General features: G+C 46.1%; 58 protein-coding genes, 4 pseudogenes and 2 riboswitches (1 of these 64 cut by a window edge). Of the genes and pseudogenes, 49 read left to right on the top strand and 13 right to left on the bottom strand.

What is annotated here, in order from left to right:
• A protein-coding gene (locus tag ACESLK_RS14630) for a NifU family protein (RefSeq protein ID WP_373230263.1) crosses the window boundary here: on the bottom strand, positions 1–3 show its 5' portion. The gene continues 243 nt to the left of window position 1, outside the view; 3 of the gene's 246 nt are visible here — the first part of the coding sequence; its start codon is at positions 1–3; its stop codon lies off the left edge, out of view.
• A 96-nt stretch (positions 4–99) separates the two neighbouring features.
• Between ACESLK_RS14630 and ACESLK_RS14625 the strand changes: the two genes are divergently transcribed.
• Positions 100–366 (top strand): YuzB family protein, encoded by a 267-nt coding sequence (locus ACESLK_RS14625; RefSeq protein ID WP_373230262.1) that lies wholly within the window; start codon positions 100–102, stop codon positions 364–366.
• On the opposite strand, the gene ACESLK_RS14620 is transcribed toward ACESLK_RS14625, so the two are convergent.
• A complete protein-coding gene (locus tag ACESLK_RS14620; protein WP_373230261.1) occupies positions 363–1,421 on the bottom strand; it encodes an NAD(P)/FAD-dependent oxidoreductase in 1,059 nt (352 codons plus the stop codon). The genes ACESLK_RS14625 and ACESLK_RS14620 overlap by 4 nt on opposite strands.
• Before the next feature lie 82 nt (positions 1,422–1,503).
• Positions 1,504–2,607 (bottom strand): aminofutalosine synthase MqnE, encoded by a 1,104-nt coding sequence (mqnE, locus tag ACESLK_RS14615; protein ID WP_373230259.1) that lies wholly within the window; start codon positions 2,605–2,607, stop codon positions 1,504–1,506.
• Between the two features lie 286 nt (positions 2,608–2,893).
• Here mqnE and ACESLK_RS14610 point away from each other — a divergent pair, with 286 nt between their 5' ends.
• From ACESLK_RS14610 to ACESLK_RS14590, 5 genes are all read left to right on the top strand, one after another.
• Positions 2,894–3,307, top strand: coding sequence for a P-loop NTPase family protein (locus ACESLK_RS14610; protein WP_373230257.1), 414 nt, complete (start codon positions 2,894–2,896; stop codon positions 3,305–3,307).
• A gap of 52 nt (positions 3,308–3,359) precedes the next feature.
• On the top strand, positions 3,360–3,719 hold the full coding sequence (erpA, locus tag ACESLK_RS14605) for an iron-sulfur cluster insertion protein ErpA (RefSeq protein ID WP_373230256.1): 360 nt from the start codon (positions 3,360–3,362) through the stop codon (positions 3,717–3,719).
• Between the two features lie 368 nt (positions 3,720–4,087).
• Positions 4,088–4,375 carry a hypothetical protein gene (locus ACESLK_RS14600; RefSeq protein WP_373230255.1) on the top strand — a complete coding sequence of 96 codons (288 nt, stop codon included), beginning with the start codon at positions 4,088–4,090 and terminating at the stop codon, positions 4,373–4,375.
• Positions 4,376–4,454: 79 nt separating this feature from the next.
• Positions 4,455–4,910, top strand: a complete 456-nt coding sequence (locus ACESLK_RS14595; RefSeq protein WP_373230254.1) for a hypothetical protein — start codon at positions 4,455–4,457, stop codon at positions 4,908–4,910.
• A gap of 15 nt (positions 4,911–4,925) precedes the next feature.
• Positions 4,926–5,120: a hypothetical protein gene (locus ACESLK_RS14590; protein ID WP_373230253.1), complete on the top strand. Its 195-nt coding sequence runs from the start codon at positions 4,926–4,928 to the stop codon at positions 5,118–5,120.
• Positions 5,121–5,472: 352 nt separating this feature from the next.
• Here the strand turns inward: ACESLK_RS14590 and ACESLK_RS14585 are convergent, their stop codons facing one another.
• On the bottom strand, positions 5,473–6,282 hold the full coding sequence (locus ACESLK_RS14585; protein ID WP_373230252.1) for a DUF4393 domain-containing protein: 810 nt from the start codon (positions 6,280–6,282) through the stop codon (positions 5,473–5,475).
• A 173-nt stretch (positions 6,283–6,455) separates the two neighbouring features.
• Here ACESLK_RS14585 and ACESLK_RS14580 point away from each other — a divergent pair, with 173 nt between their 5' ends.
• Together ACESLK_RS14580 and ACESLK_RS14575 are read left to right on the top strand one after the other, a co-directional pair.
• Positions 6,456–6,647, top strand: a complete 192-nt coding sequence (locus ACESLK_RS14580) for a hypothetical protein (RefSeq protein WP_373230251.1) — start codon at positions 6,456–6,458, stop codon at positions 6,645–6,647.
• 91 nt (positions 6,648–6,738) lie between these two features.
• A pseudogene (locus ACESLK_RS14575) lies at positions 6,739–6,966 on the top strand (YolD-like family protein); the annotation flags it as partial.
• Positions 6,967–7,197: 231 nt separating this feature from the next.
• Here the strand turns inward: ACESLK_RS14575 and ACESLK_RS14570 are convergent.
• Positions 7,198–8,424 (bottom strand): hypothetical protein, encoded by a 1,227-nt coding sequence (locus ACESLK_RS14570; protein ID WP_373230250.1) that lies wholly within the window; start codon positions 8,422–8,424, stop codon positions 7,198–7,200.
• 513 nt (positions 8,425–8,937) lie between these two features.
• On the opposite strand from ACESLK_RS14570, the gene ACESLK_RS14565 reads away from it, so the two are divergent.
• The 6 genes and pseudogenes from ACESLK_RS14565 to sda all read left to right on the top strand — a co-directional run bounded on the left by ACESLK_RS14565 (position 8,938) and on the right by sda (position 12,170).
• The gene (locus ACESLK_RS14565) at positions 8,938–9,537 is read left to right on the top strand and encodes a DUF3990 domain-containing protein (protein WP_373230249.1); all 600 of its coding nucleotides are present in this window, start codon (positions 8,938–8,940) and stop codon (positions 9,535–9,537) included.
• Positions 9,512–9,742, top strand: coding sequence for a hypothetical protein (locus tag ACESLK_RS14560; protein ID WP_373230248.1), 231 nt, complete (start codon positions 9,512–9,514; stop codon positions 9,740–9,742). Before ACESLK_RS14565 ends, ACESLK_RS14560 begins: the two co-directional genes overlap by 26 nt.
• A 341-nt stretch (positions 9,743–10,083) precedes the next feature.
• Positions 10,084–10,194 (top strand): annotated as a pseudogene (locus ACESLK_RS14555) (iron-sulfur cluster assembly accessory protein); the annotation flags it as partial.
• A gap of 495 nt (positions 10,195–10,689) precedes the next feature.
• Positions 10,690–10,935 carry a Spo0E family sporulation regulatory protein-aspartic acid phosphatase gene (locus ACESLK_RS14550; RefSeq protein ID WP_373230247.1) on the top strand — a complete coding sequence of 82 codons (246 nt, stop codon included), beginning with the start codon at positions 10,690–10,692 and terminating at the stop codon, positions 10,933–10,935.
• Between the two features lie 145 nt (positions 10,936–11,080).
• Complete coding sequence (locus ACESLK_RS14545; protein WP_373230245.1) at positions 11,081–11,752, top strand: YheC/YheD family protein; 672 nt, start codon at positions 11,081–11,083, stop codon at positions 11,750–11,752.
• Positions 11,753–12,017: 265 nt separating this feature from the next.
• On the top strand, positions 12,018–12,170 hold the full coding sequence (gene sda, locus ACESLK_RS14540) for a sporulation histidine kinase inhibitor Sda (protein WP_373230309.1): 153 nt from the start codon (positions 12,018–12,020) through the stop codon (positions 12,168–12,170).
• On the opposite strand, the gene ACESLK_RS14535 is transcribed toward sda, so the two are convergent.
• Together ACESLK_RS14535 and ACESLK_RS14530 are read right to left on the bottom strand one after the other, a co-directional pair.
• Positions 12,167–12,406: a hypothetical protein gene (locus ACESLK_RS14535; RefSeq protein WP_373230244.1), complete on the bottom strand. Its 240-nt coding sequence runs from the start codon at positions 12,404–12,406 to the stop codon at positions 12,167–12,169. The genes sda and ACESLK_RS14535 overlap by 4 nt on opposite strands.
• Positions 12,407–12,470: 64 nt before the next feature.
• The gene (locus ACESLK_RS14530) at positions 12,471–13,466 is read right to left on the bottom strand and encodes an NAD(P)/FAD-dependent oxidoreductase (RefSeq protein ID WP_373230243.1); all 996 of its coding nucleotides are present in this window, start codon (positions 13,464–13,466) and stop codon (positions 12,471–12,473) included.
• A gap of 245 nt (positions 13,467–13,711) precedes the next feature.
• Between ACESLK_RS14530 and ACESLK_RS14525 the strand changes: the two genes are divergently transcribed.
• The 3 genes from ACESLK_RS14525 (at position 13,712) to ACESLK_RS14515 (ending at position 16,737) form a co-directional block, all read left to right on the top strand.
• Positions 13,712–14,905: an NAD(P)/FAD-dependent oxidoreductase gene (locus ACESLK_RS14525; protein WP_373230308.1), complete on the top strand. Its 1,194-nt coding sequence runs from the start codon at positions 13,712–13,714 to the stop codon at positions 14,903–14,905.
• A complete protein-coding gene (locus ACESLK_RS14520; protein WP_373230242.1) occupies positions 14,905–15,177 on the top strand; it encodes a hypothetical protein in 273 nt (90 codons plus the stop codon). The genes ACESLK_RS14525 and ACESLK_RS14520 overlap by 1 nt, the downstream gene beginning before the upstream one ends.
• Before the next feature lie 141 nt (positions 15,178–15,318).
• Positions 15,319–16,737, top strand: a complete 1,419-nt coding sequence (locus tag ACESLK_RS14515) for an aspartate ammonia-lyase (protein WP_373230241.1) — start codon at positions 15,319–15,321, stop codon at positions 16,735–16,737.
• Between the two features lie 78 nt (positions 16,738–16,815).
• Here the strand turns inward: ACESLK_RS14515 and hemQ are convergent, their stop codons facing one another.
• Complete coding sequence (gene hemQ, locus ACESLK_RS14510; protein ID WP_373230240.1) at positions 16,816–17,562, bottom strand: hydrogen peroxide-dependent heme synthase; 747 nt, start codon at positions 17,560–17,562, stop codon at positions 16,816–16,818.
• A gap of 197 nt (positions 17,563–17,759) precedes the next feature.
• Here hemQ and ACESLK_RS14505 point away from each other — a divergent pair, with 197 nt between their 5' ends.
• From ACESLK_RS14505 to ACESLK_RS14440, 14 genes are all read left to right on the top strand, one after another.
• The gene (locus ACESLK_RS14505) at positions 17,760–18,059 is read left to right on the top strand and encodes a YuiB family protein (RefSeq protein ID WP_373230239.1); all 300 of its coding nucleotides are present in this window, start codon (positions 17,760–17,762) and stop codon (positions 18,057–18,059) included.
• A 24-nt stretch (positions 18,060–18,083) separates the two neighbouring features.
• The gene (locus ACESLK_RS14500) at positions 18,084–18,497 is read left to right on the top strand and encodes a GtrA family protein (RefSeq protein WP_373230238.1); all 414 of its coding nucleotides are present in this window, start codon (positions 18,084–18,086) and stop codon (positions 18,495–18,497) included.
• 21 nt (positions 18,498–18,518) lie between these two features.
• A complete protein-coding gene (locus ACESLK_RS14495; protein ID WP_373230307.1) occupies positions 18,519–18,707 on the top strand; it encodes a histidine kinase in 189 nt (62 codons plus the stop codon).
• A 104-nt stretch (positions 18,708–18,811) separates the two neighbouring features.
• Entirely contained in the window at positions 18,812–18,937 is a 126-nt protein-coding gene (locus tag ACESLK_RS14490; RefSeq protein ID WP_373230237.1) for an S-layer homology domain-containing protein, read from the top strand.
• Between the two features lie 310 nt (positions 18,938–19,247).
• A complete protein-coding gene (gene pelF / locus ACESLK_RS14485) occupies positions 19,248–20,993 on the top strand; it encodes a GT4 family glycosyltransferase PelF (protein WP_373230236.1) in 1,746 nt (581 codons plus the stop codon).
• Between the two features lie 16 nt (positions 20,994–21,009).
• Positions 21,010–21,420, top strand: coding sequence for a hypothetical protein (locus tag ACESLK_RS14480; RefSeq protein ID WP_373230235.1), 411 nt, complete (start codon positions 21,010–21,012; stop codon positions 21,418–21,420).
• Positions 21,417–22,589 carry a hypothetical protein gene (locus tag ACESLK_RS14475; protein WP_373230234.1) on the top strand — a complete coding sequence of 391 codons (1,173 nt, stop codon included), beginning with the start codon at positions 21,417–21,419 and terminating at the stop codon, positions 22,587–22,589. Before ACESLK_RS14480 ends, ACESLK_RS14475 begins: the two co-directional genes overlap by 4 nt.
• Positions 22,586–24,208 carry a hypothetical protein gene (locus ACESLK_RS14470; protein ID WP_373230233.1) on the top strand — a complete coding sequence of 541 codons (1,623 nt, stop codon included), beginning with the start codon at positions 22,586–22,588 and terminating at the stop codon, positions 24,206–24,208. The genes ACESLK_RS14475 and ACESLK_RS14470 overlap by 4 nt, the downstream gene beginning before the upstream one ends.
• A gap of 20 nt (positions 24,209–24,228) precedes the next feature.
• Positions 24,229–26,223, top strand: coding sequence for a hypothetical protein (locus ACESLK_RS14465; protein WP_373230231.1), 1,995 nt, complete (start codon positions 24,229–24,231; stop codon positions 26,221–26,223).
• 34 nt (positions 26,224–26,257) lie between these two features.
• A complete protein-coding gene (locus ACESLK_RS14460) occupies positions 26,258–27,640 on the top strand; it encodes a lipid II flippase MurJ (protein ID WP_373230229.1) in 1,383 nt (460 codons plus the stop codon).
• A gap of 57 nt (positions 27,641–27,697) precedes the next feature.
• The gene (locus ACESLK_RS14455) at positions 27,698–29,560 is read left to right on the top strand and encodes an HD-GYP domain-containing protein (protein ID WP_373230228.1); all 1,863 of its coding nucleotides are present in this window, start codon (positions 27,698–27,700) and stop codon (positions 29,558–29,560) included.
• 114 nt (positions 29,561–29,674) lie between these two features.
• Positions 29,675–30,382 (top strand): glycosyltransferase family 2 protein, encoded by a 708-nt coding sequence (locus tag ACESLK_RS14450; protein WP_373230226.1) that lies wholly within the window; start codon positions 29,675–29,677, stop codon positions 30,380–30,382.
• Between the two features lie 9 nt (positions 30,383–30,391).
• Positions 30,392–30,754 (top strand): DUF2304 domain-containing protein, encoded by a 363-nt coding sequence (locus ACESLK_RS14445; RefSeq protein WP_373230224.1) that lies wholly within the window; start codon positions 30,392–30,394, stop codon positions 30,752–30,754.
• A 21-nt stretch (positions 30,755–30,775) separates the two neighbouring features.
• On the top strand, positions 30,776–31,636 hold the full coding sequence (locus ACESLK_RS14440; protein ID WP_373230223.1) for an XrtA system polysaccharide deacetylase: 861 nt from the start codon (positions 30,776–30,778) through the stop codon (positions 31,634–31,636).
• Between the two features lie 3 nt (positions 31,637–31,639).
• Here the strand turns inward: ACESLK_RS14440 and ACESLK_RS14435 are convergent, their stop codons facing one another.
• Positions 31,640–32,410 carry a glycoside hydrolase family 66 protein gene (locus tag ACESLK_RS14435; protein ID WP_373230222.1) on the bottom strand — a complete coding sequence of 257 codons (771 nt, stop codon included), beginning with the start codon at positions 32,408–32,410 and terminating at the stop codon, positions 31,640–31,642.
• A 102-nt stretch (positions 32,411–32,512) separates the two neighbouring features.
• On the opposite strand from ACESLK_RS14435, the gene ACESLK_RS14430 reads away from it, so the two are divergent.
• From ACESLK_RS14430 to ACESLK_RS14385, 10 genes and pseudogenes are all read left to right on the top strand, one after another.
• Positions 32,513–33,535 carry a phosphatase PAP2 family protein gene (locus tag ACESLK_RS14430; RefSeq protein ID WP_373230221.1) on the top strand — a complete coding sequence of 341 codons (1,023 nt, stop codon included), beginning with the start codon at positions 32,513–32,515 and terminating at the stop codon, positions 33,533–33,535.
• Between the two features lie 67 nt (positions 33,536–33,602).
• Positions 33,603–34,529, top strand: coding sequence for an NAD-dependent epimerase/dehydratase family protein (locus ACESLK_RS14425; protein WP_373230220.1), 927 nt, complete (start codon positions 33,603–33,605; stop codon positions 34,527–34,529).
• A gap of 64 nt (positions 34,530–34,593) precedes the next feature.
• Positions 34,594–35,766 (top strand): carboxylate--amine ligase, encoded by a 1,173-nt coding sequence (locus ACESLK_RS14420; RefSeq protein WP_373230219.1) that lies wholly within the window; start codon positions 34,594–34,596, stop codon positions 35,764–35,766.
• Between the two features lie 112 nt (positions 35,767–35,878).
• A complete protein-coding gene (locus tag ACESLK_RS14415; RefSeq protein WP_373230218.1) occupies positions 35,879–37,363 on the top strand; it encodes a DnaD domain protein in 1,485 nt (494 codons plus the stop codon).
• Between the two features lie 13 nt (positions 37,364–37,376).
• Positions 37,377–38,327, top strand: coding sequence for an ATP-binding protein (locus ACESLK_RS14410; RefSeq protein WP_373230217.1), 951 nt, complete (start codon positions 37,377–37,379; stop codon positions 38,325–38,327).
• Between the two features lie 56 nt (positions 38,328–38,383).
• Positions 38,384–38,821, top strand: a complete 438-nt coding sequence (locus ACESLK_RS14405) for a hypothetical protein (protein ID WP_373230216.1) — start codon at positions 38,384–38,386, stop codon at positions 38,819–38,821.
• A gap of 288 nt (positions 38,822–39,109) precedes the next feature.
• Positions 39,110–40,143, top strand: a pseudogene (locus ACESLK_RS14400) (sulfate ABC transporter substrate-binding protein).
• 33 nt (positions 40,144–40,176) lie between these two features.
• Positions 40,177–41,022 carry a sulfate ABC transporter permease subunit CysT gene (gene cysT / locus ACESLK_RS14395; protein ID WP_373230215.1) on the top strand — a complete coding sequence of 282 codons (846 nt, stop codon included), beginning with the start codon at positions 40,177–40,179 and terminating at the stop codon, positions 41,020–41,022.
• A gap of 5 nt (positions 41,023–41,027) precedes the next feature.
• Positions 41,028–41,900 (top strand): annotated as a pseudogene (gene cysW, locus ACESLK_RS14390) (sulfate ABC transporter permease subunit CysW).
• 29 nt (positions 41,901–41,929) lie between these two features.
• On the top strand, positions 41,930–42,121 hold the full coding sequence (locus ACESLK_RS14385; protein WP_373230214.1) for a YezD family protein: 192 nt from the start codon (positions 41,930–41,932) through the stop codon (positions 42,119–42,121).
• Positions 42,122–42,177: 56 nt separating this feature from the next.
• Here the strand turns inward: ACESLK_RS14385 and ACESLK_RS14380 are convergent, their stop codons facing one another.
• Complete coding sequence (locus ACESLK_RS14380; RefSeq protein ID WP_373230213.1) at positions 42,178–42,324, bottom strand: YqzM family protein; 147 nt, start codon at positions 42,322–42,324, stop codon at positions 42,178–42,180.
• A 183-nt stretch (positions 42,325–42,507) separates the two neighbouring features.
• Between ACESLK_RS14380 and uvrC the strand changes: the two genes are divergently transcribed.
• A complete protein-coding gene (gene uvrC, locus ACESLK_RS14375) occupies positions 42,508–44,445 on the top strand; it encodes an excinuclease ABC subunit UvrC (RefSeq protein WP_373230212.1) in 1,938 nt (645 codons plus the stop codon).
• Positions 44,446–44,524: 79 nt separating this feature from the next.
• On the opposite strand, the gene ACESLK_RS14370 is transcribed toward uvrC, so the two are convergent.
• Positions 44,525–46,255 carry a hypothetical protein gene (locus ACESLK_RS14370; RefSeq protein ID WP_373230211.1) on the bottom strand — a complete coding sequence of 577 codons (1,731 nt, stop codon included), beginning with the start codon at positions 46,253–46,255 and terminating at the stop codon, positions 44,525–44,527.
• A 252-nt stretch (positions 46,256–46,507) separates the two neighbouring features.
• Positions 46,508–46,688: riboswitch (cyclic di-AMP (ydaO/yuaA leader) on the top strand.
• A gap of 78 nt (positions 46,689–46,766) precedes the next feature.
• On the opposite strand from ACESLK_RS14370, the gene ACESLK_RS14365 reads away from it, so the two are divergent.
• From ACESLK_RS14365 to ACESLK_RS14350, 4 genes are read left to right on the top strand one after another with little or no spacing between them, the layout of a single operon-like run.
• Positions 46,767–48,110: a TrkH family potassium uptake protein gene (locus tag ACESLK_RS14365; RefSeq protein ID WP_373230210.1), complete on the top strand. Its 1,344-nt coding sequence runs from the start codon at positions 46,767–46,769 to the stop codon at positions 48,108–48,110.
• Positions 48,111–48,124: 14 nt separating this feature from the next.
• On the top strand, positions 48,125–49,471 hold the full coding sequence (locus tag ACESLK_RS14360) for a TrkH family potassium uptake protein (RefSeq protein ID WP_373230209.1): 1,347 nt from the start codon (positions 48,125–48,127) through the stop codon (positions 49,469–49,471).
• A gap of 15 nt (positions 49,472–49,486) precedes the next feature.
• Positions 49,487–50,149, top strand: coding sequence for a potassium channel family protein (locus ACESLK_RS14355; RefSeq protein ID WP_373230208.1), 663 nt, complete (start codon positions 49,487–49,489; stop codon positions 50,147–50,149).
• 10 nt (positions 50,150–50,159) lie between these two features.
• Positions 50,160–50,990, top strand: coding sequence for a polysaccharide deacetylase family protein (locus ACESLK_RS14350; RefSeq protein WP_373230207.1), 831 nt, complete (start codon positions 50,160–50,162; stop codon positions 50,988–50,990).
• Between the two features lie 74 nt (positions 50,991–51,064).
• On the opposite strand, the gene ACESLK_RS14345 is transcribed toward ACESLK_RS14350, so the two are convergent.
• The gene (locus tag ACESLK_RS14345; RefSeq protein ID WP_373230206.1) at positions 51,065–51,736 is read right to left on the bottom strand and encodes a 3D domain-containing protein; all 672 of its coding nucleotides are present in this window, start codon (positions 51,734–51,736) and stop codon (positions 51,065–51,067) included.
• 6 nt (positions 51,737–51,742) lie between these two features.
• A riboswitch (cyclic di-AMP (ydaO/yuaA leader) is annotated at positions 51,743–51,898 on the bottom strand.
• Positions 51,899–52,011: 113 nt separating this feature from the next.
• On the bottom strand, positions 52,012–52,932 hold the full coding sequence (locus tag ACESLK_RS14340; RefSeq protein ID WP_373230205.1) for a LysR family transcriptional regulator: 921 nt from the start codon (positions 52,930–52,932) through the stop codon (positions 52,012–52,014).
• Between the two features lie 173 nt (positions 52,933–53,105).
• On the opposite strand from ACESLK_RS14340, the gene ACESLK_RS14335 reads away from it, so the two are divergent.
• From ACESLK_RS14335 to sdhB, 3 genes are read left to right on the top strand one after another with little or no spacing between them, the layout of a single operon-like run.
• Positions 53,106–53,777 (top strand): succinate dehydrogenase cytochrome b558 subunit, encoded by a 672-nt coding sequence (locus tag ACESLK_RS14335; RefSeq protein ID WP_373230204.1) that lies wholly within the window; start codon positions 53,106–53,108, stop codon positions 53,775–53,777.
• Between the two features lie 17 nt (positions 53,778–53,794).
• Positions 53,795–55,552: a succinate dehydrogenase flavoprotein subunit gene (gene sdhA / locus ACESLK_RS14330; protein WP_373230202.1), complete on the top strand. Its 1,758-nt coding sequence runs from the start codon at positions 53,795–53,797 to the stop codon at positions 55,550–55,552.
• Positions 55,553–55,555: 3 nt separating this feature from the next.
• The gene (gene sdhB / locus ACESLK_RS14325; RefSeq protein WP_373230201.1) at positions 55,556–56,320 is read left to right on the top strand and encodes a succinate dehydrogenase iron-sulfur subunit; all 765 of its coding nucleotides are present in this window, start codon (positions 55,556–55,558) and stop codon (positions 56,318–56,320) included.
• Positions 56,321–57,076: the final 756 nt, after the last annotated feature.

Genomic DNA, 57,076 nt, shown 5'->3' with positions numbered 1-57,076 from the left:
CATATCATCCACTCCCTTCAACTTCTATTATAGTACAAAAAGTCATTTTTTCAAACAGACGCATGTGAACGAATTTGTGTAAGGAAAGGAATGAAATTCATGCATATCGTGGAGTTCTGCGTTAGTAATATGCATCATGGCACCGATCAAGTGCTTAAGAAGCTTGAAAAGCAAGCCGAAATAGAAGTGATCGAGTACGGCTGTCTTGGCAATTGTGGAGAATGCTTCTTATCTCCTTACGCGCTGGTGAACGGCGAAAGCGTCGTCTCCGAAACGGCAGATCAGCTTTACGATCTCGTTATGGAAACCATTGCTAAGCACGAATTGGGCGATGCCGACTTGGATAAGCTGCTTGACGATCTTTAGCCAAAATGACGCTTGCTTCTCCAGAGTACGCCGCTCTTGAGCATACGGGGGATCCTGCCCAGCAGAGGGGTACCGCCCATCAAACCAAAACCGGATTTTTTACCTAATGAACCCAGCACTCCCTTAAGCTTAATCCGGGAAAGCCTAGGTTCTTTGTTCTCTAAACGAGCGTGTATGACTTCGGCAACTTGTTTGCCCTGAGCTCCCGCAAGCTGAGCGCTTGGCGAGAAGGGCTGACTCGAGCAGTCTCCGATAACATACACATGCGGGAAATCCGGCAGCTCATGGAAACCATTTACGATGAGTCGGCCTTGTGGATCTTTAGGCAGCGTCATTTGTTGAACAAGCCCGACAGGCTGGATACCGGCTGTCCATACGGTCACGTCTGTGAAGATTTGTTCATTGTTATTATAAACGATGCCCTGCTCCAGCGAGGTGATGCTTATGTTTGACCGCATCTCCACATCGTGAAGGCGAAACCATGAAGATACATATTCCTGCAGCTTACTAGGAAACGCGGACAGTACGCTGTTTCCTCTGTCCAATATCCGAATGTTTATATCCGAACGGCATTCCCTCAGCTCGGAGGCAATCTCGACCCCGCTTAGACCTCCGCCGACAATCGTAACTTGGCCATACGGACGAATATCGTTTATTTGCTGATAAGTGCGTCTTGTAGCAGAAAGGGACTGGACACTGCAGGAATAATCGTATGCTCCGGCGATATTATGGTAGTTGTCCGTACAGCCAAGAGCAATGACCACGGAATCGTATGGAAGAGGGTCCCGGTTTGTAATATGGACCAGCTTATTTTCTAAATCGATATCAGTTATGTTTCCATAAACCATTGTTAATTGCGGATGGATGGGATAATTGACGCGAATATCCAGATCGGACACCGAGCCTGCTGCCAAAGCGTAATATTCCGTCTTAAGGCCTTGATAAGGCATGCGGTCCACGAGAAATATCTGGGCATGCTTCGGTAAGTGCTCGAGCAGCTCTTGGGCGACCGTAATTCCTCCATAACCGCCTCCAAGTATAACAATCTTACTCATACAACGATCTCCTTTAACTTACGTCTGGTTGTCTTAGTATGACACAGAAGAGCCCCCGCCTATTAAGGCGGGGAACCCGGTATTACTCGTATATTTTCGCTTCATTGTAGAAAGTGTCGCGTTCAACAGGGATACGTCCCGCTCCTTTAATGAGCCAGATCAGATCCTCACGAGTGATGCCTTCAGGAGTTAAAGCACCAGCAGCGTGGCTAATTCTCTCGCGTACGATCGTACCATGCGCATCGGAGGCACCCATAGTTAGAGCAACTTGTGTTAGCTGCGTGCCGATGTTAATGAAGTAGGCTTTAATATGCTGAATATTATCAAGCATTAGTCGGCTAATCGCAATCGCTTTAAGATCGTCATATGCGGAATTACGGCGACGAATGCTCGCTTTAGGGCTAATAGGCTGCATGGAGAGAGGGATGAACACTTGAAATCCGTCCGTTTCATCCTGTAGATCGCGAATATGCAGCATATGTTTCACACGTTCTTCCAAAGATTCCACCGAGCCGTAAAGCATTGTGGTATGGGTACGTAGTCCAAGTTGATGAGCAGTCCGGTGTACTTCCAGGTACTGATCAATGTTCGCTTTGTCCACCCGCATTTTTTTACGATATTGGTCGGACAGAATTTCCGCTCCGCCGCCAGTTAAAGTTTCCAAACCAGCTTCGACAAGCTTCAACAGGACTTCTTTGTAACTTAAGCCAGAAATTCGAGAGAAGAAGTCGATTTCGGCTGCTGTATATGCTTTCATCGTGACATTCGGGTACTTCTGCTTCAGAGCCCTGATGGATTCAACGTAATATTCGAAGGGAACATTTGGGTTGTGACCGCCAACGATATGGAATTCGCGCACACCAGGATGAATGTGCTGCTCTACATATGCAATCATTTCCTCTGGAGATAAAGTATAGGAACCTTCTTCGCCTTCGTCCTTGCGGAAGTTACAAAACGCGCAATGGGCCTCACACACATTTGTGAAGTAAAGGCTCATATTTTCAATGAAATAAACCTTCTTGCCATTCTTGCGTAGATTAACCTCGTTGGCTAATTGTCCGATCGTTAACAAATCGTCTGAACGATAGAGAAATACACCATCCTCCAAAGACAGCCGTTCGCCGTTTCTTACTTTGTCGGCGATTTCTGCCATTTGGCGATCGGGGTGCGTCGTAACGAGTGTCATGAGATGCGCCTCCTGTAACCCTGATCTGAATAGAATTGAAAAATAATCATGGGTTTGTGAAAAAAATAACTTACCTAATCTGAACTTATAACACGGATGAACAACTGTAAATATTATAAACCTCATCATACTTTAGGGCAACAAGAATTAGAAAACGTATAAAGGTTGGCAAAATCGGGAATGAACTTGAATAATAAACATTTTATGGTTATGTTAGAATAAACAATAATTTACAGGGCGGTGTATTCAACTGAAACCGGAGATTTTACCACTAAGTCAATTGGAGATGCTGGAGGAGTCCGATAAAATTCAGACCCTGCAGCAGTACCGGGCAGCGTATACGATTAAGGACTTAAGCCAAGCCTGGAGTTTGTCGAACCCGATTCAATATTACATGTGGCTCAAGAAGCAACGGATTTATGAGCAAATTGTTCGCCGTGCAGACAAATTCGAGCCTACCAAGGAATGGAAACGTCTGCAGGAGACAGAGGGCAGAGAGATCGAACGGGGACGAGTACGCGGCTTATCAGCCGATCAGTTCCGTTATGCGCTGGATACTGATTCCTCCGGGGCGGAGCTGGCGCTTGTGTTCCGACGGTTGGCAGATTTCCTGCAAAATGAAAAAGGGCAATTCCGTTGCCGGATCGAGCTGAAAGCAATAGCCGGTCAAATTGCAGGCGATACCTCTCTTGAGGCATAAGGCTCTTTTAAGGTATACTTAAGAGAGCACAGACACGGGGAGGGATTCCGGAATGGTGAACATAAGCGAATCAGCCAGCGAGAAAATCCAAGAAATGCTGGCGGCGGAAGAAATTCCGAATTTGTTTTTGCGTATAGGCGTACAAGAAGGCGGATGCAGCGGCTTTTCATATGGAATGGGCTTTGATGATGAGCAGCATGAAGGTGATAAAGAGCTGGACATTCGCGGAGTTAAGGTTGTCGTCGATGGCGAGAGCATGAAGTACTTAAACGGCCTCGAAATCGACTGGAAGGAATCCGCTATGGGCGGAGGCTTCACCATCAACAACCCGAACGCGACTGCAACCTGCGGCTGCGGAAGCAGCTTCAGAACGGCAACAGAAGCGGGTAACCCCGCCGCTGAGCCTTGCTGAAGCCCGCTATATCAACGTTTTCAGCTTCGTCAGCCTTACGGTGATTTATACGTAAGCCGAGACGGTAGCAGACGCGATGATTGCGGATTGTTGAGCGGGAAGTGTACGTTAACAATCCCGTTTTATGAACGTTAACAACCCCTAAAAGCGCGATTGTGGGTTGTGGATTACGGCCTCTATGACGATATTTAGTCCGCGACTATTTCGTTATGGAGGTCTTTTTGTGTCGTTAAAGAAGCGTGAGAGGTGTGTTACTGTCGGTGGGCGGGTAGATAAGCGGTTTCCGGACATACCGCTCGAGCAGGTGTTAGACTTGGTAATAAACGCGAAGAGGTCCGAAGGATTACGTCGGCCGCCGTAGTGTAAATTTGATAAAGATAATTAATTACGAATACGCGGATGTACAGATAGCGGGATATCGGAAAAACGAGTTCGGTTGGTTTCTTAATTACGGTAATAGACCGGTAGGCGTGTTAGAGTTTGCGATCCCGGCTACGAATCGCATGGCTTTCTACGGTATCTCCAAGAGTATCATAATCGGAGAGGATCGCGATTTCGTATACGTCGATCCGAGCGTAAGGGCACGCGTGCGGTTCCGGAATTGGACCCGAGCGGGGATGCTGCGGACTCCGGAGTTTGTGGATTTTATTACTTAGTTACCAGTGATGCGAAGGTTTTTAATAAAAAAGGTCGAATTATGTAAAGATAATTTTAATGCATTTAGGAGGTAAAACATTGCATAAGTTCGCCTTATTACGAACCCAAAAGAACGAAATACTTGAAAAAATTAAGGAACTAGGTTTTGATCCTTATAATTTTGAATGGATAGACGGAGTTGGAGAATATTCTCAGGAGCCAGCACCGAGGCTAATTTATAAAGGAACTGATTATTTCTTTCAATTTGATAACGAAGAAGGCAATCATTGTGGATCTTACTCTCCCACATCTGAAAGTTTTAAAGGATATTCATCACCAGGTAAATGGTTGAAGCAAATGAGTGCCGTTAAATTTTGGTTAATGCATCTCCATCTTGAATTAGGCGAACCCGATTTATGGTCTGAGATAGCCAATCATCAAATAGACGGGTCGTCTTTTGATGATTCTATTAATGACCCTTTTACAGCAATGCAGTATGACCAGATTGTCTATGGAATTAATCAAGTTAGATCATATATTGCTACAAACAATTGAGCTACCGCAGAGCAAATGGAAAGAGTGAACCAAAAACTTTTGTATCTTGTTGAAGGAGCCAAAAGACAGGGGAGGGTAGATTGGTTTCATACGTGTTTAGGTGTATTAATGGGTTTATCAATAGACTTAGCATTCAATGACGATCAAAGACAAACTGTTTTTAATTTACTTAAAACCGCAGTCACAGGTGCCATAAAGTTTTTAGAATGAGTATTTCATGGGGGAAAATACTGATTTAATGTTTCCTAAATGTTTGCTGGACTTTAGATCTGTTACATACATCATCGGAAAACCGAACAGAGGACACCGCAGGTATATGAATATACCGGTACTGGATCGCGGGACCCGTAATATTGCACAGAAGAGTCACGCATTCGCGATGGCTTTTATTTTGTAGTGAAAGCTCTACCGGCGGGAATCGAGTCCGTTACGGAAGCGGTGGAAACACGAACACATAGCGCGTCCTGTCTTGGAATTCTGTTTCGAGTAGACCGTGTAATAGTATTGAGAGACTATGGTAGGTTATCAACCTATAGCGGCTCTTGTAGTTGGATTAGATCGATTACTCTCCAATAATACATGCGCTACCGAAGGTGTGCCCTAACTCGGAAATTGATAAGATTCCGCGCTCTAATCTAATTTCGGAATGTATCTCTGCATTAAAATTGTCAGCGATCGCATCGTTTACGAATGTATCATAAGCAACACTATTCAAACTATCATATTTTTCGGAATCACTAATAGATTTTGTATAATCTAATTTAATTAGACCTAGTCCCTCTAAATTTTCTAGGTAAAGACCACAATTTTCGGGAAAAAAGATACCTATTCCTGTATCAAACTCAAGTTCCGTCGTGTGTGTGGTTATTGTAAGGTATGTTGATGGGTTATCTTTAAATTGTAGTCTATGTCTGATAACTGGAAGAGACTTTTTAGAGTATAAATGTTTTATTATTTTTGCTTCATCTGCGGATATAGACTCAATAACCTTCAAGAATACTGGATGAGTGTATTTCATGTTTTTTATTAAAGAAGCTGACTTTAACAGAGAGATATATAAATTCCGAATCTCTTCGGTCGTAGTGTATGTCAATCTTTCTAAGATAGGAACTCCTATCTCGGGTCTTACTTGGATAATTTCTTGTTCGTCCACGTTTTCATACTCTTTCGCTAACTGCTTCATGGCTTTATCAAAATATAGGTTACTCCTTGCATTTAGTAGACGGATCGGGAGAAGTCCATTGTTACACAAGTCAAATACCGTTTCTAAAGCTAAGCCAAGTTTTCTAAAAGCAGGTTGTGCTACATCGCTGTATACTTGATTTAAATCTGGAGCTTTCTCTACTAATAACTTTAAGGTCTCTTTATCCATGATTTCTATTCCCCCGAATATGTAATTCTCTAATAGTTCTACATTTCCCGCGCAATTCCCTGCGTTAAACCTATCGAGTTTGACTAGAATTTTAAATTAAATCAGATATTGCATAAGAACGTTAGCCTCCGTTATAATAAGAACAAATGTTCCTATAACGGAGGGGTTTTCGCATGAACGCAACTATCGAAAAGTGTATCGGTCGTAAAATCGATCTAATTTACGTAGACACGAGCGGTAAATTCTCGCAACGCCGCGTTAATTTATTCGCGATTCGCGACGGCAAAGCACGCGTATACGATATGGATAAGCGCGGCTTCCGCACTCTTGTCGTTGACCGGATACTGGCGGTGAACGCCCAATGACGAAGAAAATCGAAATAACGGATTACGGGAGTCGTCGCGCCATGATGCTGCCCGAGCATAAGCAACGGATGATAACTACGAAACGCAGCATAAACACCCGCCGAAGCCTACGTTAGACGATCAGGAATGGGAGCACATTATGCTCGTATTAATGGAGTCGCTCGGCCTACGTGTTCCTGCGCAATTTCGTTTCTACGATGAATACGAAGATGCCGCTGCGATTGGCGTCGTGGAGCGTGTTGACCCGTATTTATGTAGATTTAACGTCGATGGCGAATGGTTTAAGATGGCGGGCATAATCGGAGTCGCACTACTTTAACGTAAGGCTACTCCATATAGAAGGTACAACTAGCGCAGACGAAACGGTCGATACCATCCTCAACACCTCGCAACTTAACGTGAAAGTCTGTGAGTTCATCTATCGAGGGCCGGACCGCCGTATACCACATCGTCATAGTAAACGTATTGGAGTACGATTGGCGGCTGCTTCGTATAGTTGACGCGTTGTTATTAGTGGGGTCATGGCGTGAGCTCCTTCATAATATAAATATTAATCAAATTCAAATGAGAAATTAGTCTCTTCTATATTATCAATACTCCAAACAACGCCATCTAATGACATAGCTAAAAATGCGTAATTATATGATTTAGCTTTCCAGTACTCACGAACATACACTTTTTTATACATAATACCGGGACTGTTACCTTCTTCCTTCTCTGGCTCAGAAATGACAATACCATAATACTCTCTATAATCTTTATCATGGTATTTTTCTTGTTTCATTTGATTAAGTAATATATTTGGAGACATGCTTTCAAACTCAGAGTGTCTTAATTTACTAGTAAATAGTGAAAGATAAGAGTTAATTAATTCAATATCAGGATTAATCTCCACTCTGATTTCGTAATATTTATTGATAAGATCGATTATTTTTTTGTTTTCTTTTGCTAACGGATTTTCAATCAGGGATTCCTTATATTTCATTATACTTTTTGGGTACTTACTTTTGTAAGTTTCAATTTGCTTTATTTTATCTCTAGGGATTAGATTCATTTTTTGTGAGGAACTATCGTAACCAATAATGAATTCTGTGTTAATGTCCATATTAATTAATGTCTTCTCAGAACCATCTTCGTATGTAAGTCTAACCATTTCAATATTCTGATTACTAGTTTGATATTCCTGGAAAGTTTGAACTTGTGATTGAAGTCCATAAAAGTATATGGATATCAAACTGAAAATAAGTAGGGTGCTTGAGAAAATGAAAATATTAAATTGTTTATTTAATAAATCATATTTACATATTTCCTTATTAGTTTTATAGAATAGTAAACTCAAGACAAAGTAAGAAAAAAATATAAGGAGTGTTGTTAATGTAGCATCAATATTAATATCTCTATTTATTATCAACACTTGAATCATAGTAATACCCATTAGCAGGGAACAGCTTGTAAGATTAAATAATCCTATCTTATGTTGTGTAAATCGTGAACTTCTACGAACCCAAATCATGAAATTATGAGGTAAGGATATTTGTTTAATTAATATAAATGAGGCGATAAAAGGAAGGAGAATTACTAAAGATTGATAAATTCCGTTGGTTATGTATAGGTTATAGGATACAGGTGTTACTGTTAGTACTTTATGCATCAAAAAACTCTCAGATAAAAAAGGGGAATATGCTCCCTGAACAAATACAAATCCAATTAGATAAATGATAAATGGTGCATACCATAACTCTTTTATAAATGCTAAAGATTTTTGTAAATTGTTCAAAATTATGCCCCCGAAAGTCTATAAATTTTTTTGTAATATTTAATATTCGACACATTAACAGATATTTCCTGCGACAGTTACGCTGAGATGCGCCTTCAATCCGCCCTGCAGCACGTGCGAAAAGTTTACTAAATTCATCGAGCCATGCCGACGTAATCATCGTGATCGACGACGTTGACCGCGATCTTTCGGCGCTCGATAGCGGCCGTGCATAGATGGAGGACGGAAGATAGCGGCTTCATACTATTTACCGTTGCTTATCTTATGGAGATGCCGCAATATTTCGCTTATTCCTAGGATAATAACGCCTAACGAAATGCCTATAATCACGTCGGTCGTCGAGTTGTTTCCTGATATTGCGCGTTGGAAAATAAATGAAACCCATCGGATATGACTACGATTGATTACGTAGCTATTCGGTGGCTTTTCTTATTTGTAACTTAGAAGGATTTTCCTCTATATATGTCGAAATTTGTAATCATATGAAACTATGATACGATATGGAGATTAATTGTGAAATCACTTTCTACTATCCCCACAACTGTTTTTCATGCTACCACAACAGAATATCTACTCTCTTTTATTGATATCGATATTTCAATGAGTAGGCAACATTTGGATTTTGGTAAGGGTTTTTATGTTACCTCTAACTACAATCAGGCAATGAGGTTTGCATATGGTAAATGTATTAATTATATGGATGAGGTAAGTAAGGGGACTAAAGAGGGGTTTGTTCGTCCTTTAATTATGGAGTATAGTATTAATTTAGATTCTTTGATGAAATTAGATCCTTATATTTTTAAGATTCCGGATTTAAAATGGGCAGAATTCATTTATAATAATCGTATCGGTGTAAATAAAGTTATAAGTGATTTCCACAATTGGGATAGTAAATTCCAATGTACTTATGGACACTTGGCAGACGCAACTTTTTCGACATTGATTTATGAGGCTAGGAATGGTAAAATTAGTTACGAAGAGTTTTGCAAAAGGATCATTCCCACAAGACCCAATGAAGAGGATCAGATTGCATTTCACACAATTGATTCAATAAACTGTTTAAAGTTTAGAAGGAGGCATATTGATTATGAGTATGTTTACATTGCAAAATAAAAATAGGTTGAAATCATATGTTGCAGAGGTATTAGTAAGCATCCATAATTTTGATGCTTCTAGTGTGAATCAAATTGTAGAACAATCTGCTTTCTCTAAGACACTTGAGACCGATCCAGAATTTGTTTTTCATTATGATGTTGAGTATTGGGCGGAAAAAGTAAAGAACGAACGTCAAAAGTCAAGAAAATTGGCTTTAGCCTAATAATTATAACTTACCAAGTCACCTCTAATCTAGGTGGCTTTTTCTTTGCGTTAAGATTGGAGTGACGGAGAAGGGTCAGATCATGCACAATTAGGCGGAGGTTACATATAAAATCGATAGCGATCCATTAGCGGAGTGAATTCCGTTAGTGGACCGCTTTTTGCTATTACTTACGTGCAATCGATTGCGTATACCCCCTCAGCTTGGGTATAAATTGATCAGCGCGGTTCATCGTCATAGAGACCTGCATACCGCATTACCCTGTAAGCAATCCGCAATCGCGCCTAACGGTGGCAACGTTGATTGACCAAGGGTTTTAGCCGAACGTTAGCGTATGAAACCTTTCCGGAGGCTTCACCATCAACAACCCGAACGCGACTGCAACCTGCGGCTGCGGAAGCAGCTTCAGAACGGCAACAGAAGCGGGTAACCCTGCCGCTGAGCCTTGCTGATAAGAAACGCAATTGGATTGTTTGATTCAAACCTTTCGAATTTGTGTATGAATGAATACACAAATTCGAAAGGTTTTTTGTTTTTTTTACAAAAAAAGGAGCCCATTATAGGCCCCTTCGACGGTGTTTGATAGTTGAGTCTTTTTTCCAATATCACACTTCGCTTGTTGGAATCACTTGGGCATGGGCTTGTTCACTCTCCAGTTTTAATGGAGCGTTACTAGGCTCATGTATTTAAGAAGTACTCTGCAGCACAACCCCTCGCTTCCTATGCTAAGTGATTAGATAAGTTCCTCCTGCAGTCCTTGCACCGATAGGTCCAATGGAACCACACCTCTCTTCACACCGTCTAGAATATACTTCGCAAAATTCGCAGCACTTATTCTAATAATGTTTTTACATATTTTTGTAAACTAATAATTTGCTAACGATTGACCTGCAACTTTCCAAAAAGATTTACTCTAATCTAAATATAAGAAGATAGGAGGGATCAGTATGGATCGCGAATTAAGGAAGATTAATCGGAAAATCGAAAATTTGCGAAACGAAATGGTGCTGACATTCATCCAGGCAGGTGCTGAATTAAACAATCCCGATGTGATACATCTATCTCAGCTTCTGGACGAGCAACTCAACAGATACGATAGGCATGTGAGAAAGCGTTTTTCCGGAAAACTTTTGAATATGTGTCTATTTCCCATAATTACACTGATCAAACGATTTAAAAAATTCTCGTTATAGATGTTTTTCAGTATTTCCGGGGAAATCGTCAGGTTTTGCCGAACTATTACCGAAATTGGGGCGAATTACCGATGTCATCTATCCAAGAACCTGTCCTCCTGCAAGAGTATGTATAAGTATACCCTCAGGAAAGGAGCCCCAAAGGATGGAAGTAGCAGGCGGTCGTCAATTGGCAAGCAAGTGGCTGAAGACCAATACTTTAAAGATCAATCCTTATCTTTCTAAACATATCCCTAATTCAAGGTTATTCAATGAGGCTAACCTACGCATTATGATATCGAGGTATGGAATGGTTGTTATAAAGCCGATTAGAGGAGCTGGTGGAATTGGGCTCATTAAGATAGAGAAGAAAGGGAAGGAATATAAGCTTACGCATAGATCAAGTAAACGCAGCTATTCCAGTTTTGCTGGACTAATGTCGGCTATAAAGGCATGTAAGTTAAAGCGCTCTTATATGATTCAAAGAGGGATTAATCTAGCGACAATCGCGGGTAGGCCAATTGATTACCGGGTTAAATTCGTAAAGCTTAACGGTTTATGGACAATCAGGGCAATGGTAGGCCGATTGGCGAAACCAGGCTTGTTCGTTACGAATCTATGTCGTGGAGGCACGCAAATGTCAGCGGCCCAAGGAATACGTCGTTCCTTATCTTCTCGTATGGTCGCAAAAAAGAAAAGAGAGATGCGACAATTGACGAATGTGGCAACAGGACTGCTGGAAAGCCATTACCCTGGAATCGGTCAATTGGGCTACGATTATGGGATCGACCGAAACGGACATATATGGATATTGGAGGTCAATACTCGACCTCAATGAGCGGACAAAAACTTACAATTTTTTCTATTAAATCCTTTAATCAACTTTTGTTAAACCATGAAAGTTTTCTATGAAGCGTATTGAAAGAAAAGTGTGTGTATAACTTCATCCACACTTTCCACATTGAAAGTAACGGTTTAATCCAATTTCTTAACAAGTTGCTCACACTTTACCCACAGCATTTTGTGGATAAATATGAGGCTTGTCCACAAAGTCAGGGACATGCTATGATGCCATCACGAACTCCATCCATAATAAGGAAAGGATGTGGCTGATGCTTCCTCTACTGCCTGATGAACAGTTATTGGATGCCTACAGTAATGCTCTCCGTTTGCAGTTGGAAAGAGAATTTGTTCACATGCTTCGTACAGAAATAAGACGGAGAAGGCTCTCACTTCCGAAAGAACGGGTATTCTAGACATGCCAACCGGGAACGTCCACAGTAAATTGGAGCTGACAGCTGGTACAGTGAACGGAGTGCTGACAGATGGTCTCGTCAGCTGTTTCAGTCATAGCAGCAGCAGCTATTGCGGGTTCATAGGGGGAGTAAGGTCCAACCCAATCGCTCCACCGACCTTCGTCTTCGGCTGCGGAACCGCACTTCGGACATGAGACAGCTAGGAGGCTCAATGCATTGCAGACAGGACAAATCAAAAGGGCAACCCTCCTTTGGAGCCGGATTATACCGGAACTCCACGTTAGGTTGCCCTTTTGCACATTATAATTTCATATTACTGCTATGTCCCGGAGAAAGCTTCGCATCGGGATCGACATAAACTTTGGCATTATTAATGGCAGTCGGAGCTTCGCCGAAGCCAACGGCAATGAGTTTGAGCTTTCCAGGGTAAGTTGTTATATCTCCGGCGGCGAATATGCCTGGAATATTCGTTTCCATACGGGAATCTACGACAATCGAACCACCTTCAATATTTAAACCCCACTGAGCAATTGGACCAAGAGAGCTAACAAAGCCGAAGGTGACAATAACAGCATCAACCTCGTAATCGGTGATCTTACCCGATTTAACATCCGTAAGCGTTACATACTTAATTGCTCCTTCACCTCGCAAAGAGGTAATTTCCGTTGGTGTGATCACCCTCACCTTGGAGTTCATAAGAAGCTCGACGCTATGCTCGTGAGCACGGAATTTATCACGCCGATGGACGAGAATGACCTGTTCAGCAATAGGTTCTAGCATGAGTGCCCAATCAAGCGCTGAATCTCCACCGCCGCTAATAAGAACCTTCTGATCACGATAGCGTTCCAAGTCACTGACGAAATAGTGTAAATTTGTTTTCTCATATTGGGCCGCTTCCGGTAATTCCAATCGACGGGGCTCGAAAGCTCCAACACCGGCAGTGACAATAACGGCACGTGCATGGTGAACGCGTTTGTCGGTAACAATTTCAAAGAGACGTTCTTCAATTTTGCTTACCGACACCACTTTTTCTTCCAAGTATAGCTGGGTTTGAAAAAGATCCATTTGAGTCTTTAAGTTATTGACGAGCTCTTGCGCAGTCACTTTCGGAAACCCGGCGACATCATAAATATATTTTTCGGGGTAGAGGGCTGCGAGTTGACCGCCTAGTTGAGGCATACTTTCAATAAGACTGACTGACATTTGTCGCATTCCGCCATAGAAGGCTGCGAACATTCCAGCGGGACCTCCGCCTATGATGGCCACATCTACAACGGGTTCGTTGCTCTGATTCAAAACAGTGACACCTCCGTCAATTATGCCGAATCTTGGGATATCTTATCGATTCAATTATATGCTTGTATACGAGGCATGAAAAGGATTTTGTAAGGATATCCAAATTAATTCGTGAAAATGGACCTTGAAAATTGTTTGAAAAGCCGATATGATCTACTTGTATAGCTCTGTTAGCGCAACTTAACGGAGAACATTGTGTAATTTTTCACAAACTAAACACACATTAGGATTGGATGGGATCATCAATGAGCAGTATTCCGAAGATTGTTATCCTGGGAGCGGGCTACGGCGGCGTATTGACTTCGCTTCGGCTGCAAAAGGAATTAAATTATAACGAAGCGGATGTAACATTGGTCAACAAGCATGACTATCATTACATCACAACCCACCTGCACATGCCTGCAGCGGGTACGGATAATCCGGAAAACGCGCGCGTTAACATTTCGAAGCTAATAGACGAATTCAAAATCGACTTCGTTAAATCGACGGTAGTCCAAATTCGTCCGCAAGACCGTAAGGTTATCTTGGAAGATGGAACGCTTTCCTATGATTACCTTATTATCGGCTTAGGCGGCGAGTCTGAAACCTTTGGAATACCGGGACTTGGCGAATTCGCGATGAATATTCGCAGTATTAACACGGTACGTTTGATTCGTGAGCATATCGAGTATCAATTCGCACGTTTCAAGCGTGAGCCTCATCGTACGGATTACTTAACATTCGTTGTTGGGGGAGCTGGATTTACAGGTATCGAATTTATCGGCGAGCTTGCAGATCGTATTCCTGAGCTGTGCAAGCAGTTCGATGTCGATAACTCACTCGTTAAGATCATCAATATTGAAGCTGCTCCAACAGCCTTGCCGGGATTTGACCCTGAGCTGGTTGAGTATGCGATGCAAGTTCTCCAAAAGAAAGGCGTAACCTTCCGTATTGGTACAGCGATCAAGGAATGTACTGCGGACGGCGTTGTTGTTGGAGAAGGCGAAGAAATCAAATCGCAGACCGTTATCTGGACAGGAGGCGTTCGCGGTAACCGACTGATCGAGGAAGCTGGATTCGAGACCATGAGAGGCCGTGTGAAGGTAGACGAGTTCTTGCGTGCTCCTGGTCATGAGAATGTCTATATCTTGGGAGACAACTCGCTCGTATTCAATCCAGAAGGCCGTCCTTACCCGCCAACAGCCCAAATGGCTATGCAACAAGGCGTTAACTGTGCACATAACTTGGTCGCTTCGATTCGTAACCAGCCTTTGAAGACATATACCTATGTCAGCAAGGGTACAGTTGCATCGCTTGGTAAAGGTGAAGCCATTGGTGTGGCATTCGGCAAGAAGTATAAAGGCCGTGTAGCGGCATGGTTAAAGAAAGCAATCGACCTTCGTTACTTGTTCATCATCGGCGGAATTCCGCTTGTGCTGCGTAAAGGCAAGTTTCTGTAATGAGACACTGCAGCGTGCAAGTGCGGGGCCTGTTGACGCGAGATGAACTGGACCGATACAACGCGCTGATGGAAGTGGGCTCTTATCTGGAGTCGCAGACTAGGTACGATCTTGTAGCTGTTGTCCAAGCGGAGGTTGATTTGCTCATTCAACCAGGGATTGAACGGTTAAAGGAGAAAGGCCGCGCGCGGGACCGAATGACTGCGGAGTATATAGAAGAGAAGCGTCGCGCGGAGTGGGAAGCACAGATGCGCGAATTGGACGAGGAATAACCTATTGAAGGCTGATCATGTATGCATAACGACTTATGCGCGCATGATCAGTCTTTTTTTACTTGCCCATCAATATACAACGACGATATTTGGTAAAATACACAGAGTACGGTAAACCCAATCGGCAAAGGGGAGATCAAGTTGTCCGTTAGAATAGAGAAGGATTCACTTGGAAATAAAGAGGTTCCATCATCTGCCTATTACGGGATTCAAACATTGCGAGCGATGGAGAACTTCCCTATAACCGGCGTCCCCGTCCATCCGCAGTTAATTATTGCTTTAGCACATGTGAAGAAAGCAGCCGCTAAAGCGAACTTGGAATTGAAATGGTTACCGATTCCCATTGCACGAGCGATTGTTCAAGCGGCTGAAGAAGTTTCTGGCGGCAAGCTTTCCGACCAATTTATTGTCGATTCCATCCAAGGCGGGGCAGGTACGTCCATCAACATGAACATGAATGAGGTTTTAGCTAACCGGGCCATTGAAATTTTGGGTTTTACCAAAGGGGAATATTTCCATTGTAGTCCCAATAATCACGTGAATATGTCACAGTCAACGAACGATGCGATACCTACAGCACTTAGAATTGCGGCTTATAGACTGACAGAGCTATTGCTATCGACCATGCGCGAGCTTAAGCAGGGGTTCGTTCAAAAGGAGAAAGCATTCGATGATGTCCTTAAGATGGGAAGGACACATCTTCAGGATGCGGTTCCGATTCGTATGGGACAAGAGTTCGGAGCTTACGCAAAGGTATTGGAAAGGGATATCGGAAGAATATCGCGTGCAGCCGAGGGCTTGTTGTTCGTAAATATGGGAGCTACCGCTGTAGGTACGGGGTTAAACGCAACAGCGGATTATATCAAGCTTGTTGTTTCCTTGCTGGCAGAGGAGCTGCAAATTCCAATTCATTCTGCAACTGATTTGGTGGATGCAACTCAGAATACGGATGCGTATACCGAACTTTCCGCAGCGTTAAAGGTTTGCGCCGTTAATTTGTCCAAGATATGCAATGATATTCGGCTAATGGCCTCAGGCCCCCGTGTGGGACTGAATGAGCTCATCTTGCCGCCCAGACAGCCGGGTTCCTCTATTATGCCAGGGAAGGTAAATCCCGTTATGGCAGAGGTGGTCAATCAGGTCGCATTCCAAGTTATGGGTAATGACCATACGATTTGTATGGCTTCGGAAGCCGGGCAGTTTGAGCTCAACGTAATGGGGCCGGTCATTGCCTTTAACCTGCTGCAATCCCTTCAGATCATGCAAAGGGCGTTGGACGTATTCAATCAATTCGCTCTTGAGGGAATGGAGGCCAATCGAATCAAATGCCAAGCATACGTGGACAACAGCTTCGGAATCGTAACTGCTCTTAACCCTCATCTAGGCTACGATGTTGCCGCGCAGCTCGTGAAGGAAGCGATGGCAACCGGGCAAACGATTAAGGAGCTTATATTAGAAAGAAATTTGTTAAGTCTCGCCGAAATGGAAGAAATTCTCGACCCCTTGCAGATGACAACACCGGGGATAGCGGGGGAGAGATTGCTAAGGAATCAGATCTAAACTTTGGCATAAAAAAGTCCGTGCAAGCAAGCGACGTCTAGGTCGAATGCCTTCACGGACTTTATGCATTGGGATGGATTATCCTTGCAATAGTTTACTGAGTGAATCGCTTGTTAAAAGATTACCTACGTAGAATGCTCCGAATTCACCGTAACGTGCGCTTACTTCGTCGAAACGCATCTCGTATACGAGTTTCTTGAATTGAAGAGCATCGTCAGCGAACAGGGTAACTCCCCACTCCCAATCGTCGAAGCCAACTGAGCCGGAGATGACTTGCTTCACCTTGCCTGCGTAACCGCGGCCGATCATCCCATGGCTTCTCATCAAGGTTTTACGATCTTCCATCGGGAGCATATACCAATTGTCCTGAAGGTCGCGTTTCTTGTTCATTGGATAGAAGCAGATATGATTGCTCTTCGGCAAAATCGGCTTCAAACGAGCAACGATTTCCGGCACTTGCAGAGGATCGACGCCTGGAGGGCTCATGTAATTGCTGAGCTCCACGACGCTTACATAGGAATATTCCTTGTGCGTGAAACGGGCAAAGGCAGAGCGATTGAAAGCATTCTCTATCGCATTCAATTCCTCTAGCGTTTCACGCAGATGCATGAAGATCAAGTCTGCTTTCTGTCCAACGATGGAATATAAAGCCAAGCTGCCTTCCTTCCGTTCCTCGACAGCTTGCCAATCTTCGACAAGCTTAAGCAATCCATTCAGTGCGGCATCCTTCTCCGCGGCAGGCGCGGAATTCCAAGCCTGCCAGTCGATACTGCGCAAATCATGCAGTACATACCAGCCTTCTAAAGTTTGAGCAGCTTCGCTCATCATGTCATCTCCTCTTGTCCGCTTTGCTTTTCCTATTGTAGCCCAAATTCGGCTGCATCGGCAAACGATTGATCCATCTTCTACACATAATCGACAGTCGCCGAGGTTTTGTTCACATCCATTTCACATCCTGCTCGTTGACTCGCAGGAAAGCAATCTTGTAAACTATATAGTAGCTTGTATTGGAGGGAAGCACTATGCTCGGTGCAATTATGTTTTCAATTGTCGGCTCGTTGCTTTGTATTGTGTTATTTTTCGGCATCGGGTTTATATTGAACATGCTTATTAAGACAACATGGTTTCCACTATGGTTGTTCCTGATCATCGTCGTACCGCTGGGGATCTGGCACTTATGGCAGCCCGACCTTAGCTTAACGGATAATGTACAGTCTATGCTTGTCTCAGACATTATATTGATTGTAGCGGGTGCATTCGGTGCCTATATGAGCGGTTGGGCGATTCGTGCTCTAAGGCGCGGCGGATATAAAATGTTCTAGATGCGCAAGCGAAGGAGGAGAAACATGCTCCGATTAGCTGAAGGTAAAAGAATGGTGAAGTACGCTCTCGTAGGAGGATTAAACACGGGTGTGGATTTCGCCGTTTTTTGCGTTTTGGTTTATGGTGCGGGTATGGCGTCGATTTGGGCGCAGGTTTTGTCTTATGGAGCGGGCTTGATCAACAGTTATATGTGGAACCGAAGCTGGACGTTTCAGGTAAAAAGGCAACATAAAGCAGGGGAGATCATTCGTTTTCTCGGGGTAAATCTCCTGTCTTTTGCGGCCGCTACTGCAATGCTGCTCGGTTTGGAGCAATGGGGAACGGGCTCTGTGACGGCCAAAGCGGTTTCCGCCGCTCTCTCGCTTGCCGTCAATTATGCTGGATATCGGATTTGGGTTTTTCGAAAGCCGGCTGTGCGTCAAGGGGTGTCGGAATAACAAGGAACCTTTTTTGCCGAACTGGCTGACTACTTGCGAGGAAGCTTCTCTTTCAGCAACATTCAGAAAGAGGTTCCGTTCAGCTGCGAGCTCGCCTTGATTCGATCTTATGTAGAAATTGAACAGGTGCGGTTCGACAACGTACGCGTAGAATACGTAGATTGGTTGCTAGACTTGTCGAAAAGAGGAAGAAGCCTCGGTGAGTGCTAAGAGGCAATCTTCCATAGGCTTGATTTCGAAGGTAGAGAAAAAATGCAGCAAAAAGGCGTAGAAGAAAATGATGATGAGACGATTGATTTCTATACTTATGGTATGTGAAGACTGTGGAATGGTACAGGAGCGCAGTTCAAACCGCCAATGCTTACAAATTGATCAGCGGGTTTGAAGACGGCAACTTCCGCCTTGTGAAATCAGTCCACACATTAATTCATATTTATTAAATCCTGTTGCATAAACTAAATAAAAGTGGGACAATTCAATATAATCCGACAATTTTTATACAAGATGATAAAAAGTACTTGTTTATTTTGATATAACTCCTTATGTACGAAAAAGTATTCTTCAAGTGTTCAGAAGGAAATAGCATAATATCTACATCGAGACAACTAAGGTCTTTTTTTCCTATCCCCCTATCCTTCTGTCCTCCTTTTCTCCTACTTTTAACTGCGACAAAAGAACTATATATTATCGCTGTTTAGCCATTTTCTGATATAATATCAAAGAATCCTTAGTAGAAAGCCGTGATCCCCGATGAGCCAGAAAATGAAGGTTATGCTGACAACTGAGGGAACTTATCCGTTTCATCAAGGCGGGGTGAGCACTTGGTGCGACATCCTGATCAACAAGCTGAAGCCTGTAGATTATGTGGTTTACAGCGTCATTATGAACCCCTTCGTTACACAAAAGTTCACTTTGCCTAAAGGAAGCTCGCTGATCAGTGTTCCCTTGTGGGGAACGGAAGAACCTAGCGAGCATCTTTTGACGCCTTTTCCCCAAATCTATTTAATGAAAAAGCAAACCGGCCCCCAAGAATTAAAGGAGCATTTTTTGCCCTTGTTCCGGGAATTGATATCGGAAATCATCGCCGAGGTGAAAGATCCTAAACGCTTCGGGGAAATCCTGCTTGCTCTATATTACTATTTTCAAACCTATGAATATAAGGCGAGCTTCAAATCTGAAGTGGTCTGGGAAACCTATAAGGAGATGATCTTGACCGCAGCAGCCGATCAAGATTCCGGACTTAGCCAACCGGATATTTATGGATTGGTGCAAAGCCTTGGATGGTTGTATCGATTTTTCAACATCGTAAACACTCCCATTCCGAAAGTGGACGTGGCCCACTCTTCCGCTGCGGCCTTCTGCGGAATTCCTTGCGTGCTGGCCAAGCTAACGAATAACACTCCATTTCTATTAACCGAGCACGGTATTTATTTGAGGGAGCAGTATCTTTCCTTATCTAATAGGGGTTATTCTTCTTTCTTGAGCAAGTTTCTGATCCGGATGGTCCATTCCATAACGGGTTTGAACTATTATTACGCGGATCAGGTGTCCCCCGTATGTCAGTATAACATGCGATGGGAGAGGCAAATGCATGTAGCGAAAAAGCGGATAGAGGTTATTTACAACGGAATTGATCAACAAGTTTATACTGAAGCTCCTGCTCGAGAGTCTAAACCACCTGTAGTCGTCATGGTTGCCCGGATCGATCCGATCAAGGATATTAAAACGTTCATGAAAGCGGCCCGGTTGGTCCTGCAACAAGAGCCTGAAACTCGTTTCGTTGTCTACGGATCGGTCAGTGTTCCTGCTTACTACGAAGAATGCAAGGCGCTGAAAGAGGAATTGCAGCTTGGCGACGCTTTTCTATTTGCCGGGCACGCGACCCAAATCACTGCAGCCTATCATAGCGGCGATATCACCGTCTTAACGAGCATTTCCGAAGCTTTTCCTTACTCCGTCGTTGAAGCAATGATGACAGGCAAGCCGGTAATAGCTACAGACGTTGGCGGAATTAAGGAGGCTCTCGGGGAAACCGGTATTTTGGTGGAGCCGAGAAATCCGGACGCGATAGCCGAAGGGGTTATCAAGCTCATTCGGAATCCGGAGCTGCGGATGGAGATGGGGCAGGACGGAAGGGAAAGAGCGCTTAGCTATTTCACGCTGGACCGAGTGCTGGAGCTTCATTTGAAAAGCTACATCAAGCTGGCGACCCGGGCGATCGACCGCAAACCCCAAACGGTATCGGTACCTGAGGAGGCGCAGCAAAAGCTGGCCATAGACAAAGCGCTTGCCTTGGCAGCCAGCGGTTACAGGAATGAGGCGATCGGGCAGCTTCGATTCGCTTTGAAAATCAAGCCGGACGCTCCAACTGTACCGTACATCCTGACGGAAATCGCGAAACTTTACAATCAAATGGGACAGTATGATAAAGCAATGACAGAGCTGGCTAGGTGCGAATATTATTTGGAAGCTGTGTCGACGAAGCTGATTTCATAGCAAGGAGGACGACCGCATGAAAAAATTGAAGAAGGCGTTTAGGGGTTATTCCCCAGTTGCGGTACGTCAAATTCTGAGTGAACTTCAGGAAAATCATCGGATTCGAATGGAAGAACTTCTGGAACAAGCTAAGTTAATGGAGGCGGAGCAGGGAAGAATGGCCGCCGAACTAGAACAGCTTATGCTAGACGAGAAAAAACAGCCTGCCGTATTATCGGATCAAATAGCGGCTAAGCGTCTTTTGGAAGCTCATCTTGAACAAACGGACACCGTCTTGCAGGCTCTGCAGGAACTTAAAAAGTTGGACGATCAACTGCATGCTGAAGAGGGGAACAAACAATCGGAAAGAGATCAGATGCTCGAGCATGTTGAACGCAGGTTAAAAGAGACCTTGCAGCAAATGGCCGAAGGGAGGGGAATGTCGTGAGTTCGGGTAAAAGAAAAATCGCGAAGAGCTGGTTTGGCTTCCAAGTAAGAGAGACCGAAGCCTATATCCGAAAGCTAGAATCGATGCAGCGGTTCGAGGCAGAAGAAGTGGAAGCCAAATTAAGAGCACAGCGATACCAGAACGAGCAGTTGAAAGCCAAACTCGATGAGATGAAGCAGAAAACGCTAACGTCCCCCCTCTCGTTAGAGAAAACCTCGTTGCTGCTCGAAAGGTTGGAACGTTCCGTCGAAGCGATCGAGCGGCAGGGGGAAGCTGAGGCGGAAAGCTTGCGCCGTTTGCAGGAGCGAAAGCTGGAGCGCCATGCCCGGCGAATGTCGGAATGGGACAAGCAATTCGATGATTATCGCAAAGCGCTCGATTTTTTAATGGAGGAAGCGTCGTCCTTGATCCTCAAGGTGAGGGACAAGCAAGAGCCGGAAGCGGCAGACCAACTAGAACTCGAAGCAGCAGAAGCGATGCAAGTTCGTCCGGAACGGAAAGCCAATGAAGACGGGCGGGAACGGGAAGAGTTTCTTGATGAAGTGAAAGAAGCAGGCAAGGAACTTGAAATGAACTCCAGAGCTAAGATCCTTCAATTTAAGTTTCGTTCGATATTGAATGAAGCGGCAGCCGCGGAAGAAGAGGTCGGTATCACCCATTCTCCCATGACGGCTGACGGAATGACGATGAAGGAACAATCAGATTTAAAGGATCCGACCGCGAAGCCAGTTACAAAGAAAATTTCTGAGAAGACCTCTTCGTCGTTTTGGGGAGATTTGGAGCCTTACTTAGAGGAAAATGAGCTTTACGTGCCCAAGGATGAGCTTGAGGAATTTGTTGCGCCCCTGCCTTCTGTCGAATTTTCGGAGGTTAAGACCAGTGTGACTGAAGAGGAAAGAGCGGCATTACTGGGAATGGGGGAATCCGAACAAAGCACGAATATTTCCCAGGAAAGCCCTGGTCTATCAGATGAAATTCACTCGATTCAAAATCGGTATATTGTCGGGAAAGCCGCTGGAGACAATCTTTACGCTGCTGACGGTCGACTGATCATCGCCAAGGGGCAGAGAATTACGAACGAAGTCGTTCAAGCAGCTGAGCGGGAAGGCAAGCTGCCGGATCTGATCGTTCATATGGTTATTCCTGGATTTGGAGCCGACGAATCATGATTGCCACAAATACGGGGCATCGACCGATTTCATCTTCTAGGGATCGGTCGAAGAGATTCCAGGATTTGGTGGAAGAAATTCTGAAACGCAGCATGGTCCCAGAGGACCGTCTGGAGGTTGCGGCGCTTCTTGAATCTATGGGCTGGAACGACATAAGGGCTGCCGAAACCTTTGAGGTCGAAGATGTTTTCGAGCTCGCGTCGGAAATATGGGAGCGGATTAGCCAGAAAGTCATTACCACTGCATTTACCGCGAATGTCAAAACAAGTGCAGCCAAATTGACTATGGAAATGGTTAAAAGCTTTTTACGCGGATTGATTTTCGCTTTACCTATGGCCATATCCGTTGTTTCCATGCTGACGCTAAAATTTTCGTTATGGTCCTACGAGAATCTTTCCGTGGAACTTGCGACTTGTATCGCAATAGGAACGATTCTTAGTTTCGTTGTGGTCGGCGGTTACACTCAGGCCATAGCTCGCAGAGGCTTTTTCTATATTTTTCAAGGCTATTACAATATGGCCCGGAAAGTGACATTTTCATTTATCCGATACGGGTATATATCCTGTTTGGCGGTTTCTGGCTTACTCTATTTATTCAACTTGGTATTCAATATTTTTCCCATTGACATGTTCGGTTATATCGTTCTTTACTTCTTCTTTTTGAATTCGATATGGCTTTCCGTTACAGTCATGTACATTCTACGAAAGGAGTTGGCGTTTACCGGGCTCATCATTGCGGGGATCGGCGTAGTTTATGTCTTGTTCGAAGTCATCCATATGGACATCATCTTTGCCCAGCTGATCGCCATTTTGTTTGTCTCCATTCTCGGCATGGGTCTCGTTCTATACTATTTCAAAGCTGCCGAGAAAAAAGAGGAGAAGGGAATCTCTCCGAAAATGCCACGATTCTCAATCACGGTGTACTCTGTTATGCCTTATTTTACTTACGGGTTCCTTTATTTTTCCTTTTTGTATGTGGATCGGATTATGGCTTGGTCCGCAAACGACAAAGGATACATGCCCTATTTCATCTGGTTTCGCGGCGAGTACGAGCTGGGATTAGACTTTGCCTTGCTCGCCCTCATGATCCCGCTTGGAGTCTGCGAGGTCATAGTCAACAAATTGATGATGGATGTCGAGGCAAGCTATAAACGTTTTTGGGGATTCGAGGCGGACAAAATGAATGCCCAGTTCGTGCGGATCTATCACCGCCTTCTACTCGTTATTTCTGGGATTTCGCTAGCAAGCGCCTTTTTCATTTACATGTTGATTAGTATATTGAACCGAGAATACATGGGCATTGCCGGAAAAACCTTGATTGCCACTGCGAAGACAGAGTACGTATTCATCTGCGGATTGGCGGCTTATGTCGTTCTGGCTGTCTCCTTGATGAATGCAGTCATTCTGTTTTCCCTCTCCCAAGCCAAGCGGGTGAACCGGGCCATTATACCGGCATTTGCAATCAACTTTATCATAGGGTTTCTGCTCAGCCGCTGGTTGGATTTCACTGATGCCGTCTTAGGTCTTATAGTTGGCTGTATCGTGTTTTTGATTCTTTCGATACAGGCAGTACGACAGGTGTTCCGCAAGCTTGACTACTACTTGTACGAGATTTCCTAAGGGGGAAGGAGGAACAATCATTGGCGGATTACTCTTCTCCTTCCCATCAACTATACTCCCTTATACATTTCGGTTTTTCTTTCTTACTTCTGATGGTTTGGCTGCCTCGGTTTTTCATCCCTTCCTCCGGGGACGATCGTCTAGAAGACCGGTTCGGCAGATTTTCAATTGCGGTATGCATATATATCGTCATGGGATATCTACTGGTCCTGCTGAAATTGTATGAAGTGATTTCCGTTAGCATCGTAATCATGCTTTTGTGTACAAGAACCTTTTGGCGCAAAGGATCCGCTAAGAAGAGAGATGAGGCGTCTGTCATCTATGGCGTTTGGTTTTATGAGCTAACCGAGATCGGGTTCCATCTGAAAAACCGGTGGAAGCAGTGGCGTGGCAAATTGACGATGATCCACAAGGAAATCCGTCTGAAAAACGCCGCACGGGCGGATTTATTATTGCTTGTCGTACTGGGTACCGTGATCGCCATTTCAGTTTTCGTCCGATTTTACGACGCTGTCCGCCATGCGCCCCCCGCCTTATCTGACGGCGTGGTCACCTTGGCCTGGATGAAATATATCAGTCAGAGAGAATTGTATCATGACGGGATCTATCCGCAAGGCTTTCATATCACCCTATCGCTGCTCAGCAAGTTTGCCGCGACTGATGAGCTGTACACTTTACGGTATACTGGACCGCTGAACGGAGTATTGACCGTCATCAGCTACTATTTCTGCCTTTCGCGTATGACCGGAAACAAGGCGGCTGGCATTATCGCCGCGGCGCTGTTCGGCTTCGGCGGTCCGATATTATTTGGAGGTGACTGGGACCGGCAGGCGGCTACTAATTCCCAGGAATTCGCGATGGTATTCTTGTTCCCATCCTTGTATTTTATTTTGCGATATCTCCAAGAAAACGATCGGCGGTTCCTTTGGAACGGCATGGCTGCCTGTGCTGTGGCTGGTTTTACGCATTCTCTGATTTTCGCATACGTCGGTGTGGGAATCGGCGTCGCTCTAATCGCGGTAATACTATCGAATTCTCCACGGCCATGGAAGCGGATACTGATAGTAAGTTTTATTTCATTGGGTGCCGTCGTAATTACATACGCCCCCATTCAAATCGGAATGTGGGCGGGAGTTAAATTGCACGGGTCCTCTGCAAACTTCCTAACTGAAACAATTGCCGTTTCCATCCCCATACTCGGTATACGCGACTTTGTCGGTTTGGGATCCATCGCATTCATTTCGCTGTTTGCCTTGATCGGATGGAGGAACCGGCAGCGCAGGACATTGGACTTGTTTGCGATCGGCATGGGTGTCGCCACATTTGTATTATATTACTGGGCACCTTACGCCACGCAAAGCGAGTTGCTTTCCTCCCGTTCCAGTACACTTTGGATCCTGTATATCTGTTTCGGAACTGGATTTGCTTGGTGGTCGTTCTGGCGTTACCTTCCGCAATGGAAGCGGGTTCAGCCATTGCAGATCGGGCTCTCCGGGGCATTGGCTCTAGGATTGGCGTTTTATGTTCATGTTCAACCGATTATTCCGTACAAGATGCAGTGGGAAAGCGAAGCGAGAGCCTACCTCAAGATCGCGAGTGTTCATCAGAAAAGAACCTGGACCATTTTCGGAAACGACCAGAATTACGCGTTGGCCTTCGGCAACGGATATTTTCAGCCTCTAAGTACACTGATCACACAGTACGATCCCACCGGTACTCCCATCACGAGAGTCGGCCAAGATGAGTATGATCCGGATGTAACGCCTTGGATGTACGTTTTTCAACAAAAAAATGTTTATAAAGTGAATAAGTCCAATTCGGTCTACGATGTTATGCAGAAACGGTACGCCGATAATGAAAGGGACAACCGCCTGCTTCTCGATTGGATCGCAGAATACGAGCCGATCCACGGGCGTCCGCCTGTCGTATACGAAGACGAAAACCTGCGCGTGTACCTGATTGAACGTCCGGACGCGAAAGACAAGCGTATTCGAAGAATGTGGGGGACATCATGAATCGCGCGGCATCATCCATACAGGAGGAGGCATGGTGCTGACCCTTATGAAACGGATTTCGGCTCTATTTCCTGATAACTGGACGGTAATTGCCGGTGTGGCCTTCGTCAATCTGCTGCTTGCAGTCATAGCTTTCTTGAAAGACGTAATCTTTGCCGGGTATTTCGGTACGACGGCCATGGCCGATGCCGTCAATATGGCCTTCTTGCTTCCCGATACCATTGGAGGAAACTTGATCGGATATGTTCTGGGGATCGCCGCGGTACCGCATTTGTCTCGCATTTGGGCGGTTGGCCAAAGCCGCCAATTCATGCAGGCGGTTGCGGGATTGGCCGTACAGTGTTCCCTGCTGCTAGCGCTGTTCGGACTTTTCCTCTATTTGTTCGAACAGCAGATATTAGGGTGGTTCGGGTATCCGGATGGTGCTGGAACCGTCAGGCAGTTGGAGCAGATGTTCCGGTTGCTGCTGCCGTGCCTGGTATTTATGCCTTTGTTCGCGATCGGTGCAGCGGCCCTTCAAACGTTAGGTTCTTTTTACGCTCCGGCATTTGGTCCCGTGATATTCAATGTGTTTTTGTTGCTGGGATTGGTCGTTTCGTGGGCGAGTTTCGCCAGTTTTGAGCTAGGCGGATGGATATTTTCCTGCTCATTTTTCTTCGGTTCCGGAATTTCGGCTTTCTATGTTTGGCGCCGCTTGATCATAGAAGTAAGAAATAAAGGGAGTTTACCGGTCGGGAAGAGGTTAAGTATCGCGGATAGTCTATCGTCCTTCAAAGTTTTGAGCCCTATTTATCGGGATTTTGGTCCTTTGTTTCTTGTTATCCTAGCTACCCAGTGCCTGTACATGGTAGAGAGAGTATTGGCTTCTAGGTTGGAAACGGGTACTCTTGCCGCGTTGAGTTACGCGTACCGGATCGCTCAATTTCCAAACTGGGTTTTCATAGCAGCCCTTACGTCCGTCATTTTGCCCGCGATATCCCGTGCCGCCGATCGCTCGTCGGCAATCGAAGGGGTTTATCGGGCATTGCGGGTAACCTTAGGTGTCATGGTTCCCGTCGCAGTTTTCCTTTGTTTGGCAAGAAAACCTATCATCACCCTGTTACTAGGTAGAGGAGCGTTCGGTCCGGAATCGATCAGCATAACTTGCGATTTGCTTGCGGGCTATTCGCTTGCCGTTATTGGACAGGCCGTTTCAACGGTATGTTTGCGATATTTTCTGGCAAACGGTCGAATGAAGAAAGTGGTCGGAATCTTTTCGGCCTCCATATTGCTCTCGATCGTTTTCGATGTATGTGCGATAGATAGGATCGGTCCTGCTGCACTGGGATACGGCGCACTGCTCGGGTGGAGCGTAAATGCGATCTGGATGATCGGATTGCTGATTAAAGAATCGGCAACCCGTAAAGTCGATGCATGAACCTAGACGTATGCCTTCGATCGGGCCGTCCAAGTGCTAACTGAGAGGGGTGGAATCATGCCGCCGATGTTAAACGAATGGATCTCACTAGGTGTTCCCTATACCATCCCTATTCTAACTGCCTTATTTCTACTGATGGCATTGCTGTTACTGGGAATGAGGGCGAAATCAAAAAAAAGGTCGAAAAGGTTATCTTATACCCAGCAGATAATCCAGGCGATCCAGCCGGATGCTGGGCTGGAGAATAACTTAAACCTGATATTGGAGATAATCGGCTCCATTGTCGAAGCTCAAGGCTATGCTTTTTATGTCCGCGACTCAAAAACTGGACTTTTCTTGCTCAAATCGGTTCGTCATCTTCGGGAAGATTTGGGCAAGGTAGCTCCGTCTTACAGCGGCTTAGCACCATACGAGAAAGAGAAATACTTGCCCCCTCTGAGCTTGGCAGCCGACTCGGCCAATAAGGAAGCCGGCTTTATAAAAGAAGGCGAGATTCCGCTGTGCCACATCCCTTTGAGTAAAGGTCAAGGCTTAATCCGACTGGGTCCGACTTCCGGTTTTTCGAAAAAAAAATTCGAATTATTGATGTATGTTACCGATCTACTCCCCAACTTTCTAGATGTGTTAATTGAAGCCGAGCTGCTTCGTATGAAGGCCGACGTAGTAGAGACGTCCAGTATGGCTTTGCAACAAATCAGTTCGATGAGTTTGGACTCGGAAACAGTCATTCAGAAAATGTTCGGCATGGTTTCAAGCGCAATGGGAATGTCGGGAGGCAGCCTGTTTATCTCAGAAGCCGGTACGATCTCAATATCCTCGTTTTTTGGTTGGTCTGCGGAAACGAAGCGACGGTTAAGAGAGCCATCTACGGTATCCCTTCTAATCCAATTGATCGGCGCGAAAGAGCTAGTTCACTGGGATCCGGACACGCCAGTATTAGATCAAACCATTTCGCTGATCGGTAATCGCGGCGATGTTCTGATTATAGCTGGCCGGCTCCCGTATCCAGGGAAAAAAGCGTGGTTTGTTTGCGGTTTCCCTCAATCTGCGTTAAAAGATCTAACACGCGAGCAGTTGAAGACAAGTTTCCAGATGATGATCACCGAATTAGCGAAACTTGTCAATCTTCAAAATACAATGAAGACTTTCGGACAAACTTACTCGGAATTTTTGAAAAGACTTTCGAGCACCATCGACGATCTGAATCCGTATACCGTCGGCTACTCCGAAATGATGAGCCGATATTCCGTTATTATCGCTAAAGAAATGGGACTGCCGTTAATGCAAATCCGCAGTATCGGGCTAGCTGCCCATCTGAGTAATATCGGGGTGCTCGGTCTTTCGGAAGATCTGTATTTGAAAGAAGGCAAGTTCACCGAAGTCGAATTCGAAAAAATGAAGCTTCATGCTGAGGTAGGTGCTTCGATCATCGAGATGACGATCGGGGACATGGATGTAGCTAAGAATATCCGGCATCACCATGAACGGATGGACGGTAACGGATACCCGCACGGCCTTCGGGGAGAAGAGATTCCGATAGGCGCCAGAATTATTTCCGTGGTTCAAACGTTTTTGGCTAAGATTAACGGCCGTAAATATCGCGATCCTCTTTCGTTCGACAAGGCTATCCAATTACTTGAATCTCTTGCGGGAGTGCAACTGGATGTGAATGTCGTGCAGGCTTTCGTACGCTGGTTCGAGAAAAAACGCCATGCCGCTTCGGTCAAAAGCCGTTCGCTCGGACCGTGTTGGGAAATGTGCTGTACGCCTGTCGAAGTATGCCGAACATGCCCGGCGTTTCAGAACAACCGGCAAAATTGTTGGGAAATGCAAACCAATAACTGTCAATCGCACGGGAAATCCTGCGAAACTTGTTTTGTTTACACCGAGATAAAATCAAGAAGCGCGACCGGTACATAAAGGGAATCTAGCATTCACAAAAGTAGGTCTTTTGTCTAGCATTCTCACTTTTCCCTGTCGAAGCATGGTATAATTTGACTAGATTTTATGATCAGCTTGAAGGGAGGGATAGGGGTGTCCGTCAAAATGCTGGCGATCGTTCCAGCTTTCAATGAGGAAGAGAGCATCGAGGCAGTCATTCGAAATATATGGGCAGTGAAAGAGTACCAGATTGACGTATTGGTCGTCAACGATTGCTCCGGCGACAACACCTCCCAAAAATGCAAGGACCTTGGCATCAAATACATCGATCTGCCCTGCAACCTAGGAATTGGCGGAGCCATGCAAACAGGGTACAAATACGCTAGCAAAAATGGGTATGACATCGCTTTGCAAATCGACGGAGACGGTCAGCATAATCCACAATATATTGGGCAATTGATTCAGCCATTGGCTGAAGGGAAGGCCGATATGGTCATCGGCTCCCGGTATATCGATAAAAAAGGATATCAATCCACGTTTATGCGAAGAATGGGCATCAATTATTTCAGCTTTCTGATCCGTCTTCTGACGGGTGAAACGGTGAAAGACCCCACCTCCGGGTTCCGGGCCTGCAACAAGAAGGTCATCCATATGTTCGCGCATAGGTACCCTCAGGATTATCCCGAACCGGAAGCGATTGTATACCTGAAAAGGAGAGAATTCAAATTAACAGAAGTCTCGATCGAAATGTCGCAGAGAACCGGAGGCAAATCATCTATCAACCCGGTAAAGTCGATATATTTTATGATCAAAGTATCAATGGCCATCGTAATCGATAGATTCAGACGACAAATCGTATAGAGGGATAATATGCTGGCTTTCAAACTTCAAGCTATCATGATCGGCGGTTCCGTATTCGCCTGCATCATATTGCTTCGTCTTATTACAAAATACAAGCTGGAAATCAAATACTCGTTACTCTGGTTTCTTTTGAATATTATTTTGATTGTCATTTCGATCTTTCCCGACACACTGAATTTTATTTCCGACCAAATGGGATTTAAAGATTCGGTTAATGCCCTGTTTTCGTTCGGTATCTTGATTTTGATCCTGATCGTTTTTTCCCTCACGGTTGCTTTGTCTCGGATGTCCAATCGGATTCGAAACCTGTCTCAAGAAATCGGGTTGTTGAAACGAGAACTGAACGATCAAAACCATTCCGAGAAATCATAAACTTCAGGAGGATCAGGATCATTGAAAAACATTTTAACGATCGATCTGGAAGAATGGTACCACGCGAATTACTCCGAAGGTCTTTTTGACAACAGCCAGCAATATGAGACTCGGGTCGTCCGGAATACCGAGATCCTAATCGACCTTTTTGATGCTTACAATGTAAAGGCGACTTTCTTCACCTTGGGAGTCATCGCCGAGCAATTTCCGGAATTGATTCGTACCTTACACGCGCGGGGACACGAAATAGCGACGCATGGCTATGGTCATCAACTCGTGTATAAACAAGATAAGCGGGAATTCGAAGAAGACCTGCTTAAATCGATATCATATATAGAAAAAGCAATCGGGGACAAGCCCATTGGATACCGGGCGCCTTCCTGGTCCGTCAATGAGGATACATGTTGGGTTTATCCCATACTGAAGAAAAACGGAATCCTGTACGATTCCAGCATTTTTCCGGTCAAAACCTTTCTGTACGGGTTTCCCGGGGCTCCCCGATTCCCGTTCTCCATCGAATTCGGCCAAGACGAGATCCTGGAGTTTCCCATGTCGACCATAAAGATCGGAAATCAGGGCATTCCGTTTTCGGGCGGATTTTATTTCAGGTTTTTACCGTACCCACTGATCAAAATGGGCTTCCGGCAAATAAATCGCAGCGGAAACCCGAGTATGTTTTATTTGCATCCTAGAGAAATCGACACGGAACAGCCCCGTCTGGACAATTTGAATAGGCGTGACCGATTCATTCACTATTTTGGTCTCGCGGGGAGTCAAGCAAAATTGGAGAAGCTGCTTGCAGACTTTGACTTTACGACGGTGAAAGATTATTTTTTCGGCAACGAGAGGTTGGTTGCTCTTCCGAAAAAGTATATCGGCTAGCAATCATGGAAAGTCGAGATAGCTCGGATCAATAGCCCGATGCAGAAATCCTTGCTCATGCGCACTTTTTCGATTGTCTTCGGAAGCCGTGGGGGATACGGCCAGAAGGGCAAGCCCTCTCTCTGCGTTCAACTTTTGCAGTTGTTTGATTTGATGCTTTGTTATGGAAAAGGTACTCCATTCCGACCGCCAGTCTTCCCATAGATAGCCGTCCAACAAATCGCAGCACGCGTTCAGTTGGGAGAATCCCCGGTTCTGGATACGCTTCGTTTGAGGATACCTCGAAGCAGCCACGGCAAGGAACGCTCGGTATGCTTCGGACATCTGCTCTTTCGCGTAATCGGGCACATATTCTTCGATATCCCCGACGGTGTCCAAAAATATGCCGTCGATCGGCCATTGGCGATGCATGTCCTCCAACTCGTCGAACAAGAGCCGCCGATAAGAGGGGGAACGGAGATCCATCAGAAAAGTATCCCATTTTTCAAACCGGACACGCTGCCCTCCCTTCAAAAAGTAATCGCGGTTTTCCAAACGGTTGATCTTGTCTTCGTCCCACGAAGGAGACTCCATCACCGGCAAATAGCCGAATATTTTCGTGCCGCCTTCACGTAAACGGTGTAAATCGTCAGGATGCCATTGCCGAAGTTCCACAATAACCAGAGGTTCACCGAGAAGACGATTGCGTGCCTCGGGCGTTCCCAAGCCATAATAAACGTAGAAACGATCCGTCTCTAGTCTTCCGCCGGGATTGGCTTTCTTCTTCCCAAACATTTAATGTGCCCCCAGTCGTTACCGATCATTACAACTAGCTATACGAAATCAGCTATTTTCTATGATACAACAATTTGACGTCCCAAGGAGTTATAGATGCATATGATTTGGAAGTCCTTCATGAAAGTCATCGCACGACTTGAAGTTCACGAAATCCTCAGTCTTCTTATGCTGGGCATCTTGACTTTGCTTTACGAACTAGGTTTGAAGGATGAGAATCTTGGGGACGAAATCATACGCGTGGCCGTATCAGCCGGACCGATCACCACAACCATTGCGTTATTGATGGTCCTGTTCTTTGTCGTACTCATATTCGTCCCTCATGGTCGCATCGCGGAACACGCCAAGTTGCTGGCAAGGGTGATGGCGTCATTTCTGGTCATGCTGTTCTCCTTCGAGGCGGTTACTCATTTTATTACGGCTAAGGGTTTACCCATAAAGGACGCAGCTTTGCAAGATTGGGATAGCTTCTTGTTCGGAGGCAAGCAACCAGCCGAGTGGTTGGAACCGATCAACAACCATCCTTTGACTCTTTTTTTGAGTGTCATCTATCTTGCCTGGTTTGCTTTTACCTACGGCACGATCTTCTTGATGTGGTGGAGCGGCCGCCGAGCACTGCTGGAATATACGGCTGCGGCCCTTATGACCTTTTACATAGGTTATTTGATATACATACTCATTCCGGCGTTCGGTCCCATTTTTACCTATACTTATTCTACTTCAATGACAGGACTAACGGCCATGATGATGGACAGGAATATATTTACACCGGTGGCGGACGCTTTCCCCAGCTTGCACACCGGAATTTCCGTCATTATGTTTATCTTGGTACGGAAGTATAGCAAAAGATGGTTTTTGCTTTATTCCCCCGTTGTAGTTCTAGTTATCATCTCGACAATATATCTGCGTATCCACTATGTCATCGACGTGATTGCAGGGGTAGCACTTGCTCTGGCAACAGCCTGGCTATGCCGAAAGCTGATCGTACGATGGGAGAAACTGCAGGAATCCATTCAATACTCTGGTAGTGTAGCAAACAGGGGTTCAATCCTCCCTAACACACACAATGTATTGGTGATGAAGAATAGTCAAATCGCGAATGGCGATCAATCGACAAATATATAACCGATACATGGATAACCATTATTCAGATGTGATGGAAATTTGGATGAAATGAGAGGTGGACCATGTCATGAAAAAGATTATCGTAACCGGAGGAGCGGGATTTATCGGGTCTCATCTGGTTGACCATTTGGTCTCACTTGGTCATCGTGTCTTGGTCGTTGACAATCTCAGCACAGGGAAGAGGGAGCAAATTCATCCCGAAGCTGAATTCATTCGGATGGATGTTTTGGAACAAGGACTTTCGGATGTGTTTCTTCAGTTTCGGCCTGAGGCGGTATATCATCTGGCGGCGCAAGTTTCTGTGTTCCGATCCATCGAACAACCTCTTATGGATGCGCAAATCAACATCATGGGCACCCTTGCGGTACTGAACGCTTGCAAAGCTGCGGTTGTCCGTAAATTTATATATGCGTCTTCCGCAGCCGTGTACGGCTATCCGGAAGAGAAGAAAATTCAAGAAAAGCATGTTGTAAAGCCTCTGTCTTTTTACGGTATTTCTAAGCATACTCCCGAGCATTATACAGCCTTGTATCGCGATTTATTCGGTTTGGACTATACCGTCTTGCGATATGCCAATGTATACGGGGGACGTCAGGATGCCCAGGGAGAAGGGGGCGTAGTGTCTATTTTCGCTTCCAAGCTGTTATTGGGAGAACAGCCCATCATATATGGAACAGGGGAACAAACTCGCGATTTCATTTATGTTCGAGACATCGTCGCCGCCAATATCGCCGCACTGGAGAAAGGCGGTGGTCTGACCATGAACATCAGTAGCAACTCATCCGTTTCGATTAACGGCCTGTTGCGGGAAATGTGCTCTATGTGCGAAATAGCGTTTTCTCCCCGATACGATCCCGCTCGATCTGGGGATATTCAGAACAGCGTGTTGGATAACAGGATGGCCCTCCAAGAACTGAAGTGGTCTCCGGTATATTCGCTTCGCGACGGATTGAAAGAAACCCTGCAGTCTTATCAATCTGTGATTTGTGGGTGAAATAAGAGCTATATTGATCTCTGAGAAAGCAATAACAAATTCGGATGAGTAAATGAGGTGTCGAATGAGCACGGTCCTATTTACCAACGGTTTATTTAGTAAAACTCTTGCCGCTGTTAGATCACTTGGTTCAAGAGGGATAAGGACTATTACTTCCGATAAAACCATTTGGCACACAAGTGGATTCTCCAAATACGCCTCTAAAAATGTTACTTATCCGAATCCGAAAAAATCTCCTGGAAATTTTTTGGATTGGTTAGTAACAACGATCCGTAAGGAACGTTGCGATGTTTTATTTCCTATGGATGACGATACGTTGGAAATTGTGGTCGCGAATCGGAAAGAATTAGATCGATTAGTTAGAATTGTTGCTCCTGCTTCTAGTTGTTATAATATTGCGGCGGATAAAGGCAATACGATTCGGTTGGCAATGGAGAGAGGCATTCCTTGCCCTAAAACGGTTGAAATATCTGGGCAGGCAAATCATTCGGAAGATGATTTCCTAGAAGCCATTCAAATAATGGAATATCCTTTGGTTATTAAACCAAGGCGCAGTTCTGGCTCGCGCGGAATACGGATTGTTCACAACAGGAATGAGTTCATAAAGACCTTGCGAGAAATTCAAGAAGTTTATCCTAACCCCATCATTCAAGAGTGGATACCTCCTGGAATAAAGTGTGATGTGTGTTTATGTTACGATTCCAAACATAAATTAGTAGCTTCTTTTGTCCAGAAAGAGATACGTAATTTCCCGATTACTAGAGGACCAAGCACGGTTCACGAAAGTATTTGGTATCCAGAGTTAATTAAACATTCTACCGATTTGATGAAGGGTATTCCGTGGTGCGGTGTCGTGGATGTTGAATATATGATTGATCCTCGTAGCGGAGTTCCGAAGTTAATGGAAATTAACCCTCGATTTTGGAGTTCACTTCATTTGTCTATACGCAGCGGGGTAGATTTCCCATGGATTATGTATCAATTGGCCATGGAACAAAAAGTCGAACCAATTTCAGATTACATTGTAGGAAAACGGGGACGAGCGTTACTTCCTGGCGATGTTCTTCATTTTCTAAGCAACCCTAAGAGGTTTCAGATGAACCCTCCTATTTGGACAACGAAACTGCCAGATGACATGGTATCACTCCATGATCCACTGCCAACGGTGGGGTTCTTGTTATCAGCTCTTCGATATAGTGTAGATATAAATACGTGGAAATTCTTAATTAAGCGATAATTGTAAGGCACAATTTTGTCGTTGCAATTGGTTTTGGAAAGGAGCGTAGCATCGAAGTTTTTTATGTTACAATAAAGAGATCATATAACGGAAAAGAGTTGTCGATTCCGCCATGCGCGTATCGAATATAATGGAATTCACGGAAAACCACCGTTATTTTACAAGTCGTGACTTTGCCCTGAGCGGATTAGATCGCAAGTTATTTATATCCCTCTATCAGCCTATGACAGGGGCGATCTCTGCTGCCTTCTATCATCTGCTCTATCATCAAGTTGCAGAAGATCGTACGGGATTTAGTTCCCTTGAAACTCAGCGAATGTTATTTTTGGGCCTCGGCTTGGAATTAAACGCTGCCGGACGCCAAACCGCCGTCGAAGCTGCCTCTAAGCTGGAAGCGGTCGGGCTGCTGCAGGTGTATCGCAATCATAATCCGGTTACTGAGGAATCCGTATATGAATATGTGCTCCAGCGTCCGCTAAGCTCAGCGGAGTTTTTCTCGAGCTTTCATCTAACCTTACTTCTGAGAGACAAAATCGGCAAGAGTGCTCTTATTGAGCTGCGTGAGAGCTTAACTTCTAAACAGCCTGCGGAGCTCGCTCGTTTCGTCAATCGTGAGGAAGCGACGATGCCCTTCTATGAGCTTTTTAATATTGGTGCGGGTGCAATGGATCCCGAGCTTGAGATGGGTTGGGTGGAAAGCGCGCCCGCTAATGAGCGCCCGGCTGCGGTTCAGTCACAGGAGCGGATTCGTCATAGCGAAATGATGCTTAGATTCCCGCGCGGATCTGCCAATCGAGTCTTTGTGGAACGGTTAAACAGGTCTCCGGAAATCATGGGGCAGCTGAATTATTTGGCTTATAAGTTTAATCTGGAGATTCCGGAGATTTGTCGGCTGTTGGATGAGGATGGGATCTTTCATAGTGATGGAACTTTGTTATGGGACGAGCTTCAGAATCGAGCTAATCTAATCTATCGACAGGATCGCAAGCGAGATGAGGAAAGAGAAAGATTCCTTGCTCGCGGTGAGGATAAGAAAGTCGACGTAACGACTGAAGTTGCCCTAAGCGCTATACAACTGGACATACCCGAGCGGTTCCAAATGGATGTTACCGTTATGCGATATAATGAAATGCTGCAACGGGAGCCGTATACCCGAATGCTGGAACGTTATTTTCCAGGGGCGGTCCCGGATGACTTTGTACGTATATTTGAACGCATCGACTTGAATTATAAGCTTCCTGAGCCGGTAATAAATATTCTTATTCATTACGTGCTAGGAATGAGCCGTGCCCAGCGGTTGACGAAGTCGTTCATAGATTCTATTGCCTCTAACATGTTAGCTAAGGGAATAGATACGCTGGATAAAGCGATTATGTACATTCGAGAGCAAGAAAAGCTGAATGTTGCGTTAGAACGCAAGCGTCGCGGCGAAGAGACTTCCCGTGACAGCGGCATTACGTTCGGAGGCCAGAGTCGGGGGACGCGGCGCAAGCCTGCGATGTCTGTTGTAAAGGATGATGGTCCTGTGAAAGAAGCGACTCCGGAAGAACTTGAGAAAATGCTAGAGCTAGCTAGAAAGCTTCAGGGTGATAACTAGAGGGGGATTGGGAATGGAATCTATAGGAGAAGCGTTACGCCGCATGCCTCCGATTGGCGGAGCAGGGAATGCGGAACAGATCGCGAATCAAGTGTTGAATGACCCTCTTGTTATCAAGCTGCGTTCCCGCTACCCTGAACTGGATGAGCCCGTACTAAAGCTTAATATGAACCGTTTATACCAAATGACCAAGGAATATCGGGCATGTAAGGCATGCCCTGGATTAGCGCTGTGCCCGAATGATATGCAAGGCCATGCTACAGGTATTAATTGCGTGAAATTGAACGGTCGCTGGCAGCTGAATGATTATAAAACCGCCTGCTCGAAGTGGACGGCAAATGAACAACAGCAGCAAATCCGCCGAAAAATTACTAGCTTCTACGTAGACGAGACTGTATTCGGGGAACAATACGACGAATCAGAGATGATTAAACTGGATGCCGGCCGAGCGATAGCGGTTAATCAGCTGCAGAATTACGTTCATACGACTAAAAGTCAAGGCTTGCAAAAACAAGGCTTGTATCTCAAGGGTGACTTCGGAACGGGAAAAACCTATATGGCAGGCTATTTGCTTCAGAGACTTGCGAAGGAAGGTTTCTCAGGGGTTATCGTGTACATGCCGGAGTTCGTAGAGGATGCCAAAGCGCTTATGTTCGAGCCGCAGAAGCTGAAAGAAACGATTACCCTTATGAAAGACGCAGATCTGCTCGTATTCGACGATATTGGAGCCGAGAATTTGACCCCTTGGGTAAGGGATCATGTGCTGGGAGCCATTCTTAATCATCGGATGAACCGAAAGCCCACCTTCTACACGTCAAACCACGATCTGGATGATTTAGAGAAGCATTTCAGCTTTACCCATAAGGAAGGCGAAGAGATGCATAAGGGCCAGCGGTTAATGGATCGTGTTCGTCCTTTCGTCGATGTCGTGCACGTCCGCGGAAGGAATCACCGGGGTTCATAAACGTTGATTAGGAGTGCCTGAGTCTAAAGATCCGGGCCATTTGGGGTTATTCAAGAGTGCTTTACGTAGAAAGCGCGGATACCGCCGACCCTGATTTTGTAACAAGCACCTATAACCCCGCGATCCCGTTTACGGAACCAGGAAGGTATACAATCAGAGCCCGCGCAACGGCAGGTAAAATAACCAAGGAACTATATTATGGGTTTGATGTGATCAATATAACGGGCGGGAATGTCGAGGCCGGAGGAGAAAGTTCCTTTAACCAGTTTATCAACTTCACTTCTTCAGGCAGTACTAATCCATACGATACGAATAAAGATAACGTAATTTCATGGGATGAGATTAAGGAAGTTACAGGTGATCCAACCTTTAACGACTTCTTTACCCGATTAAATAATGACCTCACAGGCGGATCGTATCATTACACCTTTGGCGGTAAACACCTATACTACATCTTCCAGCACGCAACCAACGGGAACCAACAATACCGCTAATTATATTAGTTATAATGGCTCATCGGCTTGGAATCCAGCCCCGGGGGAATAGAAACCGGGCATATGGATTTGTTAAATGCTCATGCAATTGCGCATGGGCTTTTTCGATTTGTCTATATTCTTTTATCAGTTTTTTGATAGAACTTATTGACAGCAGGCTAGGCTCGCTGTTACCATGACTTCAATACCAACTAATCTGGTAGGAATAATGTATTTTGATTACGACCGGCCCACCGGAGTAAGAAAGCATAAATCCTCCAGATAACAACTAATAGGAGTGCTATGACAATGAAAACATTTCAATCATTCAGGTGGGCCATTATTACGACGGTTATTTTCTCTTTGTTAACAGCTTGCGGATCCAAAAACAATGAATCGGCTGCGTCTTCCCCAATCGAACTATTAAACGTGTCTTATGATCCAACTCGTGAATTATATGAGGAATTCAATGCTAGCTTCGCTGAGTATTGGAAGAAGGAAACCGGCGGTACGATCACGATCAAGCAATCCCATGGCGGCTCAGGCAAACAAGCACGCGCTGTTATTGACGGACTAGAGGCTGATATCGTAACGCTAGCTCTGGCTGGCGATATCGATGCAATCGCAGAGGTAGGTAACATTAAGAAGGATTGGCAAGCCGCTTTTGAGCAGAACAGCACTCCTTATACTTCGACTATTGTATTCCTAGTTCGTAAAGGCAACCCAAAAGGAATTAAGGACTGGAATGATCTGATTAACGAGGGGACACAGGTCATTACTCCGAATCCGAAGACATCCGGCGGTGCTCGTTGGAATTACCTGGCGGCATGGGGATATGCAATTAAAACACTCGGATATGACGAAGCTAGAGCCCAAGATTTCCTTAGGAAATTGTTCAAAAACGTACCTGTCCTAGATACAGGTGCCCGCGGCTCCACGACGACGTTCGTAGAGAAAGGAATCGGCGATGTTCTGCTTGCTTGGGAGAACGAAGCTTACCTAGCTCTTAAAGAATACGGAGCGGATTACGAGATCGTAACGCCATCCTTGAGCATATTGGCAGAACCGCCAGTCGCGATCGTTGATAAGACGGTCGACAAGAAAGGAACACGGGAAGCAGCGAAAGCCTACTTAGAGTATTTGTACACGGAGCAAGGGCAAGAAATTGCCGCGAAGAACTTCTACCGTCCGCGCTTGCAAGCTGTTGCAGATAAATATAAGGATCAATTCCAGCAGTTAACGCTGCTTACAATCGATAACGATTCGGTGGTTGGAAGGAAGCACAGAGCAAACATTTTGCCGATGGCGGGACATTCGACCAAATTTACACACCGGGATCCTAACCAAAGGGCCGGATAGAGGGGCTTGAAAGGTTCATGACATCTCATCGCAAGAAAGACCGGGTTCTACCCGGATTATCCATAACTTTGGGATTTTCGGTCTTGTACTTGAGCTTGATCGTTCTCATTCCGCTAGCCGCCTTGGCCATCAAGTCGGCTGGCCTCTCACCCTCCGAGTGGTGGGCTACCGTAACGGATGCAAGGGTTGTGGCCTCTTATAAGCTTAGCCTGCTGACTTCCTTTTTCGCGGCTCTTGTTAATGTATTGTTCGGTCTATTACTAGCTTGGGTACTGGTCAGATATCGTTTTCCAGGTAAAAAAATCGTCGATGGACTGGTTGATTTGCCTTTCGCGTTACCGACGGCAGTGGCGGATATTGCATTGACAACGATCTACGCACCCAAAGGCTGGATTGGCTCATGGCTGGAGCCGCTCGGGATAAAAGTCGCATACACTCCGATTGGAATTACGTTGGCGCTTATCTTTATCGGACTCCCCTTCGTCGTTCGTACGGTGCAGCCGATATTGCATGACATGGAATCAGATATGGAGGAAGCGGCCGTGCTGCTCGGCTCCTATCGTGGCAGAACGTTCTTCAAGATCATTCTGCCGGAGCTGATTCCTCCACTGTTGACCGGCTTTGCGCTCGCGTTCGCCCGAGGAATCGGGGAATATGGTTCGGTCGTATTCATCTCTGGTAATATGCCGATGAAGACTGAGATCACTCCGCTGCTCATCATCACGAAGCTTGAGCAATACGAGTATAGTCAGGCTGCGGCGATCGCTGTCGTACTGCTGCTGATGTCATTCGTTCTATTATTGGTGATCAACGTCTTGCAGAGGTGGACTAATCGCCGTCTACGCACTGTTAAGGGGGGTTAACGAGTATGGCAGGAATCGTAACTAACCCTCGTACGGGTAGAAAACAATCTGTTCAGCCGCATTTAACGGAATCCCCTGCGATACGATGGACGCTGATCTTAATAGCACTGCTTTTTATCGGACTTATCGTTATTCTTCCTCTCGTATCCGTCATTGCAGAGTCCTTCCGGAAGGGGTGGGAAGCTTATGTGTCTGCTCTTACAGATCCGGATGCCATGTCTGCGCTTCGATTAACCTTATTGACAGCAGCGATAGCGGTTCCGCTTAATACGATATTCGGCGTGGCTGCTGCATGAGCTATAACAAAGTTTAGTTTCCGCGGCAAAAACCTGTTGATCACGCTCATAGATCTACCGTTCGCAGTCTCTCCTGTTGTCAGCGGACTGGTCTATGTACTGCTGTTCGGCGCTCAAGGCTTCTTAGGCCCGTGGTTGGATTCACATGATATCGATATTATTTTTGCGACGCCCGGTATCGTACTGGCTACGATGTTCGTTACCTTCCCCTTCGTGGCCAGGGAATTGATACCGCTGATGGAAGCGCAAGGGATTCAGGACGAAGAAGCAGCTGTTAGCTTGGGCGCACGAGGTTGGCGAGTATTCTTCAAAGTAACGTTGCCCAACATCAAGTGGGGGCTGCTCTACGGCATGATTCTCTGTAATGCCCGGGCTATGGGGGAATTCGGAGCAGTCTCCGTCGTATCCGGCCATATTCGAGGAGAGACGAACACGCTGCCGCTTCATATTGAAATCGTCTATAACGAATATCAATTCAGCGCTGCGTTCGCCGTTGCCTCGTTGTTGATGTTATTGGCAATCATGACGCTTGTAGCCAAGTCGATATTGGAAAGCCGCATGAGCAAGGAACACGAAACTTAAGGAGATAAGTGATCCGGGAGGGAAAACAGATGGCGAAGCCATTAGAAGTAGATGACCGTTGGTTGAGGCGTATTGCTGAGCAGGTTAACGGACTCGAGTACGGCGAGGTTAATATCCTCGTTCACGACGGCAGAATTGTGCAGATAGAGCGTAAGGAACGCAAGCGGTACGATGATGCTTCCATTCGTATTGTGAAACAGGAACATAAAAAGACCAAATAAAAACGAGGCTGTCCATAAACTGGGACAGCCTCATTTCATCCATATACGGCGATAAATTAGCCAATAATAATTTTAATGACTACCGCTGCAGTAAACACAACGAACATGAAGCCAAACATGGCTCCAAAGCCGATTGCGGTATCCATAAAATCATCGCGCGGCTCTTCGTTTATGTGCTGGCGGGGATCTCTTACGTTTTCCATGGGACGCCTCCTGACACATTCGATAACTATAGTATACCCAACATCGCTTTTTGTTGTAAAGCACTCAATAGGTGACAAGTTTGCGACAACCATAGAAAGGGGAAGGTCATTGCTCCCGCCGCTGTGATACAATAGGAGGAACGGGTGTTCTGTCCCGATCAAGAGGTAAAGAAGGTGCCGTCCATGGACATCCTGAATCCATCCGCCGACCGAGAAAAGGCAATGGAACAAATACGTCATAAACTAGCGCTTCTCCCGGATCAGCCGGGCTGTTATTTAATGAAAAATAATGAAGGCCGTATCATCTACGTCGGGAAAGCCAAGGTGCTTAAGAACCGCGTTCGTTCTTATTTCAATGGAAGCCACGACGGTAAGACACAGAAGCTTGTTTCGGAAATTCGTGACTTTGAATATATCGTTACCGCCAGTAATACGGAGTCGCTCATTCTCGAGTGTAATTTGATCAAGGAGCATTTCCCTCGTTACAATGTGCTGCTTAAGGACGACAAGTCGTTCCCCTATTTGAAAATTACACATGAAGCTCATCCGCGCTTGGAGGTTACGAGGCGCGTTGTGAAGGATAAAGGCAAATACTTCGGTCCGTATCCGAATGCTTATGCCGCACAGGAAACAAAGAAGCTGCTTGATCGATTGTATCCCCTGCGGAAGTGCAATACTTTGTCCGATAAGGTGTGCTTGTATTATCATATGGGACAATGTGTCGCTCCTTGTGAATATCCAGTGGAACAAGCCGTTTATGATGAGATGGTGGGCGAGATTTCACGTTTTCTTAACGGAGGACATACGGAAATTAAACGAGAGCTTAAACGCAAAATGGAAGCGGCTGCCGAGGAGCTGGAATTCGAGCGTGCAAGGGAATATCGAGACCAGATCCTGTCGATTGAAGCCCTCATGGAGAAGCAGACGATTAATATGGCTGACGCAATGGACCGCGATGTGTTCGGTTATTCCACCGACAAAGGCTGGATGTGCGTACAAATTCTTTATATGCGTCAGGGGAAAATGATTCAGAGGCACGTTTCCGTATTTCCGTATTATGGAGAAGCCTATGAGGATTTCCTTAGCTACGTCACGCAATATTATAGCGACAATCCAGCACTTCCTCGCGAAATGCTGCTGCCTGCTCCTCCTGAGGCAGGAGCAGAGCAACAACAGGCGCCTGATGACGCTGTCGCTCAGAGTTCGTCTGCTGCTTTGACGGAAGCTGCAATAGGCGAAAGTAATGAGGCAGATCATGGTGAAGATGATGAGGCCGCCGAAGTCGGGGACTCCCTGCGCCGCTGGCTTAAGATAAAGGTTGCCGTTCCTAGAAGAGGTTCGAAACGCCAACTTGTAGCTATGGCTTGTGATAATTCCCGCGTAGCTCTCGAAGAGAAGTTTCGATTGATCGAAAGAGACGAATCCCGAACGGTGAAAGCGGTCGACGGTTTAGCCGAATGGATCGGCATCCCAAGCGCAAGCCGTATCGAAGCATTCGATAACTCGAATATGCAAGGAGCTTCGCCGGTATCTGCAATGGTTGTTTTTACTAACGGCAAACCTGATAAGAAGGAATACCGCAAATATAATGTGAAGACAGTTCAAGGCCCTGATGATTACGAGACGATGAGGGAAGTCGTGCGCCGCCGCTATGAGCGCGTGTTGAAGGAAGGACTTACTCTTCCCGATCTTATCGTTGTTGATGGAGGCAAAGGACATATTGCCTCTGTATCCGATGTACTGGTTAATGAGCTGGGGCTTGATGTTCCTGTATGCGGACTGGCCAAGGACGCAAAGCATCGGACGGCCCAGCTGCTGGTGGGCGACCCGCCGGAGGTCGTACCCCTGCCTCGGGACAGCCAGGAATTCTATTTGCTCCAGCGCATTCAAGATGAAGTTCACCGCTTCGCGATTACCTTCCACAGGGAAAAGCGAGGCAAATCGATGATCGCTTCTCGGCTCGACTCCATTCCGGGGATCGGTGAGAAGAGAAGGAAGCAGCTGCTTAGTCATTTCGGCTCGCTCAAGGCCATCAAGGAAGCCTCCATTGAGGATTTCAAGCAGGTGTCCATCGGTGAAGCGCTGGCTAGCCGCATTCTGGAGACGTTAAACGCGGAGTAGGAATAGAATGAGATTAAGCAAACCCCGGAGGCAATGTCTCCGGGATTTGCTTGTTCTCTTAGGCCTTCCTTAGCACTGGTTAGACAACAACAGGCTTAGCTTTCCCGCGAAATAGCCCATGAACCCACCAGATCGCAATCCCCACGAGCCCAGGCATGACTAGGCTGAATATACCGCCATAGAAGTCGCCCGGAAGTCCGTCGAACATCATCTGCATCCCCATAAGTATAGCGTTCAAAGTGACATGAGCGAAAATGACGGTCATAATACCGAAACGCAGCATAAACCAACCGAACAGCATTGCCATGAGTACAAGCTCGATAATACGCGTATACACCGGATAGATGGCATAACTGACATGACCCATCGCCCATAACAGGCCGGGAGGAATCATGGCTGCTGCCGTTAGCATGACGGTAGTCCGAGTCGAGAGCTCGCGGCGAAGCAGCTTGCGCGCTCCTCCTACAAACCAGCTGCGAAAAACGCCAATGCCGAGCAATCGGCTCTGCAGCTCTTCCGATATTCCTGCACACCATGCGAGTAAAGGGAGAATCCAAGTAATCCTCATATTGTACATGGATTGCGTCGCGTCGGAAGAAGCAAAGGAGCCGAGCGATTTCTCCAAGACAAGAAGAATTACGGATTGTGCACCCAGCAGAATAAAGGCTAGGAAATAGCCTGCACGCATGCTTCGGAGCACCGAAACCCCATAGTCTCCCTCTTGCCATCTTGGCCACAATGATTTCCCCATCGATTTCCATAGGCCATCCCCTCCGACAGCGGAGAAATAAGTAAGCAAGGCCATGCCGGCATAGATCGCAATGCTGATTACGATTATGGCTGTACTCGCTCCGTTACCTTGAGCGACAGTCGCTTCCCAAGATCCCGCTCTTAGTCCTGGAATCATATTAATAGTTATGCCGACATACATGGCAAAGAACAGAGCAGACAGGAGAATCCCCCGGCGATAGGAGCTTTGTCCTCCGTGTGTCCCCGCGTATACGATCGCAATAATAAAGAATATGATTTGCGGAATGATAAACCCATAGGTGGTTAAGCTTGTTGAAAGTTTTCCTTGTTCCTTCATGTATGCGGTGAATGCAGCTGACAGATCGAATCCGTAGGTTACCTTACCGCCGATCCATGGAGCAATCGAAGACGCAGCCATACTAAAATCTGCTGGAACGATGACTTTCATCCATAACGAGGATTCGTTGATATCCGATTTGCGGGATTCAAACCTCACGCTTCCATCGTCCTCCACAGTGCCGCTCCATTCCCATTCGGATGCATTAATTCCGTAGAATGCCGCATAACCTAAGGCTTCAGAGGCAAGCTGACTTCCTTCTGAAGCAGGTTGAACCGAAGCTGTCGAAGCTGTCGAAGCTGTATCCGTTAGATGCTGCCAAGCGACCAAATCCCCTGATTCCATATGTAAGTAAATCAACAAATGACCGCTCTCTCCAATCAGTTGAAGATCAATAGCATAGACATCTGTCGGAGTCGATGAAGACCATTGCTTCTTATAAGCGTCCATAAGCCCGTACTTAGAGAAGTAGCCTACGGTTTGACTATCTGATAAATGAGTTGCCGACGTTCGGTCGATCTCATCGGATTGAACGGCGAATCGAGCAGCGGCTATCTCTATTGCTTTACTCTCCGCCTCCGAACGAGACATCACCGGATGAACATCGGTAGCAAACAACTGCCCGGTTATGGGGAATGCTTGTATAAGCAGAAACAATAAAAATCCTATAACAGCTGTCCACAACCAACGTTTGTCCTGTTGAAAGGGTAACAAGGGGTTCAAATCTATCTCTCCTTTATGGAAACAAGTCAGGAAAACGCATACAGCGGGTCTAATCACCTTACAGCATTCATTTTCAACTAGTATCTCTCATATTCGGCGAAAATGAAAGGAAAGGCGGCGATAATGACTGTCCGAGGGCTTATCCATGAGATAGCTATGCTATAAAACGTCCAAATGACTCAGATTGCCTCCTTTTTGATGTTGTTCCCCTTGCGGGTAAAGAATATAATTCGATGGTACGTCATTAATGATCTTAATCACCAGCCGAATTTTCTTAACTAGGAAAACGGGGGAACCAACACATCACCGGTACAAGTTCAATTGTATTCGGAGATCCCGGGGTGAATTCCTACCGCGTCACCACGTGGTGGATAGGGCAGCCTGTTCGAACCCGAACCCGACAGCTAACCTCGTAGGCTATGACCGAACAGGACTCGTGTGCTCACTTTAGAAGCACTGGGGGTTCCAGTGCTTCTTTTTGTTGCGTGAATTTCAGTAAGAGGTGACTTCCTTGTTAAGAAAAATCGTTCGGTGGTTCAGCGCATCTCCCCCAAGGACGTTATTATTAGGATTTGGTGCCATTATTTTCATTGGTGCCATGCTGCTTAAGCTTCCCTTTGCTGCAGTTAACGGGCAGTCGATGTCCTTTGTTGATGCTTTATTTACTGCAACCTCTGCAGCATGTGTCACCGGGTTGGTTCTATTCGATACAGGCACTTATTTTTCTACCTTTGGACATTGGGTTATTCTCTTGCTCATTCAAATCGGCGGAATTGGTTTTATGACAATGGCTACCTTGTTTGCTCTGATCCTAAGAAGGCGAATTTCGCTTAAGGAACGCCTTATCCTGCAAGAGTCCCTTAATCAAGGAAGTATCGAGGGTCTTGTCCGTCTCGTGCGCAAAGTTATCTTATATGCTTTGGCGTTGGAAACGGTTGGTGCGCTATTGTACACGGCACGCTTCATGTTCGATATGAGCTTCGGTCAGGCTATGTATCATGGAGTGTTCCACGCAATCTCCATCTTTAATAACGCCGGATTTGATTTAACAGGTGATTTTCGCAGTTTAACCGGCTACTCAACGGATTTGTACATGAATGTCGTATCAATAGTATTAATTATTCTTGGCGGCTTTGGGTTTGTTGTGCTTGCGGATTTATTCGAAATGAAAAAAAAGCGTAAATTTTCCTTGCATACTAAGGTCGTACTTACGGTAACTGCCGCATTGGTGGTTGTTGGAGCATTCATAATATTTGTCTTCGAATTTACGAACGGCCGATCGATCGGGAATGAAGGTTTCGGCGAAAAAGCTCTTATCTCCCTGTTCCAATCCGTAACTACTCGTTCAGGAGGCGTAACAACGGTCAATATTGCAGAATTCCGCCAGGCCACGCAATTTTTCATCATTATACTTATGTTTATCGGAGCCTCTCCTGGGTCGACCGGCGGGGGAATAAAGACAACGACGTTCGCGGTTCTAGTCGGTGCGGTGCTAGCGATGATCCGCGGGAAAGAGGATGTTGTGTTGTTCCGACTGCGTTTAGCTCAAGAACGTGTTTATAAGGCAGTTACGGTTACCTTGTTCTGTATTGGGATCGTGATGCTAGGGACAATGGTGCTATCGACAACAGAGGACGCCGCATTCTTGAAGATTTTGTTCGAGGCGACGTCAGCCTTCGGTACGGTGGGCTTATCCATGGGACTCACAGGTGAATTATCTGTTGCGGGTAAGCTAACGATTATATTCCTCATGTTCATAGGGAGGCTGGGACCGTTAACATTGACCTATGCGCTCGGACCGAAAGCAGGACGCCCGCTTTACCGTCATGCAGAAGGAAAAATCATCATCGGATGATGGGGTGAAAGGAAATGTTCCGTAAGTTTCTTCGAACTCTAGCGGCCTCGCCGCCGCGCATTCTCGTGCTTGGATTTGCAACGATTATTTTGCTGGGAACGGGTTTGCTCATGCTGCCCTTCGCTCACTCAAACGAGGAAACTCCCCGATTTATTGATGCGCTATTCACAGCGACCTCAGCTACTTGCGTTACGGGGTTAGTTGTAGTCGATACTGGTACGTACTGGTCAACAGCCGGTCAAATTATCATTATGATCATGATACAAATCGGCGGTTTGGGATTTATGACGATGGCAACGTTATTCGCAATCGCGTTGAAGCGTCGAATATCACTTAAGGAACGTCTTGTCTTACAGGAGGCGCTTAACCAGACGAGCATAGAGGGAATTATTCGGTTAGTGCGCAAAGTTGTCATCTATGCACTGACGATCGAATTCGTTGGAGCTGTCTTGTTTTCAATTCGATTCATGTTCGACATGCCAGCGGGTGAAGCCATATATAAAGGTGTGTTCCACGCCGTATCCTTCTTCAATAATGCAGGTTTCGATATCATGGGTGACTATCGGAGTTTAGTCGAATATGTAGGAGACCCGCTTATCAATATTGTAGCGATGCTGCTGATCATTCTGGGCGGCCTCGGATTTGTAGTTCTTGCCGATTTGGTTGAAATTCGTAATCCCAAACGAAAGTTATCGCTGCATTCCAAAGTTGTGCTCAGCATGTCCGGCTTCCTCATCGTATTCGGAGCGGCAGTTATCCTGCTATTCGAATATTCGAACGGACGTACTATGGCTTCGCTCGGATTCGGAGAGAAGATACTCGCTGCTTTCTTGCAATCGGTAACGCCTAGGACAGCCGGCGTTAACTCTCTGGACATCGCGGGGCTTCGACAAGCGACTCAATTTTTCTTGATTATCTATATGTTTATCGGAGCATCTCCGGGCTCTACAGGCGGCGGGATCAAGACGACAACTTTTACTGCGCTTGTCGGTGCCGTTATCGCTATGGTTAGGGGCAAAGAGGACGTCGTCATGTTCCAATACAGACTGGCTCAAGAACGGGTGTATAAAGCATTAACCGTAACGTTGTTCGCATTCGGATTAGTCGTGATAGCCACCATGATCTTGTCTACGACTGAGGATCATCAATTTCTCATGATTTTGTTTGAAGTAACATCTGCGTTCGGAACGGTTGGGTTATCGATGGGGCTTACGGGCCAACTGACCTTGGCTGGAAAAATAATTATCATTCTCATGATGTTCATTGGGCGTTTGGGGCCATTAACCTTGTCATATGCGCTCGGACCGAAGCAAGGCCGTCCGTTATACCGCAATGCAGAAGGTAAAATCATAATCGGGTAGGGGAAGGTAGCAGACATGAAATTAAATCAATTTGTTATCATTGGACTGGGCAGGTTTGGTTCAAGCTTGGGGCGCGAGCTTATTGAATTGGGATATGAAGTACTGGGCGTGGATCGCGATGAAGAGCTGGTACAGGAGATGTCAAACGTTCTGACGCATGTGGTTGTTGCGGATGCAACGGAGGAAGAGACGCTTCGTTCAATAGGCGCCCGTAACTTCGATTGCGGAGTCGTGGCAATCGGAGACGATATTCAAGCAAGCATATTGGCTACCATTCTGCTCAAGGATCTTGGAGTCAAGAAGGTTGTTGCCAAAGCAGTATCGGACCTGCACGGAAGGGTGCTAGAGCGTGTTGGCGTGGACAGAGTAATCTATCCTGAGAGGGACATGGGTATCCGTGTCGCTCATCAGCTTGTATCGCCTAATCTTCTGGATTATATCGAGCTATCGAAGAAATATACGATTGCAGAGCTTGCGGTTCCGCAATGCTTGTCAGGAAAGTCCCTTAACGAGGTAAATCCGAGAGGGCGCTACGGCTGCAGCATCGTTGCGATAAACAAGCCCAAAGGCATAATTATCGCTCCGGTAGCTAAGGATGTACTTTCGACGGATGATGTTATGGTCGTTATCGGTACGAATTCCCAAATCGAGCTATTTCAGGAGTCGATCGGGCAATGATAATTATTGAATGAAAAACATCCCATTCGCTCAGGCTATAGGCAAGAAGAACGGCTGGGGAGTGGGTAATAAGATGATGATGCAGCGGTACAAAAGAGCGGTGATGGTGCTGTTAGGCATCGTCACCCTTTTGTCTGCGTGGGGATACCCGAGTGTTGCCGCGACAGTACCATCCGGCATGAAGTGGACAGAGTTAGAGCGCAAATACGAAGGGGTATTCGTATTGTCTGCCTCCCGAGGCTCGCGCAAAGTTGCATTGACGTTCGATGATGTTCCCGATCCGCGCTTTACTCCTAAGGTATTGGATGTTCTGAAAGAAAAAAAGGTATCTGCAACCTTCTTCGTCGTTGGATCGCGTGCATTAAAAAATCCTGGTTTACTTAAGCGAATTCATCGTGAAGGACATAATGTGGGGAATCACTCGTATAACCATCCTGACTTTTCGAAGCTTCCTCTCGAGAAGGTACAACAACAGATTTACCGCGCGGAAAAGATCATTGAGGGCATTGTTGGGTTTAAGCCAAGGCTTATTCGACCTCCATATGGAGAAATCTTGCCTAATCAATTAGAATGGGCCAAAAAAAGGGGCTATACTGTCGTTAATTGGGATGTCGATTCCTCAGACTGGAGACAGATTAATGCGAACCAGGTATTCCGCAATGTTACACGATCGATACGCCCGGGCTCGGTGGTGCTCATGCATGCGGGGGGCGGCGAGGGACAGGATTTGACAGGCACGGTACAGGCGCTTCCGCGAATCATTGATTGGCTGCGCGCTCATAATTATGAGATGGTTACACTTACAGAGCTATTGGCTATTCCCGAGAGAAGGAAAGAGTAGCCAAAAGGGCTATTCGCAGAGAGTAATGCTGCGGATAGCCCGTCTTGGTTGTGACAATTGCTTATTCGTGCCAGCTACTTCAGAACGTACACTTTAACACTTTGAAATCCGAATTGGGAAACAAAGGAGCGTGAGCCTGGAACAAAGATATCAATCCTACTGCCTTTGATCGCTCCGCCCGTATCCGTGGCCTTAGCAACAAAGCCGCCGGTTGGCAAGCCATCAAAATCATAGCCGGTTACATAAACCTTCGTCCCGAAGGGTATAACCTCGGGGTCGACTGCAATCGTTCCGAGCTTAAGCGGATTACCGAAATAATCGACGGCTCCCCATTTCCCATTCTCCTCCGCGGAAGCTGAATAGGCAGTTGCCTTGCTGTCTATAACTTTGGAGAAGGATAGGGTTTGACCGTTTGCAGCTGTAATGGATTGAGATTGAGCAGGTATGGCTGGGAATGTTGCTGCGGCTGATTTCAAGGAATTTGTTTTCTTGTTCGATGTACCGCCGGTTCCGCTAGGAATAACGATCTTTAAGCCGGCGTAAATGTTGAGCGGATCTACTTTTGGATTAAACTTCATTAATTGCTTTAGAGGGATGTTTCGATCCTTGGAGATCTTCCAGAAAGTATCGGTGTCTTTGGCAATCATGGATGTTGCAGCGTGAGCGGTTATGCCCGGTAACAGGAATGAAGCACCTAACACGATAGCTGCGGAACGCATTCCGAGCTTTTTCCAGCTGTTTTTCATGTAATAAAATCCTCCTGGATTAGCCGGCGAGGTTAGCTGTCGGGTTCGGGCTGGGAGATCAGCCCTACGCAAGAATAGCGATTCACCCCGAGTACGTCCCGGTTAACGGTCCGTACGTTCTATCTTTTCCCCCGCACCCTAAGGTTTAGGCCGTTTTTTTTGGCGAGACGGATCAGTTATGATGGGCTCTTGTCCCTTAAACTACCTGTAAAAGGTTATCACACCCCATTCAGCGATGAAACAGGAAAGATAAGGAATGAGGTGTCAAAGCCGTATTACGACAGCTCATTAGGCAGGATCGAGCGGCGAGCGAAGGTTGCAATCGTCTCCTCAATTAGGAAGCGGGTAGAAGGTGCCAGCCATGCGGGATCCCCATGAATGAGAGAGGTTGTCCGCTTCGTTTCCTCAAGCTCTCGAATCCGAACAAGATAGAGGTCATTGTCCGTTAGCAGTTGCTCACGTAAATAGGATTTAGGCAGCAATGCACCGGCTCTGCAGGCAGCAAGAAGGCGAATAATCGCTTCGAAGGAGTCAATTTCCATTCTAACGTCAGGCTTCAGGTTGTGCTTTCGGAAAAGCTCATCAGTTAACGTACGATACCAAGTGCCTGGTGCAAATAAAATCATTGGTAAGCCGTGCAAATCAGTAATATTGAGTTGAGATCTTTCTAATATAAAATGCGTCCGTGGGAGCACGAGGATAAGATGATCGTCGAATAAGGGTAAACTGGTAATGGCGCTGTCATCTATAACGGAAGAAGCGACGATGCCAAAGTCGACTTTGCGTTCTTTGACCAAAGTGGTAATCTCGTGTGATTTGCCGGTAATGGCTTTAATCTCGAGATTGGGATGTTTCTCGGTCATTGTGGTAATAAGCTCTGGAAGCGTGCTTTGAAGAGTCGTTAAGCTCGCGCCGATCGTGGCGGTTGGCGCTTCGGCGGATTTATAGGCATTCAGCTTCTGCAAGTAGCTTCCGTGAAAACGACGGAGCTCGAGAGCGAATTCATAGGTAAGCTTCCCGGCAGCAGTCAGCTCCAATCTTTTGCCGATTCTTCGGAATAAATCGACCTCCAGCTCCGATTCAAGACGGGCTATTCGCCTTGAAAGAGCAGGCTGTGAAACATTAAGCCTCTCAGCTGCTTTATTTAAGCTGGTTTGCTCAACAATCGTAGAGAATAGACGCATATCTTCTAACATTAACTGCAACCCCTTCATCATATGCAAATAAGTTATAAGGTTTAATAAAAAATAGGCAGTTCCATTATAAGCGAAAATAGAGTAACCTTAATAGCGGTGACATATGGTGACATAAATTTAATAATAGACATCAAAGTCAATCGCACGGGTGCGAAAGGAGATTAAACACTGATATGAATGGTAATTCTTACTTCCCACGAAAGCTGCATTCGCTGCTCGGTGTCATTCCTTTAGGATTGTTCATTATCGAGCATGCACTGACTAACTACTCTGCGTACGAAGGCGGTAAAGAGGGATTCTTAAAGAGTATAAACTTTCTGAATAGCATACCTCTTGTGTTTTTTGCGGAGCTGTTTCTAATATGGCTGCCGATTTTATTCCATGGGGTATACGGCTTGTACATCGCTTTCCAATCTAATATGAATGTGGGTAGGTTCAGTTACAGAAGGAACTGGGCATTTGCGCTTCAGCGGATAACGGGCGTAATAACGTTTATTTTTGTGGCATGGCATGTATATGATACCCGAATTCAAATCGGGCTTGGAAATGTCAGCCATGAAGAATTAGGCAGCCATATGCATCAAATCGTTAGCAATCCTGTGGTCTTTGTAGTTTACATTGTTGCTGTTATAGCAGCAACTTATCATTTCGCCAACGGGATATGGTCATTCCTTGTCGCTTGGGGTATCACGATCGGACCGCGTGCACAGAAGATTTCTTCTAATATTTGCATGGGTATTTTCGTAATCGTATCCGTGTTGTTCTTGCTGTCTCTGCTCGCGTTCCGCAGTGATGAGTTCGCTTCGGCAGCTACAGCGGTAATGAGTTCAGTAACAGCAGGTTAAGGGAGGAGGATCTCATAATGGCAACTCAAAAAGTAATCGTAGTCGGCGGCGGACTTGCCGGCTTGATGGCAACAATTAAAGCAGCGGAAGCGGGCGTTCGGGTTGATTTGTTCTCGCTCGTACCGGTAAAGAGGTCACACTCCGTCTGTGCGCAAGGCGGTATCAACGGAGCGGTAAATACAAAAGGTGAAGGCGACTCCCCATGGGAGCACTTTGACGATACGGTATATGGCGGAGACTTTCTAGCTAATCAACCGCCTATTAAAGCCATGTGTGAAGCTGCACCAGGGATTATCCACTTAATGGATCGGATGGGCGTAATGTTCAATCGGACACCAGAAGGCTTGCTTGACTTCCGTCGCTTTGGCGGTACGAAGTATCATCGTACAGCCTTCGCGGGCGCTACGACAGGGCAGCAGCTTCTATATGCTTTGGACGAGCAAGTACGCCGCTTTGAAGTGAATGGGCTTGTGCAGAAATACGAGCACTGGGAGTTTACGTCCGTCGTTTTAGACGACGATAACGTGTGTCGAGGAATTTCTGCGCAAGATCTTCGTACTATGGAATCAGTCACGTTCCGTGCTGATGCGGTTATTCTAGCAACAGGTGGACCGGGAATTATTTTCGGGAAGACAACGAATTCAGTCATTAACACAGGTACTGCCGCGAGCGCTGTCTACCAGCAAGGCGTATATTATGCCAACGGAGAGTTTATCCAAATTCATCCGACTGCGATTCCGGGCGATGACAAGCTTCGCCTCATGAGCGAATCCGCACGGGGCGAAGGCGGTCGAATCTGGACGTACAAGGATGGCAAGCCTTGGTACTTCCTCGAGGAGAAATACCCGGCATACGGTAACCTGGTTCCACGGGATATCGCTACGCGTGAGATCTTCCAGGTGTGCGTAGACGAGAAGCTTGGCGTGAACGGCGAGAACATGGTATATCTAGACTTATCACATAAGGACCCTAAAGAGCTTGATGTTAAGCTCGGCGGGATCATTGAGATTTACGAGAAGTTCATGGGTGACGATCCGCGGAAAATTCCGATGAAGATTTTCCCTGCGGTTCATTATTCCATGGGCGGAATGTGGGTCGACTATAATCAAATGACGAACATCCCCGGCTTGTTCGCTTGCGGGGAATGCGAGTATCAATATCACGGTGCGAACCGACTTGGAGCTAACTCTCTCTTGTCCGCGATCTACGGCGGTATGGTTACGGGACCTAAAGCGATTGAGTACATTCGCGGCTTGAAGAAATCCGCGGAAGACTTGGAAGAGAGCGTATTCGAGCGCGAGCGCAGCAAGCAAGCTAATAAGTATGAATCCATCTTGAAAATGGATGGAACAGAGAATGCTTATGTGTTGCACAAAGAGCTGGGCGAGTGGATGACGGATAATATGACGGTTGTTCGTTACAACAGCAAGCTTCAAGAGACGATTAACAAGATCAAAGAGCTTAAGCAGCGTTACAAGAACATCAACATCAATGATACGGCGCGCTGGAATAACACGGGCGTAGCGTTTACTCGCCAGCTGTGGAATATGATGGAGCTTGCCGAAGCGATGACTTTAGGAGCCCTGATGCGTGATGAGAGCCGCGGCGCTCATTATAAGCCAGAATTCCAGGAACGCGATGATGACAAGTTCATGAAGACAACGAAAGCGAAATGGACGGCCGAAGGTCCTCAGATTTCGTACGAAGATATTGACGTATCTTTAATTGCACCGAGGAAACGCGACTATTCGACTGAAAAGAAGAAGGAGGGCTAAGACATGGCTGAAACGGCAACTGCACAGCGGAAAGTAAAGTTTGTCATCACGCGGCGGGAACGTCCTGAAGCTTCTTCCTTCACAGAAGAGTTCGAAATTCCCTACCGCCCGAACATGAACGTTATTAGCGCATTGATGGAAATTCAGCGTAATCCCGTTAAATCGGATGGAGGCAAAACTTCCCCGGTATGCTGGGAATCCAACTGCCTAGAGGAAGTATGTGGCGCGTGCTCTATGGTGATCAACGGCAAGCCGCGTCAAGCGTGCACCGCGCTTGTTGATAAGCTGGAGCAACCGATTCGCTTAGAGCCGATGGCTACGTTCCCTATCGTTCGTGATCTCGTGATCAATCGCGAGCGGATGTTCAAAGCGCTTAAGAAGGTTAAAGCATGGATTCCCATTGATGGAACCTATGATCTCGGACCTGGACCTCGTATGGCAGAGTCGAAGCGGCAGTGGGCTTACGAGCTGTCTAAGTGTATGACTTGCGGCGTTTGTCTCGAGGCTTGCCCTAACGTCAACGACCGGAATAGCTTTATCGGTCCAGCGGCGATCTCCCAGGTGCGTCTGTTCAACGCTCACCCAACGGGTGAAATGAACGACCATGAGCGCCTGGAAGCGCTTATGGAAGAAGGCGGAATCGAAGGTTGCGGCAACTCGCAGAACTGCGTGCGTTCTTGCCCGAAGGGTATTCCGCTGACGACGTCCATCGCAGCAATGAACAGAGACACTACTAAGCACATGTTCAAGCAATGGCTTGGAATGTAAACTTGTTTTGCTACCGCCAGTCGAGGGGATTTCCCCTTTGCTGGCGGTTTTTCGTTTGCGCGAGGGAATCCCCGCAAACCCGCAAACCCGCAAACCCGTAAACCCGTAAACCCGTAAACCCCGTAAACCCCGTAAACCCCGCAAACCCGCAAACCCGTAAACCCCGTAAACCCCGCAAACCCGCAAACCCGTAAACCCCGTAAACCCCGTAAACCCCGCAAACCCCGTAAACCCCGTAAACCCCGCAAACCCCGTAAACCCCGTAAACCCGCGCAAACCGCGCAAACCGCGCAAGCCCCGCGAACCCCGCAAACCCGCAAACCCGCAAACCCGCAAACCCGCAAACCCAGCAAACCCCGTAAACCCAGCAAACCCAGCAAGCCCAGCAAGCCCAGCAAGCCCAGCAAACCCCGTAAACCCAGCAAGCCCAGCAAGCCCAGCAAGCCCAGCAAACCCAGCAAGCCCAGCAAACCCAGCAAGCCCAGCAAACCCCGTAAACCCAGCAAACACTTGCAAAGGTGGCTCGGATTATAACTAAGAGTAAAAGTACTTCTAATATTAAAGAGAATGAATGTTTCGGACGAAATAGTAGAAAAAGTACCACTATTTTACTTAAAAAGTATCGAAATAGATGACGTAAAATTGTTTGTGTACCAAGATTTGGAGCCTTTTCAGGTAACAAAAAAGTAGGGTATTCTCGGGATTGCGACACCACCAAGAAGGAGCCCTACTCAATGACTAATATACCCGATAACA

Origin of the sequence: Cohnella sp., from assembly GCF_041640265.1 — a bacterium.
In the GTDB taxonomy this organism is placed as follows: Bacteria; Bacillota; Bacilli; order Paenibacillales; family Paenibacillaceae; genus Cohnella.
This window is presented reverse-complemented; position numbering and strand designations above follow the sequence as displayed.

What these genes read in the sequence shown, in the direction of transcription:
- ACESLK_RS14625 (WP_373230262.1), top strand. Translation starts at nt 100, where the DNA reads ATGCATATCGTGGAGTTCTGCGTTAGTAATATGCATCATGGCACCGAT.
- ACESLK_RS14620 (WP_373230261.1), bottom strand. Translation starts at nt 1,421, where the DNA reads ATGAGTAAGATTGTTATACTTGGAGGCGGTTATGGAGGAATTACGGTC.
- mqnE (WP_373230259.1), bottom strand. Translation starts at nt 2,607, where the DNA reads ATGACACTCGTTACGACGCACCCCGATCGCCAAATGGCAGAAATCGCC.
- ACESLK_RS14610 (WP_373230257.1), top strand. Translation starts at nt 2,894, where the DNA reads ATGCTGGAGGAGTCCGATAAAATTCAGACCCTGCAGCAGTACCGGGCA.
- erpA (WP_373230256.1), top strand. Translation starts at nt 3,360, where the DNA reads ATGGTGAACATAAGCGAATCAGCCAGCGAGAAAATCCAAGAAATGCTG.
- ACESLK_RS14590 (WP_373230253.1), top strand. Translation starts at nt 4,926, where the DNA reads ATGGAAAGAGTGAACCAAAAACTTTTGTATCTTGTTGAAGGAGCCAAA.
- ACESLK_RS14585 (WP_373230252.1), bottom strand. Translation starts at nt 6,282, where the DNA reads ATGGATAAAGAGACCTTAAAGTTATTAGTAGAGAAAGCTCCAGATTTA.
- ACESLK_RS14580 (WP_373230251.1), top strand. Translation starts at nt 6,456, where the DNA reads ATGAACGCAACTATCGAAAAGTGTATCGGTCGTAAAATCGATCTAATT.
- ACESLK_RS14560 (WP_373230248.1), top strand. Translation starts at nt 9,512, where the DNA reads ATGAGTATGTTTACATTGCAAAATAAAAATAGGTTGAAATCATATGTT.
- ACESLK_RS14550 (WP_373230247.1), top strand. Translation starts at nt 10,690, where the DNA reads ATGGATCGCGAATTAAGGAAGATTAATCGGAAAATCGAAAATTTGCGA.
- ACESLK_RS14545 (WP_373230245.1), top strand. Translation starts at nt 11,081, where the DNA reads ATGGAAGTAGCAGGCGGTCGTCAATTGGCAAGCAAGTGGCTGAAGACC.
- sda (WP_373230309.1), top strand. Translation starts at nt 12,018, where the DNA reads ATGTGGCTGATGCTTCCTCTACTGCCTGATGAACAGTTATTGGATGCC.
- ACESLK_RS14525 (WP_373230308.1), top strand. Translation starts at nt 13,712, where the DNA reads ATGAGCAGTATTCCGAAGATTGTTATCCTGGGAGCGGGCTACGGCGGC.
- ACESLK_RS14520 (WP_373230242.1), top strand. Translation starts at nt 14,905, where the DNA reads ATGAGACACTGCAGCGTGCAAGTGCGGGGCCTGTTGACGCGAGATGAA.
- hemQ (WP_373230240.1), bottom strand. Translation starts at nt 17,562, where the DNA reads ATGAGCGAAGCTGCTCAAACTTTAGAAGGCTGGTATGTACTGCATGAT.
- ACESLK_RS14505 (WP_373230239.1), top strand. Translation starts at nt 17,760, where the DNA reads ATGCTCGGTGCAATTATGTTTTCAATTGTCGGCTCGTTGCTTTGTATT.
- ACESLK_RS14500 (WP_373230238.1), top strand. Translation starts at nt 18,084, where the DNA reads ATGCTCCGATTAGCTGAAGGTAAAAGAATGGTGAAGTACGCTCTCGTA.
- pelF (WP_373230236.1), top strand. Translation starts at nt 19,248, where the DNA reads ATGAGCCAGAAAATGAAGGTTATGCTGACAACTGAGGGAACTTATCCG.
- ACESLK_RS14480 (WP_373230235.1), top strand. Translation starts at nt 21,010, where the DNA reads ATGAAAAAATTGAAGAAGGCGTTTAGGGGTTATTCCCCAGTTGCGGTA.
- ACESLK_RS14470 (WP_373230233.1), top strand. Translation starts at nt 22,586, where the DNA reads ATGATTGCCACAAATACGGGGCATCGACCGATTTCATCTTCTAGGGAT.
- ACESLK_RS14455 (WP_373230228.1), top strand. Translation starts at nt 27,698, where the DNA reads ATGCCGCCGATGTTAAACGAATGGATCTCACTAGGTGTTCCCTATACC.
- ACESLK_RS14445 (WP_373230224.1), top strand. Translation starts at nt 30,392, where the DNA reads ATGCTGGCTTTCAAACTTCAAGCTATCATGATCGGCGGTTCCGTATTC.
- ACESLK_RS14435 (WP_373230222.1), bottom strand. Translation starts at nt 32,410, where the DNA reads ATGTTTGGGAAGAAGAAAGCCAATCCCGGCGGAAGACTAGAGACGGAT.
- ACESLK_RS14430 (WP_373230221.1), top strand. Translation starts at nt 32,513, where the DNA reads ATGATTTGGAAGTCCTTCATGAAAGTCATCGCACGACTTGAAGTTCAC.
- ACESLK_RS14425 (WP_373230220.1), top strand. Translation starts at nt 33,603, where the DNA reads ATGAAAAAGATTATCGTAACCGGAGGAGCGGGATTTATCGGGTCTCAT.
- ACESLK_RS14420 (WP_373230219.1), top strand. Translation starts at nt 34,594, where the DNA reads ATGAGCACGGTCCTATTTACCAACGGTTTATTTAGTAAAACTCTTGCC.
- ACESLK_RS14415 (WP_373230218.1), top strand. Translation starts at nt 35,879, where the DNA reads ATGCGCGTATCGAATATAATGGAATTCACGGAAAACCACCGTTATTTT.
- ACESLK_RS14410 (WP_373230217.1), top strand. Translation starts at nt 37,377, where the DNA reads ATGGAATCTATAGGAGAAGCGTTACGCCGCATGCCTCCGATTGGCGGA.
- cysT (WP_373230215.1), top strand. Translation starts at nt 40,177, where the DNA reads ATGACATCTCATCGCAAGAAAGACCGGGTTCTACCCGGATTATCCATA.
- ACESLK_RS14385 (WP_373230214.1), top strand. Translation starts at nt 41,930, where the DNA reads ATGGCGAAGCCATTAGAAGTAGATGACCGTTGGTTGAGGCGTATTGCT.
- ACESLK_RS14380 (WP_373230213.1), bottom strand. Translation starts at nt 42,324, where the DNA reads ATGGAAAACGTAAGAGATCCCCGCCAGCACATAAACGAAGAGCCGCGC.
- uvrC (WP_373230212.1), top strand. Translation starts at nt 42,508, where the DNA reads ATGGACATCCTGAATCCATCCGCCGACCGAGAAAAGGCAATGGAACAA.
- ACESLK_RS14360 (WP_373230209.1), top strand. Translation starts at nt 48,125, where the DNA reads ATGTTCCGTAAGTTTCTTCGAACTCTAGCGGCCTCGCCGCCGCGCATT.
- ACESLK_RS14355 (WP_373230208.1), top strand. Translation starts at nt 49,487, where the DNA reads ATGAAATTAAATCAATTTGTTATCATTGGACTGGGCAGGTTTGGTTCA.
- ACESLK_RS14350 (WP_373230207.1), top strand. Translation starts at nt 50,160, where the DNA reads ATGAAAAACATCCCATTCGCTCAGGCTATAGGCAAGAAGAACGGCTGG.
- ACESLK_RS14345 (WP_373230206.1), bottom strand. Translation starts at nt 51,736, where the DNA reads ATGAAAAACAGCTGGAAAAAGCTCGGAATGCGTTCCGCAGCTATCGTG.
- ACESLK_RS14340 (WP_373230205.1), bottom strand. Translation starts at nt 52,932, where the DNA reads ATGTTAGAAGATATGCGTCTATTCTCTACGATTGTTGAGCAAACCAGC.
- ACESLK_RS14335 (WP_373230204.1), top strand. Translation starts at nt 53,106, where the DNA reads ATGAATGGTAATTCTTACTTCCCACGAAAGCTGCATTCGCTGCTCGGT.
- sdhA (WP_373230202.1), top strand. Translation starts at nt 53,795, where the DNA reads ATGGCAACTCAAAAAGTAATCGTAGTCGGCGGCGGACTTGCCGGCTTG.
- sdhB (WP_373230201.1), top strand. Translation starts at nt 55,556, where the DNA reads ATGGCTGAAACGGCAACTGCACAGCGGAAAGTAAAGTTTGTCATCACG.